The organism is Microbacterium sp. NPDC056234 (genome assembly GCF_042267585.1).
In the GTDB taxonomy this organism is placed as follows: Bacteria; Actinomycetota; Actinomycetes; order Actinomycetales; family Microbacteriaceae; genus Microbacterium.
The window spans coordinates 445,901-501,545 of the sequence record NZ_JBHJTE010000001.1 but is presented as its reverse complement, the minus strand read 5'-3'; the positions used below and the strand labels follow the sequence as shown (position 1 = coordinate 501,545).

Genomic DNA, 55,645 nt, shown 5'->3' with positions numbered 1-55,645 from the left:
CACTTCGGGCGACGACGCCACCCGGATTCTCACGACCACTGCGGCCCTCGAGACCGAGGATGCCGTCGTGGACGAGAAGAAGAAGAAGCGCAGCCCGTGGACCTGGCCGCTGATCGCGCTCATCGTGATCCTGCTGCTCGCCGTCGGCGGCACCATCTGGGCCCTGCTGTCCGGCGACCCGGAGGAGGAGGCGACGACTCCGCCGCCCACGCAGTCGCAGACGCCGACGCCGTCATCGACGCCGACGCCCACCGAGGACCCGCGGATCAATGTCGGCGAGCTGGGTCTGGCCGGCATGACGTGCGACCAGGCCGTCGAGGCCGCGCAGGCCGCGGACCTCGACGCCAGTTGCGTCACCGGCAACACCCCGGCCACCTCGCCGGAGCAGGTCGGAACCGTCCAGAACGTCGAGCCGACCGGCATGGTCGAGCCGGGAACGGCGCTCACCCTCACGCTGTTCGGCGACGTCGTCGCGGTCACGGCGCCGACCACCGAGCCGACGCTCTCCGGCGATGCGATCGCCGGAGAGAAGGTGACGCTGAACTGGACCAACTACACCTGCCCGTCCGGCGTCCCCGCGCTGAGCGCCTACGAGGTCACCATCACGAACGCGACGTTCGCCGACGGGACGACGACCCGCAGCTTCACACCCGCCGAGCGCAGCGCCGAGATCACCGTCGGAGCCGATACGGCCGGTCAGAACGTGACCGCGACGTACCAGGCGTTCTGCGGTGCCGACCGCCCCTCCGGAGCATCCCCGCAGATGACGGTGGCGATCCAGGCCGCGCCGACGACCGCCCCGGGCAACGAGCAGTCCGAGGGCGACGCCGAGGCCGGCGGCGAGGCAGACGCAGGCGCCGACGCTGAAGGGTAGCCTTGGTAGGCAGTCAGCCGTCGTCAACGCAGGGGGGTCCTACGTGTCCACAGAGCAGCGCGTCCTCGCGGGCCGTTACCGCGTCGACCAGCTCATCGGCCACGGCGGCATGGCGAAGGTCCACCGCGGTTACGATCTGACGCTGGGTCGCGATGTCGCCATCAAGATCCTCGACCCCGAACTCGCTCGCGACACGGCGTTCCGCACGCGATTCCGCCTCGAGGCGCAGGCCGCATCGCGCATGTCGCACCCGTCCATCGTCCGCGTCTTCGACGCCGGCGAGGACGACTCGGCCGCGCAGCCCGTCCCCTACATCGTGATGGAGCTCGTCGAGGGCACCCTGCTCAAGGCGATCATCGCGGACGGCCCCGTTCCGGCTGAGGATGCCGTGCGCTACGTCGACGGCATCCTGGAGGCGCTGGAGTACTCGCACAAGGCCGGCGTCATCCATCGCGACATCAAGCCGGGCAACGTCATGGTGACGCCCAAGGGCAGAGTCAAGGTGATGGACTTCGGCATCGCCCGCGCGGTGTCCGACTCGTCGTCGACCGTCGCCGAGACGACACAGATCATCGGCACGGCCGCGTACTTCTCGCCCGAGCAGGCCAAGGGCGAACCCGTCGACGCGCGCACCGACCTGTACTCGACGGGCGTGGTGCTGTACGAGCTGCTCACCGGTCGTCAGCCGTTCCGCGGCGATTCGCCGGTCGCCGTCGCGTATCAGCACGTCAGCGAGACGCCGATGCCGCCGACCGAGGTCAACGAGCTCTCGCCCGGCGCCCTCGACCCGATCGTGCTGCGCGCCCTCGCGAAGGACCCGTACCAGCGGTATCCGGATGCCGTGAGCTTCCGCTCCGCGCTGGACACCGCGTTCGGCGGAAAGGCGCCGAGCAAGAAGCAGATCGGCGCCCTGACCAGTGAGCTCTACGGGCCGAGCCCGCGGGCCGCGCAGGAGACCGCGCGCACGCTGCGTCAGCTCTCCAGCGACACGACGATGACGCGGACGCAGTCCGGTCCGCCGGTCGCGTGGATCTGGGCCGGGGTCGCCCTGCTCGCCGTACTGCTGGCGTCGGTGCTGTTCTGGGTCGTGACGGTGCAGGGACCGAGCGTCGAGTCCTCGTCGCGAACCGTGCCCGACCTCGTGGACGTCAGCTCAGAGCGCGCGCAGGAGGCGCTGGAGGAGCTCGATCTCGTCTCGAAGCTCGTGGTGGAGCCGAGTTCGGACATCGCAGAGGGCAATGTCACCAGGACCGACCCCGAGGCCGACACCACGGTCGCTCAGGGCGCAGCGATCACCGTCTACGTGTCCAGCGGCGCCGAGATGGTCGCCGTGCCGCGGCTCGTGACGATGTCGCAGGCGGATGCCGAGGCAGCGCTGAAGGACGCCGGCCTCAAGCTGGGCACCATCCGTCAGACCAGCGACAAGGATCAGGTCGCCGGGATCGTGCTCGAAGCCAGCGAGGGGGAGGGTGCCGAAGTGCCGCCGGGCACCACCGTGGATCTCGTCGTCGCGAGCGGACTGGTGGCTCTCGAGGATCTCGAAGGATTCCGACTGGATGCGGCGACGGAACAACTGGAGCGTCTCGGCCTCACGGCTGTTCCCACCCCCGACACCAGCTGTCCTGCAGTCGACCCGCCGACGGTGTCCTCGATGTCGATGGCGCCTGGCGACGTGCCAGTGCACTCCACTGTCGAGCTGCGTTACTGCAGCGGCGAGTAGTCCCCGAGCGGGGTGAGCTCGGCGGCGCGCGCCACGGCATCCGGATCGCCGACCAGCGCGAGCCAGTTGGCGAGCAGGCGGTGGCCACCCGCGGTCAGGACGCTCTCCGGGTGGAACTGCACGCCCAGTATCGGCAGCTCACGATGCGCGATCGCCATCACGGTGCCGTGCTCGGCGCGCGCGGTGACGACCACCTCGTCCGGGAGGTCGGATTCGGCGAGAGCGAGCGAGTGATAGCGCCCGGCGGCGAAGGGCGACGGGATGCCGTCGAACAGCGCAGAGCCGTCGTGCGCGACCTGGGAGACCATGCCGTGCATGAGTTCGGGGGCCTCTGAGACCTCGACGCCGAAAGCGGCCCCGATCGCCTGATGGCCGAGGCAGACGCCGAGCAACGGCAGCGCTCGTTCTTTCGCCCTCTCCACCACGGCCACCGACGCGCCGGCGTCACGCGGTCGACCAGGGCCGGGGGAGAGCAGCACCGCATCGGCGCCGGTGAGCAACCTGTCGATGTCGCGTGCATCCACGGCATCCGCTTCGACGACGGTGGTGACGGCTCCCAGCTCGTGCAGGTAGCCGATGAGCGTGTGCACGAAGCTGTCGTGGTTGTCGACCACGAGAACCCGCACGGTCATTCCAGATCGACCTCACCGGGTGTGATGATCGGCGCGATCCACGGGAACACGTAGAAGAAGAGCCCGTAGAGGACCGCGGCGACGAGCACGAGCAGGAAGAACACCCGCAGCCACCACGGGCCGGGCAGGATGCGCCAGAGAGCTGCGTACATCAGTTGCTCCTCATCGGGACGGTGCGGCGACTTCGGCCACTGCGGCCATGGATTCCGGGGCGCCTTCCGCGCGGGGCTGGAAGCCCTCGAACACGGCGTAGGCGATGATGCGCTCGGCGAGCGAGTACAACGGCGAACAGGCGGTCAGGGTCAGATAGCGTTCGCCCGTCTCGGCACCGGGCACCTGGGGGACGTCCAGCAGCACGTCGACCTGAGAGGGGGTGACGTACTCGAGAGTGCGGAAGCGGTACGTGTACCAGCCCTCCTGTGTCTCGACGACGATCGCGTCGTCGATGCGGAGCTTGTCGATCCGATTGAGCGGTGCCCCCCAAGTGGTGCGGTGCCCGGCGACCGAGAAGTTGCCGACCTGCCCCGGCATCTTGGACTGGTCGTACACTCCGATCCAGCCGTGATCGAGCGTGACGGGTCGTGACGTTCCCCCCGCAATCGCGACGTTGTAGTCATCGCCGAATCGCGGGATGCGCATCTGGGCGAGATACTCGCCCGCCCCGGGGTGCTCGAGCAGCGGCGGCTCGTACCAGGTCTCGCCGTCCTCCGTCTCGACGACGGGCGGCGGCTCAGGCGGTGGTTCGCTCTCCCACTCCGCCGAGACGGCGGCGCCTTCGGAGTTCTGCTGCGCACCGATGATGATGTCGCCGATCCACATCTGCCAGGCGACGAACAGCATGACCAGCACACCGGCGGTGAGGAGCAGTTCGCCGAGCACGCTCGTGAACGTCGCGCGGGGGCGCTGTCGTCGACGGCGCACACGACGAGTCTCGGGCACGGCGGAAGCAGTCACAGGCGCGATCCTATCCGCTTCGCGTGTACGTCGGCCCGGAGGACGTGGGTGTTCTCGGGCCTCATGGGTAGAATGTCCCCATGGCACGAGACCGCAAGAGCGAAGAACCCGTCGTCGAGCGCGCTGAAGGCGAGCAGGCGCCCAACGCGGTGTGGTTCAAGCCCGTCATGATCGGCTTCATGCTGCTCGGGCTCGTGTGGATCCTCGTCTTCTACATCTCCGGGATGCAGTGGCCGATCCCCGGCATCCAGTCCTGGAACCTGGCCATCGGCCTCGGCATCGCGCTGATCGGCTTCCTCATGACCACGCGCTGGCGCTGACGCCTTCCGCTCTCTGCGAAGAACCCCCTCACGGCATCCGTGAGGGGGTTCTTCCGTTGGTATGCGGGGAAAGTTATCCACAGGCTCATCCACAGGGTGGGGAGAATTACACCGGTGTTATTCACACCCTGTGCACGGGTCGGATCAGGCGAGCATCACCGCTGGCGGAACGAATGCCAGCAGCGCGATGAGCGCGAGCCCGAGAGCGACGAGCCAGAGAATCTGCCAGAGGCGCTGATCCCGTCGCCGCGTGCGCGTGATGATGAGAGCGACGAGCAGGCCGACGGCGGCGCCGCCGATGTGCGCCTGCCAGGCGATACCCGGCACCACGAAGCCGATCACGAGGTTCAGCCCGATGATCACGAGAATGCCGGTGATGTTCGCACCCATGTGGCGACCGATGATGATCAGGGCGCCGAAGAGGCCGAAGACGGCACCGGACGCTCCGATCGTCGAGACCGCCGGCTCCAGACACGCGACGGCGACCGAACCTCCGATGGCACCGAGCACGTACAGCGTCAGGAAGCGCCAGCGCCCCAGCATCGGCTCCAGCGTGCGTCCGATGACCCACAGGGCGAGCATGTTGAAGGCGAAATGCCAGATGCTTCCGTGCACGAGCGCGGCGGTCACGACCCGCCACGGCTCGAAGACCCCGCCGTTCAGGTTCGGGTAGAGGTATGGAGCCCAGAACGCGAGCGCGGTCTGCACCTGCCCACCGAACCCCGGGATCATCTGCAGCAGCCCGACGAACGCCGTCACCGCGATGATCGCGTACGTGACGACAGGCTTGCCCGTGGCGGGCGCCAGGATCGAGCGACCACCCTTCCAGCGGCGATCGGCCTTCTTCTGCGCCGGGGTACGGTTCTGCTTCTGCTCCTTCAGGCACTCCGGGCAGATGACGCCGACGGCGGCCTGCGTCTGGCACTCGGGACAGATGGTGCGCAGGCAGCGCTGGCAGAGCACGAAGCTCTGCCGACCCGGATGCCGATAGCAGAAGTTGTCACGATTGCTCGTGAATTCGGTGTTCGTCATCCGGATCGGCGGGTGCGGTCCGTCAGGCCGCGTCGATGTCGATCGACTGCAGCACGACCGGCTCGAGCGGACGGTCGCCAGGGGCGGTCGGAACGGCGGCGATCGCGTCGACGACGGCGCGGGAAGCATCATCGGCGACCTCGCCGAAGATGGTGTGCTTGCCCATCAGCCAGGTGGTCGGGTCGGTCGTGATGAAGAACTGCGAGCCGTTGGTGCCCTCGAGCTGACCGGTGATCGCGTTGCGACGCAGACCCGCGTTCGCCATGGCGAGCATGTAAGGCTCGTTGAAGTTCAGCTCCGGGTTGATCTCGTCGTCGAAGTTGTAGCCGGGGCCGCCGACGCCCTGACCGAGCGGGTCGCCGCCCTGGATCATGAAGTTCGGGATGATGCGGTGGAAGATGACGTCCTTGTAGAGAGGACCCTCGCCCGGCTTGCCGGTTTCGGGGTGCGTCCAGTCCTTCGAACCGTCGGCGAGGCCGACGAAGTTCGCGACCGTCTTCGGGGCGTGGTCGCCGAAGAGGTTGATGACGATGTCACCGTGGTTGGTGTGCATGGTTGCGACGTGAGAAGCGTGAGGCATTCCTCCATTCTCGCAGAGCCATGCGTCGGATGGCCTGGATGCCGCGCGTGATCGCTTAGCGCGATCACCCCGTCCTGGCAAGGGTGGGCACAATCTCTGCCCGCGCCCAGTCATGTCTGGCATGATGGGGAACCCGTACTCCAATGGACAGGAGAGCATCGTGAGCCTCAGCCGAAAGCGGAAGAAGGAACTGCGACGTCTGCAGAAAGACGCGAACAAGCTGTGGGAGACCCAGCAGGTCGTCGTCGGACAGGCCGCGGATGTCGCACGCGAGGCGGGTCGCCAGCTCGGCAAGCTCAACAGCGAGCAGGTCGTCCCTGTCGTTCAGGACGCCTACAAGCGCAGGGTCGCACCGGTCGTCGACCAGGGCGTGCGCTTCGGCAAGCACGTCGTGGATGACAAGGTCATCCCGGTCGTCGGCGGCGTGGTGGGCTCTGCTCTCTCCGCCTGGGACATCGCCAACGCGAAGCGTCACGGCATCACCGTGGTCCCCGCGAAGAAGAGCGGCCCCGGTCTGGGTTCCGTCGTCGCGATCGTCCTCGGTGCCGCGGCCGCTGTCGGCGTCCTGTACGCCGCGTGGCAGGCGCTGCGCGCAGATGACGAGCTCTGGGTCGCGGACGACCCGCTCTCTCCGCCGAACGCGTGACCGACCCGCACACCAGGGTCAAGGATGCGGCGGCCGCCCGTGGTCTCGAGATAGAGATCCGCGAGCGGCCGCAGGCACGCAGTCTCCACGAGGCTGCGGAGATCCTCGGCATCCAGCCCTCCGGGATCGTCAAGACGCTCGTCGTCAAGCGATCCGATGACACGTACCTGTTCGCGCTGGTACCCGGCGGTCGGTCGATCTCGTGGCCGAAGCTGCGCGCCGTCGTCGGCGTGAACAAGCTGCGCCTGCCGGAGCCGGATCTCGCTCTTGCGGCGACGGGCTACGAACGCGGCACGATCGTTCCGATCGGCAGCACCACGGACTGGCCGATCTACGCCGACGCGTCCATCGTCGGCCAGCGCGTCGCCATGGGCGCCGGTGCGCACGGCTACAGCCTCTTCGTCGACGCCGACGATCTGATCGCCGCCTACGGCGCCACCGTCGCCGACATCTCGGAGCCCGAGAAGCCGCGCGACTGACCTCGGCTCAGAGGATCCCGGCCGTCCGCATCGCGATGTCGACGAGCTTGACGCGCTGCAGCTCTGCCACCGCCGGCACGTCGAACCATCCGGCCATGTCCGTCGAGCCGTCCTGCTCGAAGCGCAGGCGCCCGCCGATGACGCGCGCACGGTAGAGGATCCGCAGCGTGTGCAACGGGACATCGGACTTGTGCACGCGCCGACCGGCCGGAATCACCCGGGAATGGATGCCGAGCAGTTCGCCGACCTCGACCGAATACCCGGTCTCCTCGCGGAGTTCGCGGCGCACGGCATCCTCGGGGTCCTCACCGGGTTCGAGCCCGCCGCCCGGCATCGTCCAGGCGACCCGGCGACCCTCGGTCCAGCGGGCGAGCAGGATCCGATCGTCGTCGTCGGTGACGACCGCGTATGCGGCGACTCGCAGATCCATCCACTCACATTAGCGGTCTACGACACGCCGACCACGACGTGTGTCCTAGGCTTCTGGCCATGCCGAACATCAGGGTCGAACTCCTCCCCGGTCGCTCCGTCGACCAGCGCCGCGCCTTCGCTCAAGCCGTCACGGATGCCGCAGTCGACGCTCTCGGCGCTCGACATCAAGACGTGCGCATCATGTTCGAGGAGGTCGCCGCCGACTTCGTCGCGAACGGCGGTGTGCTCGCGAGCGAGGATGACTCCCGTGCGGCGCAGGTCACGAAGGTGACATCCGGCGGGAGCTGAGGTGTCGGGGCAGGGCGTCGCGCTCTGCCCCTCGGCGTCTCAACGTCCGTCACGGGCCCGGCTGCACGGACCATGGTCGGAACATCGCCCCGGTTGGCACCGACCGGCGCCGAATCCCGGAAGAATCGAACCATGGCCCAGTTCGACATGCCCATCGACCAACTCCGCGAGTACCGCCCCGAACGGGACGAGCCCAGCGACTTCGACATGTTCTGGCAGGAGACGCTGGCGTTCTCCCGCGGACACGGCGAAGCGCTGTTCACTCGCATCGACACCGCGATCCGGAACCTCATCGTCGAGGACGTGACGTTCCCGGGCTTCGCCGGTCACCCGATCAAGGGCTGGTTCATCCGGCCGACGGGTCATGTACGCGCCACTGTGGTGCACTACATCGGGTACAACGGCGGGCGCGGGGTGCCAGAGCAGTGGACTCTGCTGCCCAGTGCCGGGTACGCGGTGTTCGTCATGGACAGCCGCGGACAGGGCAGCGGCGGCAATCCTGGGTCGACGACCGACCCCGTCGGCAGCGGCCCGCGCATCGCCGGTCAGATGTCCAGCGGCATCGAGGGCCCGCACGAGTACTACTACCGTCGCGTCTTCACGGATGCCGTGCTCGCCGTCGACGCCGTCCGCAGCCACCCGGCCGTCGACCCGTCCAAGGTCGTCGTCGCCGGCGGCAGCCAGGGCGGCGGGATCGCCGTCGCGGCTGCCGGACTGAGCGACGGCCTCGCGGGCGCGATGATCGACGTGCCGTTCCTCAGCCACTATCGCCGTGCACTGCGCATCACCGATGCGAACCCGTACAACGAACTGACGCGGTACATGCAGACGCGCCGCGGCGAGGAGGATGACGTCTTCCGCGTGCTCAGCTACTTCGACGGCGTGAACTTCGCCGCGCGCGCCTCGGCGCCGGCGCTGTACTCCGTGGCGTTGTGCGACGCCGTGTGCCCGCCGTCGACCGTGTTCGCGCAGTTCAACCACTACGCGACCGATGACAAGTCCATCGAGGTGTACCCGTACAACGGGCACGAGGGCGGGCAGTGGACGCAGCAGCGCCGGCAGCTGGAATTCCTGGGCGGGATCTTCGGCGCCGCCCCGGAGGCCGTCGCGTGACCGGCTCCGTACCCGAAGAGCTCACCGAGTATCCGCTTTCGGTTCTGCTGACGCCGCCACCGGCGCTTCGGGCCCCGGACGACTTCGACGCCTTCTGGCACGACACCTTCGCCGAATTCGGCACCGGTGCCGTCGCATGGAAGGTCGACGCCGCACTCGAACCGACCCCGACGCATCGCGTCGACCGGGTCCAGTTCACCTCGTCGACCGGCGAGCAGGTCATCGCCTGGCTCGCCCTGCCGCACGGCCCGGTCGCTCGCGGACGCGTCATCGGTCACGGCTACGGCGGCCGTACTGAACCCGCGCTCGACGCGCTCCCGGCCGACACGGCGGCGATCTTCCCGGTGGCCCCCGGCCAGGAGGCGAACCCACCCGGTCGATTCCCGGCACTCTCGGCACGGCACGTGCTCGCCGGCATCCAGCACCGTGAGACCTACGCGCACCGCTACTCGGCCGCCGACCTCTGGCGCGCGGCCACCGTCCTGCTGGATGCCGCTCCGGATGCCGAAGCCGCACTCGACTATCAGGGCGGCAGCTTCGGCGGAGGGATGGGCGCACTCGCACTCCCCTGGGACGACCGGTTCCGCCGCGCCTCCCTGGACGTTCCGAGCTTCGGGTACTTCCCGATCCGGCTCAGCCGACGCTGCACCGGCAGCGGCGAGGCCGTGCGGTCGCACCTGCGGCGGCATCCGGAGGTGCGACCGGTGCTGGACTACTTCGATACGGCGATCGCTGCATCGCGCATCCGCATCCCGGTGCACGTCGGAGCGGCGGTCATCGATCCGTCCGTCGACCCGCGAGGGCAGTTCGCGGTCTACCACGCGCTGGCCGGACCCAAGCGGTTGACCGTGCGTGGTTCCGGACACCTGGACGGGCCGATCGAGGAACTCTCCGACCAGTTGTTCCAGCAGGCCACCGAGGACTTCTTCGCCGCCTCCCGCATCGATCAGGAATAGAGAAGCCGCGGGCGTCCGGCATCCATAGGCTGAACCGAGAACCCAGCCCCGAGGAGGAACCGATGTCCGAGACGAAGAACTTCACCGACGAAGAGCGCGAGGCCATGAAGGCCGCAGCCGCCGAGAAGAAGACGGCGCGCTCCCGCGCGAAGAAGACCCCGGAGCAGGCGCGCGCCGAGGGCGAGGCCGAGGTGCTCGCGAAGATCGCCGAGCTTCCGGAGCCGGACAGGACGCTCGCCACCAAGCTGCACGAACTCGTCAGCGAGAACGCCCCGCATCTCGTGCCGCGCACGTACTACGGCATGCCGGCCTGGGGCAAGGACGGCAAGGTGCTGTGCTTCTTCCAGCCGGCCTCGAAGTTCAAGGTGCGTTACGGCACGTTCGGGTTCGAGACGAACTCGAACCTCGACGACGGCACGGTGTGGCCGACCTCGTACGCGGTGACGGATCTCACCGATGCCGATCTGACCTTCCTGGCCGAGCGGATCCGGCTCGCGGCGAGTTGACCCGGGCGCGCGGCGGTGCGGTCTCCGACGCCGCCGCGCCGGGCAGCCCCGATCATGCGGTATGGTCTTGTCCATGACATCCCGTTGGTATGCGTATTTCGAGTCGGCTCTGGAGGGGCCGGCGCTGATCTAGCGCATACCGACACCTTCAGAGCCGACAAGCCAGAGCATTCGCTCTGGCTTTCGCCGTTTCGGCGGGCTCTGCACGGGGTCCGCCCAGGACACGACAGGACCCCCTGCAGATGAACGACGCAGCCGCCATCGACGCCACCGCGGATCTCCACGTCGCGGCCTTCACCACGATCCCGACGCCGGCGGAGATCGCCGCGGAGCTGCCGGTCGGAGATGAACGCGCAGCGCTCGTCTCCCGCACGCGCGACGAGATCCGCGCCATCATGGCCGGCGAGGACGACCGCCTTCTCGTGGTCGCGGGCCCCTGCTCCATCCACGATCCCGAGGCGGGGCTGGAGTACGCCGGCCGCCTTGTGCTCGAGGCGGAGCGCCACCGCGACGACCTCCTGATCGTCATGCGGACCTACTTCGAGAAGCCGCGCACGACCGTCGGGTGGAAGGGCCTGATCAACGACCCCCACCTGGACGGCAGCCACGACATCGAAATGGGCCTGCGACAGGCCCGCGCCTTCCTCCGGGACGTCACGGCGCTCGGAATCCCGTGCGCCACCGAGTTCCTCGAGCCCATCAGCCCGCAGTACACGGCTGATCTCGTCTCGTGGGGCGCGATCGGCGCTCGGACCACGGAGAGCCAGATCCACCGCCAGCTGGCGAGCGGCCTGTCGATGCCGATCGGCTTCAAGAACGGCACGGATGGCGGGCTCCAGGTCGCTCTGGATGCCGCAGCCGCCGCATCCTCTCCGCAGGCGTTCCTCGGGATCGGCGCCGATGGCCGCGCGAGCCTCGTGTCGACGACGGGCAACCCGGACACCTCGGTGATCCTGCGCGGTGGCGCGGACGGGCCGAACTACGCAAGCGAGCACGTGGCACGCGCGTCTTCTCGGCTGGCGGCGGCCGGCCTCACCTCGCGGCTGATCGTCGACGCGAGTCACGGCAACAGCGGCAAGGACCACATCCGACAGGCCGAGGTCGCGCGCGAACTCGGCCTGCAGATCGCGAGCGAGGGGGCCGCGATCGCGGGCGTCATGCTGGAGAGCAATCTCGTCGCCGGCGCGCAGAAGCTGGATGTGACGAAGGGTCCGGCGGGACTCGTTCGCGGCCAGAGCGTCACCGACGCGTGCATGGGCTGGGACACGACCGCCGATGTCCTCGCAGGTCTGGCCTCGGCGGTGCGCGCGCGGCGGGTCTGACGGCCTCCCGTCATCGGGGTCAGACCTTGAGGACGTTGAGCAACTGCCACCCCTCGGGCACCTTCGCCCGGAGTGCAGCCATGTCGTCCGCCTCGATCCGGGTGACCTGGTCGCGGCGGGCGAACGTGCCGACGACCTTGAGGATCGCCGCCCCCTTGATCATCTCGACCGGAGAGGAGACGAGGTCGAACCCCTCGGGCCGCTGCGCCGCCAGTTGAACCTGGACATCGGCCAGATCGGCGGCCTCGATCGCGACGGAGCGGGTTTCCACAGGACGCATGAGACCGATCAGCACTCTTCGATCCTAGGAGGTCCGCATCGCCGCCCCGGACTCCACCGGATGCTGGCAGACTGAGCGCGTCCGAGAGGAGCGCCGTGCTGGATCTCGCCTACCCCTTCACGGGTCGCTGGCTGACGCAGAACAGCCCGGCCGATCGCGTGCCCAGTCACGGCACGACCCGATTCGCGAGCGCACACGCGATCGATTTCGTTCCCGTCGGGGCGGATGGGCGAAGTGTGCGGTTCACCCTTCGATCCCTGATCCGGACGGAGGATGCCGAACTGTTCGTCGGATTCGGGCGTCCCGTGCTCGCACCGGTGACGGGGGTCGTCACCGGTGCGCACGACTTCGAGGAGGATCACCGTGCGCACCGCGGCATCCCGTCGGTCGGATACGCACTGACGCAAGGGCGGCGGGCGGCGCAAGGCTGGCGGGCGCTCGCGGGAAACCACGTCGTGATCGAGACGTCCGGTGGTGTCGTCGCCCTGTGCCATCTGCAGCAGGGCAGCATCGTCGTCTCGGTCGGATCCAGAGTCGTCGTCGGCGACCGGATCGGATGCTGCGGCAACTCCGGCAACAGCACCGAACCGCATCTGCACCTGCAGGCGATGGATCGGGCGGATCCTCTGGCTGCGCAGGCAGTCCCCTTCACGCTCAATGGCGGACCGCCGCCGCGGAACGGCCGGATCATTGACACGAAAGGAATGTGAGGATGCCTCCATCCGAAATCGGCATCGTCTTCGCCACCGAGCGGGATGCCGAAACGCTCACGCAGCTGCAGATCGACTTCGGTGACGAGTTCGACGAGCCGGAGCCGCCATTCGAAGTGCTGCTGCCGCGCTTCCGTCGATTCCTCGCCGACCCGGCCGGGTTCGCACTGCTCGCGTGGGTGGACGGGACCGCCGCCGGGTACGCCGTCGTCGCGCTGCGTCCGGCGATCTACAACGAGGGCGGCCAAGTCGCCACACTCGACGAACTCTATGTGCGCCCATCCCACCGTTCCGAGGGGATCGGTGCGGTGCTGCTCGCCCGGACGATCGAGGAGTCCCGCCGGCGCGGCGCGGGGGAGATGCACATCAACGTCGACTCGGGTGACGCCGGTGCGCGCCGCTTCTACGAGCGGCATGGCTTCCGCAACAACCTCCCCGGCACCGACGAACCCGTGCTCTGGTACTTCGCGGAGTGGGATGCCGACGGCTACGCGTCCGGTGCCTCCTGAAGCGCGCGGACCTCGATGCGGCACTGCAGCGCGGTCGACGCCCTGGTCGCCCACTCGACGGCCGCGCTCTCGTCCACTGCCTCGATCACCCAGAACCCGCCGACGTAGGATTCGGCTTCGACGAAGGGCTCGTCGAGCACGCGTGCCTCACCCGATGACACATCGACGGTCTTCGCCGTCGACGGCGGGTTGAGGCCGCCGGCGAACAGCAGAGCTCCGGCATCCTTCACAGCGGTGTTGAACTCATCGACCGCGGCCATGACGGCGGCGAGCTCTGCGGGGTCGAACTCCTGCATCGACTGCATCGTCGGCTCGGTCGCCGTGTCGTGCGGCACGGTCAGGAAGTACTGGGTCATGATTCCGTTCCCTTCGTCGTGGGCCACCTCGTGCGACCCTCTCACCATGACGTCGAACGGGCAACCCCTGGATCGACATCGAGGTCGCATCGCGCGCTGCGGCGCTCACTCTCCCGACGCAGGCGCGGCTCGCTGGACTCGATAGCAAAGGTGCACTTCGCTGGCGAACGCGGCGGTCTCCAGGCGTTCGAGGCGGAGCTGACGTTCCAGCCCGGCGAAGAGCGGGATGCCTTCGCCCAGCACGGCAGGCACGACATGGAGCCGGATTTCGTCAATGAGGCCGAGGGCGAGGCATTGCCGCGCGACGCGGCCGCCCAACACGCTCACCCACTTCTCACCCGCATCCTGCCGCGCACGCCGCACAGCCTCGTCGATGTCGTCGACGACGAACGTGAAGCGGGTCCCGTCGCGCTCGACCGCCTCCTGACCGCTGTGCGTCATCAGGTAGACGGGCACCTTCAGGAATCCGCCGTACGGAATCTCCCGTTCCTCGATCGTCTGGGTCTTGTTCGCGCCCCCGACGATGGCGCCGATGTCGGAGCAGATCTTCCGCACGATGTGCTCGTCCTCCGCAGCGACAGGGAATCCGTTCATCCAATCCATCCCTCCGTCCGGATCCGCCATGAACCCGTCGACCGAGACTGTGGCGTGGATCATCACCTTCGACATGATCTGTCCCTTCTCACTGTGGTGAGTCGAGCGACTCGCCATAACACGAAGATATCCCCGGGCATTGAGGTGAGTCAAGCAGCTCACCTCAATGCGATACTGAAGTGATGACCCGCAGACTCTCCGCTTACCACCAGCAGATCGCCGCCGTCAATCGCGCAGCGATCCTCACGGCGGCCGCCGGCCCATTCCTGGAGAACGGCTACGACCGCACGTCCCTCGCGGAGATCGCCAGGCACGCCGGTGTATCGAAGGCGACACTGTTCAAGCAGTTCCCCACGAAGGCGGAGCTCTTCGAAGCGACCGTACTCGCAGCAGGCAGCACCCCGGATACCGAACAGGTCGCGCCGGATCCCGAGGACTTCCTCGATGGACTCGTGATCCTCGGAGGCGCCTATGTCCGACTGCTCGATCGTCCCGACATGGCCGACCTGATGCGGATCGTGATCTCGGAGTCACCGCGCTTTCCCGAGCTTCGTGAGCGGACCTTCGATTTCGGCACCCTCCCCGTGCTCTCCGCACTCAGAGCATTCCTCATCGCTGCGCATGACGCGGGCACCGCCCACGTCGATGACCCTGACGTCATCTCCGCGCAGTTCCTCGGAATGATCGCGACCATGGTGTTCTGGCCACGATTGGTCCACGGCGGATGGACGCTCGCCGACAACGAGAAGGAGCAGGTGGTCGCGCAGGCCGCCCTGACGATCGCTGCGCGGTGCGCGCGAGAATCAGGTGACCGATCGGACTGGACCCGGTTGCCGCCGGGATCCACCGGGCCGGACTGTGGCCGGAGCTCACCCGAGCGTCAGTCTGCGCGGGCGGCCCCATAGAGCGCCTGCCCGACCAGCCGAGGAACGAGCGTCTCGTCAAAGGGCACCTTGAGGACGAGGAGCCGGTGATAACAGGCACCCCAGAGCTGGTCGATGATCACGTCGACGTCAGCATCCTCGCGCAGCTGCCCCTGCTGCTGGGCGGTCCGCAGCCGCGCGCGGGCAAGGTCGCGTCGTGGGCGCGCGTACTCCTCGGTCCATGCCAGAGCAAGGTCCGCGTCCGCCTGCGCGGCACCGATCAGCTCAGAAACCGGCGTGGCGGCCCCTTCGCTCGTCAGCCAGCGAACGAACGAGGTCAATTGTGAGACGAGATCCGCTGCGAGGTCGCCGGTGTCGGCGAAGACCAGGACCGGCGCACTCTGAGCGAAGTAGGCCTCGGCGGCCATCGCGCCCGGCGAGGGCCACCACTTGTAGAGCGTGACCTTGCTCGATCCCGCCTCCTTGGCGACGCGGTCGAAGGTCACCGCCTGCAACCCCTCGCTCAGGAGCAGGCGGCCTGTCGCGGCGAGAATGCCGGCGCGGACCTGTGCCGCCGGCCTGCGGCCCCGGCCGCGCCGCAGACTCTCGTTCTGTTCGCTCATCGATGCTCCTTCTCGCTGATGATTCTATGTGAACCGCTTGTACATTTAGCCATCTCAGGTTAATGTACGACTTGTTCACATAATGACGAAAGGGCCTGCCATGACCAGCACAAACGAGCGTGTCGCGATCGTGACCGGGGGTTCCGGCGGTATCGGCAGAGCGAGTGCTCTCCGCCTGGCCGCCGACGGAATCGCGGTCGTCGTGCACTACCACGGCAACAGGGATCGCGCCGACGAGACCGTCGCGTCCATCATCGAGTCCGGAGGGCGCGCGGTGACCGCCGGTGGCGACATCTCCGAAGAGGAGTCCGCCACGACGCTGTTCGATGTCGCAGAGCAAGAGTTCGGCGGCGTCGACGTGCTCGTGCACACGGCGGGGATCATGCCGCTGTCGCCCATCGCACAGCTCGATCTGGAGGAGTTCGACAGGGTCCAGCGCATCAACGTGCGCGGCACGTTCGTCGTCGACAAACTCGCCGCCCAGCGAATCCGTCCCGGCGGCGCCATCATCAACTTCTCGACCTCGATCACTCGCCTGCAGACGCCGGCCTACGGTGCGTATGCGGCCTCCAAGGCCGCGGTCGAGGCGATCTCGCTGATCCTGGCACGGGAGCTGCGGGGCCGGGACGTCACGGTCAACACCGTGGCCCCTGGACCCACCGCCACCCCGCTGTTCCTGGACGGCAAGAGTGTCGAGCTGATCGAGCAGATCGCGAACAACAACCCGTTCCAGCGGCTGGGCACGCCGGAGGACATCGCTGAGACCGTCGCGTTCCTGGCCGGGCCCGCTCGCTGGGTCAACGGCCAGACCCTCTACGTCAACGGCGGCGCCGCGTGAGGGGCCTGTCGAGGAGAAACGCGAAGAGGACCCGAGCATCTCGCTCGGGTCCTCTTCGCTTCTGTGGAGCCTAGGAGATTCGAACTCCTGACATCCTGCTTGCAAAGCAGGCGCTCTACCAACTGAGCTAAGGCCCCCTGAGGGTGTTCTATTGGAGTGTGGAGTGGGGCTACCAGGACTTGAACCTGGGACCTCTTCATTATCAGTGAAGCGCTCTAACCGCCTGAGCTATAGCCCCGTCAACCTCCACGAGATTACCTGAGATTGACGAAAAAACCGAATCGAGCCGGGTCAGTCCCCTGAGCGCACAGTGGCCGATCCGGCGGAGACCTTCGCGTCGATCGTGCTGGAGGCGCTGGTGGAGGTCTCCACGCGGTTGTCGAACGATCCGGCGCTGACTTCCTGGGTCACGTTGTACACGTCATCCGGCACGGTCAGCTGCAGCGAGCCTGCGCTCACCTCGAACGTGATCGCGTTGGGGGTGGTGCCGGTGAGCTCGGCGGTGAGACGTCCTGCCGAGATGCCGAAGTCGGCCTCTCGGACGTCCGCGAGCTCGATCTCTGCGCGGCCTGCGCTGATGTCCGCATCCACCGAAGTGGCGGAGCCCTCGATCGTCAGCGCACCCGCGCCGACGTGCAGGTCCACCTCGCCGAAGTCGCCCGACGCTTCCAGGCTTCCGGCCCCGAGATCGAGGTCGAGGTCGAGCCCGGCACTCTGCAGGTTCTCCGGCAGCGTCAGCACCACGTGCTCGTCATCGCCCCACCATCCGCCGAACCACCATCCGAAAGTCCGGTTCGGGCTGCGGACGATCAGTTCGTCCTCGTCCCGCTCGATCGTCCATGCACCGCCACTGCCGCCCTCGACACGAAGCTCGGCCTCATCGACGTCGCCGAATTCGACGATCACATCGCTGGCGCCGACCTCCATATCGAGCGCCTGGATGCCGGCGGCATCCGTCGTCGCGAAGGAATCGCTCGGGGTGAGCTGATCGCCGGCCGCGAAGGCCGCCGTGGCTCCGGATCCGAGCAGCGCCACGCCACCGATCACGGCGAGGACGATGCCGATCGGGCGGCCTGCACCTGAGGCCGGTCGGGCCGGGCCCGCTGGCGGTGGAACAGGTCCGCCTGCCGGTGGAACGGATGCCGTCGCCGGCGCCGCGTTCACGGGAGTATCCGGGGTGGACGGGGGAGGAGTCAGCGGGATCTCGTGCCCGCCGTTGCTGTTCGTGGTCATCGTGCCGCTCCTGTCTGTCCGGCGGCAGAGCCGCCGTTGTTCTCGATGTGGGCGAGTGCCGCCAGCACCCGCCGGTTGCCCGACTCGTCCTGCTCGAAACCGAGCTTCTGGAAGATCGATGTGATGTGCTTCTCGACGCTGGCTTCGGAGAGGAACAGGAGCCCGGCGATCGCCTGGTTCGACTTCCCCTCGGCGATCAGCGCGAGCACGGTGCGTTCGCGCTCGGTGAGTCGGAGCATCCGGTCGTCCTTGTTGCGTCGCGTGAGCAGCTGCGCGACCACTTCCGGGTCGAGCACTGTCGCGCCGTCCGCGATGCGCTCCACGGAAGTCACGAACTCCGAGACATCGGCGACCCGATCCTTCAGCAGGTAGCCGAGCGGCCCTCCCTGCGCGGCGATCAGTTCGCTCGCGTAGCGCTCTTCGACGTATTGCGAGAGCACGAGGATCGGCAGCTCGGCCCGGCGGGCTCGGATCTCGAGTGCCGCGCGGATCCCTTCGTCCGTGAACGTCGGAGGAAGGCGGACGTCGAGGATGCAGAGATCCGGCGCCTGCTCGGTCACCGCGTCGTGCAGCCCGTTCGTGTCAGGGAGTGCTGCGACCACCTCGTGGCCGGCATCCTCGAGGAGTCGGACCAGACCCTCTCGCAGCAGGACGGAGTCCTCACAGATCAGGATGCGCATGGCACACTCACCTCCAGGCTGGTCGGACCGCCCTGCGGGCTGTCGAGTCGGAACGTGCCGCCGGCGGCGAGCACGCGGTTGGAGATGCCGTCCAGGCCGCCACCGGGCTGGATCTGCGCCCCGCCCATTCCGTTGTCCTCGACCCGGGCCCACAGCACGCCGTTCTCGCGGCGACGCACGATGACGCGGCAGTCGCTGGCCCGCGAGTGCTTGGCGGCATTCGTCAAGGACTCGGCGATCGCGAAGTACACCGCAGCCTCGGCATCCCGACTGCACCGGCCCTCCATGCGGACGTCCAGGTGCACGGGGATGTGCGAGCGACCGGCGAGGGCGGAGAGCGCGGCGTCCAGGCCCCGGTCGTCCAGCACGGATGCGTGGATGCCGCGGGCGAGCTGGCGCAGTTCGGTGATGGCGGCCTTGGTCGACGTGTGCGCCTCGGAGATCAGCTCCTTGGCCTTCGCCGGGTCCTCATCGATCTTCTGCTGGGCGAGCCCGAGCGTCATGCCGACCGAGACGAGGCGCGGCTGGACGCCGTCGTGGAGGTCCCGTTCGATGCGGGTGCGCTCGACGTCCGCTGCGCGGACGGCGCCTTCGCGCTGTGCACTGGTGGTGCGGACCTGCTCGGTGAGCTCTGCTTCCCGGCTCGGTACGACCAGCGCACGGGTGATCACGCGATGCAGCAGCGCGAGCCCGACGATCGCGGCGGCCGAGATCACGACGCCCAGGATGCCGACCAGCGGCGCCCACGCGACCAGGATCTCGCTGCCGTAGGGCCCGGCGACGGTGCCCTCCAGCGTGAGCGGCGCGAAGGCGGTGATCGCCGACCAGATCATGCCCCAGAACAGACGCAGGATCAGTGCACCGGCGAGGCAGGCGAGCACGAAGTTCGCCAGTGCGCGCCACATCGGACCATCGACGGCCTGACGGCCCAGCGAACGCAGCCATCCACCGAATCCGGGGCGGGTGCGGCGGCGCCACCGAAGAGTGGGCAGGTTCAGGTCGTAGAGCCCGCTGACGCGAGCGACCTCGAACCACGCGACGCCGTACATCGCGTAGACCAGACCGACCAGGAAGATCAGGCCGATGCCGAAGACGAACGTCAGGGCGATTCCGGTGGCGAACAGGCCGGTCAGGATGCTGAAGGCGATGGCTCCGAGTACACCGAGGGCGGTGAGCTGAAGGATCGTGAAGAACAAGCGCACCGGCGGCCGATCCGCGACCGGCGCTGCGGGGTGTGCAGTCTGATTCGTCATGCCCATAACGCTACGGTTCCGCGGTCTCGCAGGGTACCGAGGCATCCGGACAGCTCCGTTCGGGTTTTCCCTACTCCGTCGGTGCAACCGGTGGCTCGAACGACGGAAGGCGGATGCCGAAGCATCCGCCTTCCGTGGGAACCTGATGTCAGTTCGAGGTGAAGCCGACCAGCAGACCGCCGGTGACCTTGACCGCGAGGTTGTAGATGCCCGCGACGACCGCGCCCATCACGGTGAAGACGATGAGGTTCAGGATCGAGACGACGGCGGCGAATGCCATGACCTGCGGAAGGCCGACCGTCTCCGACAGCGAGAACGCGCCATCGGTGAAGCTTCCGAGGATCTCATCGACCTGCGAGATGACTCCCGTCGCCTGCAGGACCATGTACACCAGGAAGAACGAGACCATGGTCACGACCGCGAACGCGATCGCCCCGAGGAACGCCAGCTTCACCGCGGACCAGAAGTCGACGTAGACCAGGCGCAGGCGTACCTGCTTTCCCCCGGACTTGCGCGTCGATTTCTTCGCGAGCTTGTCGGCTACTGTGCTCATGCGTCTTAGTTTTCCTCAGGAGTCTGTGTGTTCTCGGAGTCGGGCGTTTCGGGATCCGCCTCGGACTCTTCCTCGGCGAGGCCCCGCTCTCCGTTGCGGGCGATGGCCAGGATGCGATCATCCGCAGATGTCCTCGCGAACACCACACCCATGGTGTCGCGGCCCTTCGCCGGGACCTCGGCCACGGCAGAGCGTACCACCTTGCCGCTGGACAGAACCACCAGGACCTCGTCGTCGTCCGCGACCATCAGACCACCGGCGAGCGTTCCCCGATCGTCGTTCAGCTTGGCCACCTTGATGCCGTAGCCGCCGCGTCCCTGCACGCGATACTCCTCGATCGCGGTGCGCTTGGCGTACCCGCCATCGGTTACCACGAACACGAACTGCCCAGGGGCGGCGACGGATGCCGAGAGCAGACTGTCGCCCTCGCGGAACTTCATTCCCTTCACACCGGCGGTCGCGCGACCCATCGGACGCAGCGCCTCGTCGGTCGCCGAGAAGCGCACCGACATGCCGCGGCGGCTGATGAGGAGGATGTCGTCCGACCTGTCCACCAGCAGGGCACCGACGAGTTCGTCCTCGTCGTTCAGACGGATCGCGATCACGCCGCCCTGACGGTTTGTGTCGTAGTCGCCCAGGCGGCTCTTCTTGACGAGGCCCTCACGCGTCGCGAGGACGAGATAGTCGGCGACGGCGTAGTCGCGGATATCGAGGATCTGTGCGATTCCCTCATCCGGCTGCAGCGCCAGCAGGTTCGCGACATGCGTGCCCTTGGCGTCGCGGCCGGCCTCCGGCACCTCATAGGTCTTCGTCCGGTAGACGCGCCCCTTGTCCGTGAAGAACAGCAGCCAGTGGTGCGTGGTCGTCACGAAGAAGTGCTCGACGATGTCATCGGCGCGCAGCTGAGCGCCCTTGATGCCCTTGCCACCGCGGTGCTGCGAACGGTAGTTGTCGCTGCGCGTCCGCTTGATGTAGCCGTCGCGGGTGACCGTGACCACCATCTCCTCTTCGGCGATGAGGTCCTCCATGGACACGTCGCCGTCGAAGCCGTGCAGGATGTGCGTGCGACGCTCGTCACCGAAGCGCTCGACGATGCCGACGAGCTCCTCGCGGATGATGGCGCGCTGGCGCATCTCGTCGGCGAGGATCGCGTTGTAGTCCTTGATCTTCGCTTCGATCTCGGTGGCCTCGTCGATGATCTTCTGCCGCTCGAGCGCCGCCAGGCGACGCAGCTGCATGTCGAGGATCGCCTGCGCCTGGTCGTCGTCGATATCGAGGAGCGCTTTCAGACCTTCGCGGGCCTCATCGGCGCTGGGCGAACGACGGATCAGCGCGATCACCTCGTCCAGCGCATCGAGTGCCTTGAGGTAGGCGCGCAGGATGTGCATGCGCGCCTCGGCCTTGCGCAGACGGAAGATCGTGCGGCGCACGATCACGTGGATCTGGTGGTCGATCCAGTGCGTCACGAACCCGTCGAGCGCGAGCGTGCGCGGCACGCCGTCGACGATCGCGAGCATGTTCGCGCCGAAGTTCTCCTGCAGCTGGGTGTGCTTGTACAGGTTGTTGAGCACGACCTTCGCCACGGCATCCCGCTTGAGGACGACGACCAGGCGCTGACCCGTGCGGTCCGAGGACTCGTCACGGATGTCGGCGATGCCGGTGATCTTGCCGTCGCGGGCGAGATCACCGATCTTGACCGCGAGATTGTCGGGGTTGACCTGGTACGGCAGCTCGGTGATGACCAGGCACGTGCGGCCCTGGATCTCCTCGACGTTCACGACAGCGCGCATCGTGATCGATCCGCGTCCTGTGCGATAGGCCTCCTGGATTCCCTTGGTGCCCAGGATCTGCGCACCGGTGGGGAAGTCCGGACCGGGGACGCGCTGGATCAGGCCCTCCAGGAGTTCCTCGCGCGGAAGACCGGGGTTGTCGAGCGCCCACAGCGCAGCGTCCGAGACCTCCCGCAGGTTGTGCGGCGGGATGTTGGTCGCCATGCCGACCGCGATTCCGACCGAACCGTTCACGAGCAGGTTCGGGAACCGTGCCGGCAGGACCGTCGGCTCCTGCGTCTGACCGTCGTAGTTGTCGGTGAAGTCGACGGTCTCTTCTTCGATGTCCCGCACCATCTCGAGGGCGAGCTGGGCCATCTTGGTCTCGGTGTACCGCGGGGCTGCGGCCCCCATGTTGCCCGGGGATCCGAAGTTTCCCTGCCCCTGCGCGAGCGGGTAGCGCAGCGACCACGGCTGCACGAGGCGGACGAGGGCGTCGTAGATCGCCGAGTCGCCGTGCGGGTGGTATTGACCCATGACCTCGCCGACGACACGGGCGCACTTCGAGAACGACTTGTCGGGGCGGAATCCACCGTCGTACATGCCGTAGATCACGCGACGGTGCACGGGCTTGAGGCCATCGCGCACATCCGGCAGCGCACGGCCGACGATGACCGCCATCGCGTAGTCGAGATAGCTGCGCTGCATCTCCGACTGCAGGTCGACCTGGTCGATCTTGCCGTGGTCGTGTCCTGTGTTGATGTCGGGACGTTCTTCGTCAGTCATGTGTGTCTTTCAATTCCGGTCGTTGAGCGACAGAAGCAAGGCGGAACGCGGGTCAGATGTCCAGGAAGCGGACGTCTTTGGCGTTGCGCTGGATGAAGCCGCGACGGGACTCGACGTCCTCGCCCATGAGCACGCTGAAGATCTCGTCCGCCGCGGCGGCGTCGTCGATCGTCACCTGGCGAAGGGTACGGGTGGAGTGATCCATCGTCGTCTCCCACAGCTCCTTGGCATTCATCTCGCCGAGACCCTTGTAGCGCTGCACGCCGGCATCCTTGGGGATGCGCTTGCCGTTCGCGAGTCCGTCCTTGAGCAGCGCGTCGCGCTCGGCATCCGAGTACACGTACTCGTGCGGCTGGTTCGACCACTTGAGCCGGTACAGCGGCGGCATCGCGAGGTAGACGAAACCGGCCTCGATCAGTCCGCGCATGTAGCGGAAGAGCAGGGTCAGCAGCAGGGTGGTGATGTGCTGACCGTCGACGTCGGCATCCGCCATCAGGACGATCTTGTGATAGCGGGCCTTCTCGATGTCGAAGTCCTCGCCGATGCCAGTGCCGAAGGCCTGGATCATCGCCTGGACCTCTTTGTTGCCCAGCGCCTTGTCGAGGCGAGCTCGTTCGACGTTGAGGATCTTGCCTCGGAGAGCCAGGATCGCCTGCGTGTGCGGGTCGCGTCCCTGCACGGCGGAGCCGCCTGCGGAGTCACCCTCGACGAGGAAGATCTCGCTGATCGACGGATCCTTGCTCGTGCAGTCCTTGAGCTTGTCCGGCATCGCGGCCGATTCGAACACGCTCTTGCGACGCGCGGTCTCGCGTGCCTTCCGGGCCGCCAGACGAGCGGTCGCTGCGTCGATCGCCTTGCGGATGACGTTCTTCGCCTGGGTCGGGTTGCGGTCGAACCAGTCGCCGAGCTGGTCGCCGACGACCTTCTGCACGAAAGCCTTCGCCTCGGTGTTGCCCAGTTTGGTCTTGGTCTGCCCCTCGAACTGCGGTTCGGACAGCTTCACCGAGATCACCGCGGTCAGGCCTTCGCGGACATCATCGCCGGAGAGGTTGTCGTCCTTCTCCTTGAGCAGGTTGTTCGCACGCGCGTACTTGTTGACGAGCGTCGTGAGTGCGGCGCGGAAGCCCTCTTCGTGCGTGCCACCCTCGTGAGTGTTGATGACGTTCGCGTAGGTGAACACGCTCTCGGTGTACGACGTCGTCCACTGCATGGCGATCTCGACGGAGATCTTGCGCACCGTGTCCTCTGCGGAGAAATCGATGATCTCGTCGTTGACGACCTCGGCGTGACGCACCTTGTTGAGGTACTCGACGTAGTCGACGAGTCCGCGCTCGTAGTGGAAGACATCCGCACGCTGCTTCGTGACGGTCTGGCCGTCCACTTCGGTCTCGTACGTCGCGTTCTCGCGCTCATCGTTGAGCTCGATGCGCAGTCCCTTGTTGAGGAACGCCATCTGCTGGAAGCGGGTGCGCAGCGTCTCGTACTCGAACTCGATGCCTTCGGTGAAGATCTCGGCGTCCGGCCAGAACGTGATGCTCGTTCCGGTCTCCTCGGTCGCCTCGCCCTTCTCGAGCTGCTGCTGCGGAACGCCGCCGTCGGCGAAGCTGTGCCGCCAGACGAAGCCCTTCTGCCTGACCTCGACGTCGAAGCGCGTGGACAGCGCGTTCACGACCGACGAGCCGACGCCGTGCAGGCCGCCGCTGACGGCGTAGGCGCCGCCGCCGAACTTTCCGCCGGCGTGCAGGATGGTCAGCACGACCTCGACGGTGGACTTGGTCGGATCGGACGAGTGCGGGTCGACGGGGATGCCGCGGCCGTTGTCGACGACGCGGACGCCGCCGTCGGCGAGCAGGGTCACGACGATGGTGTCGGCATGGCCGGCCATCGCCTCGTCGACGGAGTTGTCGACGATCTCCTGCACGAGGTGGTGCAGGCCGCGAGGACCCGTGGATCCGATGTACATGCCGGGTCGCTTGCGCACCGCCTCGAGTCCTTCGAGGATCTGGATGGAGTCGGCGCCGTACTCGGCGGAGATCTTCGTGGATTCGGCGGCAGAGCTCTGCTGCACGTCGGGGGTGCCCCCGGTCGTCGATTCCGTCTCGTCAGCGGGGGATTCAGGCGTCATCAGAGGGCAGTCTCCACATCGATCTTGTGAAGTCCAGTCTAGCTGTACTGGAAGCGGTTCATCGCGCTGAAAGGCCGTGTGTGGCCCTCAAATCGATCCGGATACCTCTCGTGGTGTCCTACCCGTAGGTATCGCGCGGACCCCGCCCTGGGACGGCTCTCGGGCCCCATTTCCAAGAGGGAACGTCCGGTCCGATGAAACGGAGGTTGTCCACACCTGCTGCCGGATACCTCCTGCCGATCTCAGTGAGGATTGTTCCGCGCATGTACTGGAGGTTCTTCGCCCACGCCGTCGAATCGCACTTGACCGTGAGCATTCCGTTCTCCAGGGAGACCGGGTCGGAGTGCTTCGCGGTGTCCGCCCCGGCGAGGTCCGCCCACTGGCGGACCAGGTCCTCCCGTGCCATCGTCGATTCCCAACCGGCCTCTTTCGTGAGGACGTCGAGGACCGCGCCGAGCGATCCGGGGTCTCGGCCCGGCGTGAACGGGGCGTTCTCGTCGTCGTCCGCAATGCGGCGTTTGCGCTTCCAGTTCTTCGAACTCGGCTTCAGACCCCGCAGGCGCAGGTAGGTCGCAACGGTCTCGGGGATGTCGGATGCCGCGTGCGTGATGTGCTCGGTCACTGGTCGCTCCCCTCGTCGTCGCCGAGTGCTGTCTCGGACGTCCCCGCATCGGATCGTTCGTCGACGATCGTCCCCGCGTCGATGCGCACGACGTGACGGTGCAGCACATCAGGGATATCCTCCTCGACTGCGGCCGTTACCACCACCTGCTCGTACCCGCTGGTCAGCGTCGCGAGCCGTCGACGTCGATCGGCGTCGAGCTCGGCGAACACGTCGTCGAGGATCAGCACCGGATCGCCGGCCGGCGACTCGCTGCGCAGAAGCTCCGCGGAAGCGAGGCGCAGCGCGAGCGCCACCGACCAGGATTCGCCATGCGATGCGTAACCCTTCACCGGAAGCGATCGCACGCGCATGAGCAGATCATCGCGGTGCGGTCCGACGAGAGTGAGTCCTCGATCCAGCTCCTGGGTGCGCTTCGCCAGCAGTGCGGCGCGGAAGGCCTCGGCGATGTCGGCGCGCTCGACAGCCGCGGACTCCGCAGGTTCGCCCTCTTCCGGGTCTCCCCCGCGGACCGAGAGCGCCCACTCGAGCTCTGGCCGGTGATCGGCTCCCGCGATCGCGCTGTAGGCCTCTGCCAACGGAGCCTGGAGGTCGGCTGCCAGGCGCTGCCTGGCCGCGATGATCTCGCTGCCGAGCGCAACGAGTTTGTCGTCCCACACCTCGAGTGTCGTGAGGGCTTCGCCCCGGATCCCCCGGGCGCGAGCGGATTTCAGCAGGGCAGTGCGCTGTTTGAGCACGCGGTCATAGTCGCCGAGCACCCCAGCCATGCGCGGAGCACGCTGGATGAGCAGCTGATCGGCGAAACGACGGCGTGCCGACGGGTCTCCCCGGACGATCTGCAGGTCTTCGGGAGCGAACAGGACGACATGCGCATATCGCGGCAGTTCGCTCGTCTTCACAGTCGAACCGTTGATGCGCGCCTTGTTGGATCCCTGCCTGTTCAGCTGCACCTCGATGAGGACCCGACGTTCCCCGACCGACAGACGGGCTCGGATGATCGCGAACTCGTGGCCATCGCGCACCATCGGCGCATCTGAAGAAACCCGATGCGAACCCAGAGTGGCGAGGAACACGATCGCCTCGGCCAGATTCGTCTTGCCCTGGCCGTTACGGCCGACGAGAACGTTCGGCCCGGGGTGCAGGGCGAGATCAGCGGTCGCGTAATTGCGGAAATCGACCAGGTTCAGGTGCTCCACAATCACGGGAGTCAGCCTAGTCGGGACGTCGGACAGAGGATGCCGGGGTGAAGTTCGCGTTCGACATCGCTCGTGAGTTCGCAATGCCGGGCTCCGGGATGCTCCCGTTCTGGGAATGGGAGGGGGAGGAGTGTCAGCGCAGGAGGAGATTCGGCTGGAGCAGGTACTTGTACGAGTCGTTGCCGGCCTGGTCGACCGAGGTCTGGCTCGTGACGAGAATCGGGCTGAGCTTGTTCGCGTTGTCGCTCGAGGTGAACGTGACGCGCACGAACTCGCTCTTGACCGCGCCGAGCGCCTCGACAAGGTACTGCGGGTTGAGCCCGAGGGTGACCTCGTCTCCACCGGAGAGGTGCGCGTCGACCGATTCGGATGCTCGTGCCTGCTCGCTGCCCGAAGCGTCCATGGTGACGTTGTCGCTGGAGAACGTGAAACGCAGCGGAGCGGCCCGGTCGAGCACGAGCGAGACGCGGCGGACGGCCTCGATGAGATCGGCCGTGCTGACGACCGCGTAGTGGTCGGTCTGCTCGGGGAACAGCCGGCGCACGGGCGGGAAATTGCCCTTGATCAGGAGAGAAGTCACTGTCTTGTTGCCAGCGGTGAAGGCGATGATCTCGCGATCGCCCTCACCCGAGAACGCGATCTCGATGTTGCCGGCGTGCGCGAAGGTCTTGCCGACCTCCTGCAGCGTGCGTGCCGGGACGAGCGCGGTCTGGTCGGCTGAGGTGCCGTCCCACGGAACATCGCGCAGCGACACCCGGTACCGGTCGGTGGCGACGAGGCTGAGGCTGTGGCCGGAGACTTCGAGCTGCACACCGGTGAGGACAGGCGTGACATCGTCGCGCGACGCCGCGAAACCGACCTGCGCGATCGCCGTGCCGAAATCCTCGGCCGGAACCACACCGGACGACCCGGAGACCTCGGGAATCGAAGGATATTCCTCGACCGGCATCGCAGCGAGGGTGAACCGGGCGGAGCCGCAGGTGACGGTGATCCCGCCGTCGTCTTCGACGGCGATCTCGATGGGTGCGTTGGGCAGCCGGCTCGCGATGTCCGACAGCAGGCGGCCATGGACCAGGATCGTGCCAGGTGTGTCGACCGTCGCGTCGATCGTCGTGCGGGCGGATGCCTCGTAGTCGAACGCGGAAAGCGTCAATCCGGCGTCACCGGCTTCGATCAGCACGCCGGCGAGGATCGGCTGCGGATTGCGCTGAGGCAGGAGTTTGACGACGAAGGACACTGCTTCGCTGAAGACATCGCGATTGACCTGGAACCTCACGGGCGCTCCCTCGTCGTAATTACAAGACCTGCGCAGGCGGGCCCACCGCAGGGCTTCCCATCGTAGCCCCAGAGTGCGACCGAACCATACGCCCCGGTTTCCACACCTTCGAGGTGATCGGATCGCGCTTCATTCGGGTTAACTCCTTAACGGTGTTAACAGCTGTGGATACTGTGGATAACTCGGTGGATATCAGTCGGGAGTAGGAAACTACACGGCTGTGAGATGTGGAATCCCTGAGGAAACCGCGGGTTTCGGGATGGTCAGGTCTCTTCGCCCTTCCTCGAGTTATCCACAGGATGCCGCGTTCGGAATGGATTCGTCCCGTTAACAACGGGATTCATCCACAAGTTATCCACATGTGCAAACCGGCATATCGGAGTGCTGGGCGGCGTGTCAAGCGTCGAGTTCCGTGGGGTGAAGGTAATGGGGGCCGGGCTGCGGGGCATCCGATCCGGAAGGGGTGAGGAGCGGCAGCTTCGACGTCGTCGTCGGCTGCGGCGGATACAGCTGGGACGCCACGTCGCTCGTTGAGCGAGCGGAGCGAGCCGAAACGCATGCGGAATCGAGCAGCGCCCGTTCGGTCCGGGTCAGCGGCGTCCGAGCTGCGTGGTGATCTCCGTCACCTGGTTGTAGATGGAGCGACGTTCCTTCATGAGCTCGCTGATCTTCTTGTACGCGTACATCACGGTGGTGTGGTCGCGGTTGCCGAAGAGCTGGCCGATCTTGGGCAGCGAGAGGTTGGTGCGCTCACGGCAGAGATACATGGCGATCTGTCGGGCTGTGGCGATCTGCTGCGAGCGGCTGGAACCGTACAGGTCGTCGACGGTGAGCTTGAAATACTGCGCCGTCGCCGTGATGATGTCCGTCGGCGAGATGATGTTGTCCTCGGCGGTGTCGATGATGTCGCGCAGCACGGTCTGGGCAAGCGAGATGTCGAGAGACGAACGATTCAGGCTCGCGAACGCCGACACCCGGATGAGTGCTCCCTCGAGTTCGCGGATGTTGGACGACACCACGGTGGCGATGTACTCGAGCACCTCGTCGGGAATGTGGAGAGCTTCGCTCTGCGCCTTCTTGCGCAGGATCGCGATGCGCGTCTCGAGGTCGGGCGCCTGGACGTCCGTGATGAGGCCCCACTCGAAGCGGCTTCGCATCCGATCCTCGAAGCCGGTGAGGTGCTTCGGAGCGACATCGCTCGTGATCACCACCTGCTTGTTGTGGTCATGCAGTGTGTTGAAGGTGTGGAAGAAGGCTTCCTGCGTCTCTGCGCGTCCCTGGAGGAACTGGATGTCGTCGATGAGAAGGATGTCGACGTCGCGATAGCGCGCCTGGAACGCGGAACCGCGGTTGTTCGCGATGGAGTTGATGAAGTCGTTCGTGAACTCTTCGCTGGAGACATAGCGGACTTTGACGCCGGAATAGAGCGACTGGGCGTAGTCGCCGATGGCGTGCAGCAGGTGAGTCTTACCCAGACCGGAATCGCCGTAGATGAACAGTGGGTTGTACGCCTTGGCCGGCGCCTCGGCGACGGCGACCGCCGCCGCATGCGCGAACCGGTTGGACTGGCCGATCACGAAGTTGTCGAAGGTGTACTTCGGGTTCAGGCGGGATTCGTGTCGGACAGAGCTCGGCTGCTCCATCGGCGATTCGACTCGAGCCGGCTCGATACGGGCGAAATCCGACACCGCGATCGGTGCCGTCGGCTGATCCGCGAGTTCGTGGTTCACGACGACGCGGAACGAGGTGACCTCGCCGCCCGTCTGTGCGAGCCCTTCCATGAGAGGTACGCGCAGCCGCTTGTTGATCTGTGCCGCGGTGAGATCGTTGGGCACATCGAGATACAAGGTCGCACCCATGACCCCGGCGGGCACCGCCAGTGAGAGGAAGCCCTGCAACTGAGGTGTGACGCGGTCATCATCTGCCAGGACCTCGAGCACCTCGTTCCAGACCGGGACGTCGGGGTGGGCAGGCGAGGACATGGCGCTCCGTGCGGACGAGGATCGGAGAGTCGCTGTGACCGCGGACTCCCCTGTGGATAACTTCGGATGCCACGGTAGTCATCACAGCTGTGAACGGCAACCTGCCGCGGAAAACCGGCGGGTGTGTTGTGCCGGGTCGGGTGCATCCGGCTGTGGATAATGGCTGTGCGGATCGGATGCCGGAGTCGGCGCTGCCACGCGGGGATTTGCCCTGCGTGCCAGACTGACGTACCCTAAATCGGTTGACTTATGCCCAATTGGGCAGCCCCCATGTCCCCGGTAGATCTGCATCCGGTGACTGACTTCCCGGAGTGATCCATGAGCAAGCGCACTTTCCAGCCCAACAACCGTCGTCGTGCCAAGAAGCACGGCTTCCGTGCCCGCATGCGTACCCGCGCGGGCCGCGGCATCCTGGCCGCCCGTCGTGCGAAGGGCCGCACCGAGCTTTCGGCGTAACCCGCTGTGCTCGCCCGTCCGCATCGTCTGACCCGTGGCGATGACTACCGAATGGTGGTCAGGCGCGGTTCGCGGTGCGGCGGCAGCCGTGTCATCACCTCGGTTCTCCCGACCACTGACACGGAGCGAGCAGCCCGGTTCGGGTTCATCATCAGCAAGCAGGTGGGCAACGCTGTGATCCGCAACACCGTGCGTCGTCGGCTCAAAGCCGTCTGCGCGGAGTTGTTGTCAGAGGTCCCTCAGGGCACGGATGTCGTCATCCGTGCCCTTCCTGCATCCGCGACGGCTTCGTTCGTGGAACTACGGGCGGATGTGCAGCGTTGCCTGACCCGCCTGACCCGACAGGTGACGACGTGAGCGCACTGCCTTCGTATGCCTTCGGTGAGGCGCACCTGCATGCCGGGGACCTTCTGCGCAGCATCCCACTGCTCCCGCGGAATCTCGTGCTCGGATTTCTCACGACGTATCGCAAGGTGATCTCGCCGCTCTACGGAGACGTGTGCGCGTATTACCCATCTTGTTCCGCCTACGCTGTAGGTGCGGTGCAGCAGCATGGCGCGGTGAAGGGAGCTCTGCTCTCGGCATGGCGCATCCTGCGGTGCAACCCCTGGACTCAGGGTGGCGTCGACGACGTCCACCCGCACAAGCATTTCCATTACGACCTGACCGCTCACGGTTTCGTCGTTCCTCTTCGAAAGGACTGAACAGTGGGTCTTGACCTTCTGCTCGCGTCTGCGACATCGACACCAGCACCCGAGAACTCCGGGTTCGACCTGCTCGGGACGATCCTGTGGCCGCTGAAGTGGGCGGTCGAGGCCGTGCTCGTCTTCTGGCACTGGCTGTTCACGGCGATGGGGCTACCGGCCGCAGCCGGCATCACCTGGATCCTGTCGATCGTCGGTCTTGTCATCGTGGTGCGCGGGGCGGTGTTCCCGCTGTTCGTGCGACAGATCAAGAGCCAGCGAAAGATGATGGAAATTGCTCCTGAACTGCGAAAAGTCCAGGAGAAGTACAAGGGCAAGAAGGATCAGCTCTCTCGCGAGGCCATGAGCCGCGAGACGATGGCCCTGTACAAGAAGCACGGCACGACGCCGATGTCGAGCTGTCTTCCGCTGCTGGTCCAGATGCCGATCTTCTTCGCGCTCTTCAGCGTGCTCAACGACGTGACCAAGCACGCCATCGCCGGTCTCGGTGGGGTCGGACTGCTCAGCCCCGAGCTCACCAAGGAGTTCTACGACGCGACGATCTTCGGGACCGTCTCGCTGCATGGCACGCTCGGCCAGGCCATCGAGACGCAGAACGTGACCGCGATCGTTCTGCTCGTGATCCTCGTGGTTCTCATGATCGCGTCGCAGTTCTTCACGCAGCTGCAGATCATCTCGAAGAACCTGTCGCCCGAGGCCAAGACCGGCCAGGCGTACCAGATGCAGAAGATCATGCTCTACGTCCTGCCGCTGGGCTTCATCTTCTCCGGTGTGTTCTTCCCGCTCGGTGTCGTCGTCTACTGGTTCGTCTCGAACCTGTGGACCATGGCGCAGCAGTTCCTGGTCATCCGCGAGATGCCGACCCCCGGTTCCGAGGCCGCGAAGGCCCGCGAGGAGCGACTCGCCCGCAAGGGCAAGGCCATCAACGCTGAGGGCAAGGTCGTTCCGATGTCGGTCTATGAGGCTGAGCAGCAGCGCAAGCTCGAAGCGGCGGAGAAGGCCAAGGCCGAGGCGCCGAAGCGCCAGCAGCCGGTAGGAAAGAAGCGCGCGAAGAAGAAGGGCACCAACTGATGAGCGTCGAGGACGTCACCGAGCGCCCTGTCCCGAGCGTCGCCGACCTCGAGGCCGAGGGCGACGTCGCAGCGGACTTCCTGGAAGAGCTGCTTGACATCGCGGATATCGACGGCGACCTGAATCTCGACGTACGGCAGGGTCGTGCGTACGTCTCGGTTGAGGCCGAAGGGGATGGCATTGAACTGCTGTCCGCGCCGGATACCGTTCAAGCCCTGCAGGAGATCACGCGCCTTGCGGTGCAGAGCAAGACGGGAGCTTTCTCCCGGTTGATCCTCGACATCGGTGGATCCCGCGACGCCCGTCGTCGACAGCTCGAGCGTCTGGTGGATGCCGCCGTCGTGAAGCTCGACGATGGGGCATCGCAGGCATCTCTCCCGTCGATGTCGAGTTACGAGCGCAAGCTCGTGCACGATATCGTCGCGGACCGCGGTCTCACGTCTGAGTCCTATGGTGACGGCGCAGATCGCCACACGGTCATCCGTCGTCGCTGATGTTTCACGTGAAACGGTCCGGGAACAGGTCATGACCGAGGTGGAAACCGAACCGTCCGCGGCCGTTGCGCTGTTCGGTGATCGAATCGACCTCGCGCGTGCATTCACGAATGCTCTTGCGGCGCAGGGGGAGGAGCGCGGGCTGATCGGCCCCTTGGAGCTTCCGCGGCTCTGGACTCGCCATGTGCTGAATTCGGCGATCGCTGCCCCTCTTCTTCATGGTCACGTCGCGGACATCGGCTCTGGTGCCGGCTTGCCAGGGCTCGTCCTGGCGATTGCGCGTCCTGATGTGCAGGTCACGCTGGTCGAGCCGATGGAGCGCCGCGTCGCCTGGCTCAATGAACAGGTGAGCGCTCTCGATATGAGTAACGTCGAAGTCCTCCGTGCACGCGCGGAAGAGGTCGGTCGGCCGAAGTCCTTCGACGTCGTCACAGCCCGAGCCGTCAGCGCGCTGCGTACCTTGCTGCCCCTCACCGCTCCGCTTGTTCGGGACGGTGGTGAGATCGCGCTCCTCAAGGGCGTGAACGCTGCCAACGAGATCGACGCGGCCGAGAAGCAGATCAGGAAGTACAAGCTGACGGACGTTCGTGTCGAAGTGTTGGGCGAGGGCGTTCTGGCCGAAGTCACTCGCGTCGTGCGGGGCATCGTCCGGGCATGACGGTCGCACGATGTTTCACGTGAAACATCGTGTAGCGCCGCCGCTTCACCCCACTATCGAACGTTTCTTGGCCGTGCTATCCGAGCACTCACTGCGCGGCTGACGTGTCGGGAATCGAGTCGGGGCCTCTCGCCGTGCGCCCGGGGAGGGCGTTGCTCCTACTGGCGAGGTTCCCTCGCGCACGGTGGAGGCCTTGCTGCATCTAAGAGGTTCTGGCCTCCGCGGTCGGGTGGAGCGCGGCTCTCTCGATGCCAGCGAGAGACGGGCTGCCGGCGTCGATGCGGATGTTTCACGTGAAACGATGGGTTGAAAGGGGGTGTGACCGATTGATGCATGTGCGATCGGCGGACTGGATCTTCCGTCAGAGCCTGGGCACAGACGCGGAATGGATGGCCGATCTGAGAGCACTCGTCCTGCGCGCGGATCTGGAACGACTGGGGCGATATGATGAGCAACGTGTCCGCGAACGGTTCCTTGCTGCCTTTTCCCCACAGAACACCCGGGTGATCGTGCGAGACGGGCGCGATGTCGGACTCGTCGCGGTTCGATCGGATGGTGAAGTCCGGTGGATCGAGCACTTCTATCTCGAACCGACGATGCAGGGCATGGGGATCGGCGGGCAGGTCCTCGGGGAGATCCTCGCTGATTCGCCCGACTCGGCCCACCGATTGAATGTCCTTCAGGGGAGCGCGGCACGTCGACTGTACGTCCGCCACGGATTCGAGGTCGAACGAGAGGACGCCGTCGATGTCTTCATGATCCGGACAGCTTCGTCACGTCGATCGTAGAGACCTAAGTGAAGTATGGAGCGCGGCAGCGATCGATCGATCTTATGTCCGCCGTGGTTGTCTCGCGATCCCGGCGACCTGCGCCAATGGTCTCTCCTTGATTTCGACCGGACATTTTGGCCATGGACGCGCACGCGTTCTCAAACGTTCTGTTTCGGCGGATGTTTCACGTGAAACATCCGCCCGTCTGGGCTCTTTCTTATGCGCGCGTGTAACGCGGAGTGCGGTGGAATCCGGGCGACAGCCTGATGTCCGAACGCAAGAACCAGCAAAAGCCAGCGTCCGGCCTGATCATCTCCGATCTCGAGCGCCTGGTGACGCTCGTCGGCGATGGTCCTCAACTACGGGGGAGTGCAGTGGAGGATCGTTGTCGCGCAACTGCGAGGTTCGCTCAGGAGCAGCTGGCGTTTCACGTGAAACGGCATCGACATGCGGCGAACCTCGCCCGGCATGATGTCCTGGCGGGCGGGCGGGCGGGCGGGCGGGCGGGCGGGCGTGCTGACGGCGAGGCGGCGGGCGTTCCCGCCGCGATACCCGCGAAGCAGGGGCCTGTAGCGGGGTAGTGATCCCGTCGACACAGCACGGCGGTCGGAGCCGTGGATGCCGAGCCGTGGACGTCGGTTGATCGGTGTCGATGCCGGCCGCGCCGGGCGGGGAGTTTCGGGCCGTGCCGATACGAAACGTGCGGGTCGTGCCGGCTTATCGGGTGCCTAGACCCTCTGCGTCGTGAATCCGGTGTGCGGACGTTCGGACGATTGCTGTGCCGGCTTGTGCGGCTTCGACGCCGCGGACATCCCATGCTGAGCAGCGCATCTCGCTATGCAGTCGCTGCTTGTGACGAGTGTTTCACGTGAAACACTCGACACCGGAGTGTGGCACCACTGGGGGCGTCTGTGCGACTGGGCCGATCCTTGATTCCGGCGTCCGATGAATCGACGATGGTCAGACATTGACGGCCGCCCATATCTCCAGGGTTGGTTGAGGCCTGTTGTGGTCCGCAGGGGAGTGATCATCGTCGCAACCCCAGACTCGGGCGCCCATGCTGCGGCGACCGAGTAGTGCGTGGATAGTACTAGGTGTCCGGTGCGGCAGTCCGCGGTGCATTCAGGCAAGTCGTACGCGTGGAGTTTCCGGCGCTGGTGAACCTGGCGCCGGCCTTGGTGCCTACCGCGGTACATGACGTGCACCTCCGAGTGTGCTCCCGGTTCACCTCGGTCATTGAGCGCTCTGAGCCGGCGGCCTTTGGCGCGCAGGCTCGACGTTTCACGTGAAACAGAGGCATAGGCGGCAGACATCTCACCCCGTGTCGATGACATCGGGCGATCGGGTGCCGTACGAGCAGGCGTATGAGAGTGCCTCTATCGGTCGACGCGGCGACACAGACAGACCCTCGGCCCCGACGACCCGATACATCGATTCCAGAGCTTCGAGCGCAGTACCGAACTCCCCGGTTATTCCGGACCACACTGGTCGCCGGGCGTTGAAGGGAACCCGGCCCACACCGGTGGGCACGAAGGGCCGCCCTTTGCGATGCCGGCGCCGGCGCCGAGCCGACCCCGTGCGAGTGAAGGTCCGTCGCCTCGATTAGAGTGGAACGCGGCCCCGAAAGGAGTGGATGTTTCACGTGAAACAACCCGAAAAGGCACCACCGAACGATGGCTTCGGGATGGACACCCCACTCGCCCGCGAACTTGCTGATCTCAGCGCGCGCCGGCGGACCCTGGAGGAGGTCGCCCTCGAGTTCGATGGCTCGCAGACGCGTGTCCTCACGATCTCGAACCAGAAGGGCGGGGTGGGAAAGACCACTACCGCGGTCAATGTCGCTTCCGCTCTCGCGCATCTGGGGGCGAAGGTTCTCGTCATCGACCTCGACCCTCAGGGCAACGCGTCGACAGCTCTCGGCATCCCGCACAGCGCGGAGGTCACGAGCATCTACGACGTCCTCATCAACGACGTTCCGCTCGCAGACATCGTGCAATCGAGTCCCGAGTCCGAGAACCTGTTCTGCGCCCCCAGCACCATTCACCTCGCCGGAGCGGAGATCGAACTCGTCGCTCAGGTCGCGCGCGAGCATCGGCTGGGGCGCGCTCTCGACGCCTATCTCACCGCCCATCCGATGGACTTCGTGATCATCGACTGTCCTCCCTCTCTCGGGCTGCTGACGATCAACGCGTTCACCGCGGCATCCGAAGTCTTCATCCCGATCCAGTGCGAGTACTACGCCCTGGAAGGGCTGAGCCAGCTGCTCGGCAGCATCCAGATGATCCAGAAGCACCTGAATCCGAAGCTGCACCTGTCGACGATCCTTCTGACGATGTACGACGGTCGCACACGTCTGGCGCAGCAGGTCGCAGACGAAGTTCGCGGCCACTTCCCGGAGCAGGTGCTCCACACCGTCATCCCTCGATCGGTCCGCGTCTCCGAAGCTCCGAGCTTCGGTCAGACCGTCATCGAGTACGACGGCAACTCGGCCGGCGCGGTCGCGTACCGCGAAGCAGCAGTCGAGATCGCGCAGCGCACAGCGGCGCGCACCAGCAGCACACAGAGCAAGGAGAACTGATGGCGAAGCGAACTGGACTCGGGCGGGGGATAGGAGCCCTCATCCCCACGTCTGAGCAGACCGAACGGCCTGTCGATGTCTTCTTCCCCGGTGCGAAGATCAAGCCCGAGGCGCCCGTCGAGGTCGAGGCGGCTCCGGAGCTCGCCGAGATCCCTGGCGTGCGCCTGGTCCACGTCGATCCGAACCAGATCGTTCCGAACCCGCGCCAGCCCCGAACGCACTTCGATCCCGAGCACCTCGCCGAACTCGTCCACAGCGTTCGTGAGTTCGGTGTGCTGCAGCCGGTCGTGGTCCGCACGAACGCCGACGGGGCGTACGAGCTGATCATGGGAGAGCGACGCACCCGCGCCGCACGCGAGGCCGGTCTCGAGACGATTCCGGTGATCGTCCGCGACACGACGGACGAGGACCTCCTCCGCGACGCGCTGCTTGAGAACCTCCACCGGTCGGAGCTCAACCCGCTGGAAGAGGCGTCCGCCTACCAGCAGCTGCTCGAGGACTTCGGCATCACGCAGGAAGAACTCGCGACCCGCATCGGTCGTTCGCGTCCTCGCATCAGCAACACCATCCGGCTGCTCAAGCTGCCCGTCCCGGTGCAGCAGCGTGTGGCCGCCGGCGTCCTGTCCGCAGGGCACGCACGCGCGATCCTGAGCCTGGAAGACCCGGAGGCGATGCAGCGCCTCGCCGACAAGATCATCAACGAGGATCTGTCGGTCCGCGCCGCGGAAGAGGCCGCGAAGGCGACGCCGCGCGAGGCGGGATCGAAGACCGCCAAGGCCCAGCCGGGCGCGCGACGCGCCTACCTGGATGAGGTAGGAAGCAAGCTCGGCGACCGCCTCAACACTCGGGTCAAGGTGAACCTCGGTTCACGAAAAGGCCAGGTCGTCATCGATTTCGCATCGATTCAGGATCTCAATCGCATCCTCGCCGAACTCGGCGAGGATGGATACGGCGCCTGACCGGCGCTCTTCCAGATCATCGCCCCACAAGGGCATCCCAATAGACTCGCCGCAAACGGGGGAGCGGAACAATGTCGAATAGCAGACTTCCTGGACGCATGAGCAGCCGGGTCATCGGAATCAGTATCGCGGCGGCCCTGGGTGGCTTCCTCTTCGGCTTCGACACGGCGGTGATCAACGGGGCCGTCGATGCCCTCGCAGGCGCGTTCGAACTCGGCGCCGCACTACAGGGCTTCGCCGTCTCATCGGCGCTGCTCGGCTGCGCGGTCGGGGCCTGGTTCGCCGGTGCCCTCGCGAACAAATGGGGACGCATCCCCGTCATGGTCATCGCCGCGATCATGTTCCTGGCTTCGTCGATCGGCTCCGGTCTGGCCTTCGGCGTCATCGACCTGATCATCTGGCGCGTGATCGGCGGCCTCGGTGTCGGTGCGGCATCCGTCATCGCGCCGGCCTACATCGCTGAGGTCTCACCGGCGCGCATCCGCGGACGACTCGGATCCCTGCAGCAGCTCGCGATCGTTCTCGGTATCTTCACCGCGCTGGTCTCGAACGCGATCCTCGCGAACGTGGCCGGCGGAGCAGCGGCCCCGCTGTGGTTCGGGCTGGACGCCTGGCGGTGGATGTTCATGGCGGAGGCCGTTCCCGCGATCGTCTACGGCGTGATGGCCCTGCGCCTGCCAGAGTCGCCTCGGTTCCTCGTCGCACGCGGAGAGCTCGACAAGGCGTCGCGGGTTCTGTACGACTTCACGGGCGAGACCGACGTGAATCTCAAGATCCAGGAGATCCAGGCGACCATCAACACCGAGAAGAGAGAGTCCCTGCGCGACCTGCGCGGCAATCTCTTCGGGCTGAAGCCGATCGTGTGGGTCGGCATCCTGCTCAGCGTCTTCCAGCAGTTCGTCGGCATCAACGTGATCTTCTACTACTCGACGACGCTGTGGCTGTCGGTCGGGTTCGACGAATCGAATGCGCTGCTGACGTCCGTGATCACATCGATCACGAACATCGTCGTGACCATCGTCGCGATCCTGCTCGTCGACAAGGTGGGTCGACGCCCGATGCTGCTGATCGGATCGGTCGGCATGACGATCACGCTCGGTCTCATGGCCGTCGCCTTCTCGTTCGGAACGCTTCAGGACGGCAACGTGGTGCTTCCCGAGCCGTGGTCGCTGGTCGCGCTCGTGTGCGCCAACGGGTTCGTGGTGTTCTTCGGGGCGACCTGGGGGCCGCTGGTGTGGGTTCTGCTGGGCGAGATGTTCCCGAACTCCATCCGTGCCGGTGCGCTGGCGGTCGCCGCGGCTGCGCAGTGGATGGCGAACTTCTTCATCTCGACGACGTTCCCTGCCTTCGCTGAGATCGGACTCACGTTCGCGTACGGTTTCTACGCCTTCTTCGCGGCTCTGTCGTTCTTCTTCGTGTACTTCCGAGTGCCGGAGACCAAGGGACGAGAGCTGGAGACCATGACGGATGTCGTCGAGATCACGCACCGAGGTCATAAAAAGCGCGCGTAGGCTTGACGGGTGACTGAAGCCATCCCTCGCCGAGCCAGCCTCGAAGTGCTCCGCGCCGAAGCGGCCGACGAGCTCGGCGTGCTGGTCCAGGAGCGGCTTCTCGGGGGCGAGGACCCGTGGGATTTCATGGAGGACCTGCCGAGCATCGACGAGCTCGTGGTGTACCTGCTGCGTGCGGACAATATCGCCGCCAACGACGGCGTTCGCCCGAATGCCGCTCGTCACTACCGTGTGCTGCGGCAGATCGCCCTGGAGTATCCGCCGCTGACGCCGGCAGTCTGGAAGCTTCTGGGCGACGGTCCGAAGTACCGCCGTTGGGATGCCACGATCGCCGACGCCAACTGACGCGATCCGGCGGTAGCATGGCGACCGTGCTCGTCGACTATGACCCCGCGTGGCCCGGGCTGTTCCAGGAGGCAGCGGTGGAGCTGCGGCGTCTGGGCGACCCTGAGTGGGAGATCGAGCACATCGGCTCGACGGCGGTACCAGGGCTGAAGGCCAAGCCGATCATCGATGTCGCGGTGCGCATCCTCGACGCCGCGGCACTGGAGCCGCACCTCCACAGGCTCGAAGGAGCCGGATGGCGGATCGGCAGCGGTGTGCGAACGCATCCGGTGCTCGTCTTCGAACCGGAGGGGATCCGCACTCGGATAGCGCACTTCTTCCCGCAGGAGCAGTGGGAGCACGCGAACCAGCGCCTCCTCCGCGACTGGCTGCTCACCCACCCCGACGACGCCGCGACATACGAAATCACCAAGATCGCTGCGGCTCAGCGAGCGGCCGATGGCGATGGGCGATACAACGGCGGCAAGACGGCCATCATTCAGCAGATCGTCGACAAGGCGCGCGCGTCACGCGGCCTGCCAGCGGTGCCTGTCTACGACAAGTGACGAAAAGACCCGCCCCTCGGAAGAGGGACGGGCCTTCGAAGCGTCGGAGTCGCTCAGCCGATGAACTCGGCGAGGTCCTGCTCGAGCGCGAACTTCGGCTTGGCGCCGATGATCGTCTTGCGCTCCTCGCCCGCCGAGAAGACCTTCATCGCCGGGATCGACGTGATCTGGTACTTCATCGCCAACTCGGGGTTCTCGTCCACGTTGAGCTTGAGGATCGTGATCTTCTCAGGGTGCTCGGACTGGATCTGGTCCAGAACGGGCGCGACCATGCGGCACGGGCCGCACCACTCCGCCCAGAAGTCCACCAGAACGGTGCCCTCGGCCTGCAGCACGTCCTGATCCCACGTCGCCTGGCTCGTCGCCTTAGCAGTCATCAGTCTTCTCCTTGATCGAAGTCTTACCTGCCCCAACAGCAGGCGGGTGGAAAGTGTTCCCTAGCCGACGATGACCTCGGCGGCTTCCGCAGCCGGGACCTCGACGGAAGCATCCTCAAAATCCGCGAGGAAGTGCTCGGCATCCAGCGCCGCGACCGTGCCGGAGCCGGCCGCCGTGATCGCCTGACGGTAGTGCGGGTCGATGACGTCGCCGGCGGCGAAGACACCGGGCTTCGACGTCACGGACGTCCGTCCGTCGACCCAGATCGTGCCCTCTGCGGTCAGGTCGAGCTTGCCGTGCACGAGGTGCGTACGGGGGTCGTTGCCGATCGCGACGAACAGGCCGTCCAGCGGCAGGTCGCTCAGCGAGCCATCCGTGGTGGAGCGCAGCTGCACACCGGTGACCGCGGAGTCGCCCGTGATCTCGGCGACTTCGCTGTTCCAGATGAACTCGATCTTCTCGTTCGCAAAGGCGCGCTCCTGCATGATCTTCGAGGCGCGCAGCGAGTCCTTGCGGTGGATGATGTAGACCTTCGAGGCGAAGCGCGTGAGGAAGGTCGCCTCCTCCATCGCGGAGTCGCCGCCGCCGACGACCGCGATCGTCTTCTCGCGGAAGAAGAAGCCGTCGCAGGTGGCGCACCAGGAGACGCCGTAGCCCGACAGGCGCTCTTCGCCTTCGACGCCGAGCTTGCGGTACGCCGAACCCGTCGCGTAGATCACGGTTCGCGCCTCGTGGCTCGCGCCGGAGCCGAGCGTCACCTTCTTCACCGGACCATCCAGATCGAGCGAGGTGACGTCGTCGTAGACGACCTCGGTGCCGAACTTCTCGGCCTGCTGCTGCAGCTTGGCCATCAGCTCAGGGCCCTGGATACCGTCGGGGAAACCCGGGAAGTTCTCGACCTCGGTGGTGTTCATCAGCTCTCCGCCGACTTCGACCGAGCTCGCGATGAGCAGCGGCTCGAGGCTCGCGCGCGCCGCGTAGATGGCGGCCGTGAATCCGGCCGGGCCGGAGCCGATGATGATGACCTGACGCATTTGCTCTCCTCGTTCCACTGCTTCAACCCATGGTAACGGCGAGGCATTCCCCGACGCGTGCCTCAACGCCCGGGCAGCACCCGCTTCACGATGCTCTTGGCGACCTGCAGCTCGGGTGCGCGCAGCACCCACAGGAAGACCACGTAGACGGCGACGGATGCGACCGCGATGATCCCCGCGCCCAGCACACCGAGGATCTTGTCCGCCGTGGTCCAGCCGTCCACCCCGCCGAGCAGCAGGAACACCCCCCAGCCGGCCGCTCCGGCGGGGATCGCTGCGAGAGCGAATCGGCCGAGCGACAGCATCCATCGTCCGGTCTCGAGCGAGCCCAGCCGGCGGCGCAGCAGGATCGTGGCCACGACGGTCTGCACGGTTCCGGCGATCGACTGCCCGAGCGCCACAGCGGCGGCCAGCAGAGTGAGCGGCAGGACACCGGATGCGGACAGCCCCCAGGCGATCGTCGCGGTGATGGCCACCAGCGCGCACTGGAACAGCGTGAAGAAGAACGGCGTCCTGGTGTCGCCGTAGGCGTAGAAGGTGCGCTGCACGATGAACAGGACGGCCAGCGGCAGCAGTCCGACGAGATAGCAGACGAGGACGATCGCAGCGTCCACGGCATCCGATGAGGAGTTCGTGAAGACACGGGAGGCCGGTACGGCGGCCGCCACGACGGCCGCCAGAGCGCCCATCAGGAAGAACCCAAGCGTTCGGATGCTGCGCGAGATGTCGCCCCGCACGTCGTCGTCACGCCCCGCTGCGGCGTGCTCGGACAGCTGGGTGAAGTACGGGGTGCCGATCGAGTGCACGATGATCGAGTACGGCAGCATGAAGATCAACCAGGCGTTGTTCATCACGAACAGTCCGGCGCCGTATCCCGAAGCCTCGCTCACGACCCAGTTCTGGTAGAAGCCGGCCGCCATGCTCGACAGGGCCATCATGAGCGTCCAGCCGGCGATGCGGCCGACGTTGCCGAGACCGACACCGCGCCAGCGGAAGTCGACTTTGAGCGCGAGTCCGGTCCTGCGCCAGAACAGCAGCAGGATGCCGGCCTGCACGGCGATGCCGGCCGTGGCGGTGCCGCCGAGCCAGGCGATCTTATCGGGCGTCCAGTCGGCGACGTCGACGAGGTCGCTGCCGAACACCGCGCCGATGAGCAGGAACCCGATGATCGAGATGATGTTGTTCGCCACCGGCGCCCAGGTGAACGGCCCGAAGATGCGCTTCGCGTTCAGGGTCTCGCCGACGAGGGCGTAGAGGCCGTAGAAGAGGATCTGCGGCAGGCACCAGTACGCGAACGCGGTCGCGAGCGCGAGCTGTTCGACGTTGTAGGCCTTCAGCTGCAGCGTGACCAGCCACGGAGCGGCGATCATCGCCACCGCGGTCGCCACGACCAGCACGACCGTGCCGAGCGTGAAGAGCTTGGAGATGAAGGCGTTGCCGCCGTCGGAGTCGCGGCTCGCCTTGACGATCTGGGGCACGATCACGGCCGTCAGCACGCCGACCGAGATCAGATTGAAGACGCTGTTGGGCAGCTGGTTGGCGACGGCGAACGCGTCGGCCGCCTTCGAGCCGACAGAGCCGATCACACCGACGAGCACGATCGTGCGCAGCAGCCCCGTCAGACGGGATACGAGGGTTCCCGCACCCAGCAGTGCGCTGGCCCGGCCGAGGCTGGTCATCGATCTCCTTCGTGGGGCGCTGTCGCGGCATCGGCTTCTGCGGCATCCTGCTCCGACTCGTCGGAGGACGTCGCCCGATCGCGCCGTCGACGTCGCACCGTGCGCACGATGCCGAAGACGAGCAGGAGCACGATCATCGAGGCGAGGATGCCGAGCCCGATGTTCTCCCATTCGGCGCGCACCGTGACCTGCGCGGTCTGCGGAGCGCCGATCTGCACGCCGGTCGGGCTCGTGAGCGTGAAGCTCACCTGCAGCTCGCCGCTGGCCACGCGTGACTGCACAGGGATCAGCACCCTGGTGTTGCTCTGCGGCTGCGCCTGGACCTGGGTGTAGGGCTCGATCACGACGCGGGAATCCGACGGCAGCACCTCGAGGTTCAGGTTCACGGGCCACGGCAGGTCGTTGCGGATCCACACCGGCAGGTCGACGTTCGCACTGATGAGCTGGATCGGCGCCGGATCCTGGATGGCCACCGAATCGAGTGTCGCGACCGTTGCTGACCGATGATCATCCTTGTCGGTCTCGAACTCGGAGTCGCTCAGCCCGACGCCCAGCACCCGCAGGATGCGGATCCGCTCCGGCGCCAGCAGAACCTGAGGATCATCGAGGATCGTCGCGAACGCCTCCAGGGTGTCCTCGTCCGCGAGCAGGGTCGTCAGCGTCGTCGCGCGTGCTGCATCGGGTTCGCTCGCGAGCGTCACCGGAGCCGGCGGCGTCTCCTGCAGGGAGCGCAGCGGCACTGCTGCAGCGGTCTGGATCACTTCGCGGAGCGCCTCGGCGGATCGGTCCTCGTCGCGATCGAGCCCGATGAGGATGCCGGATGCCGGCGCACCGGTGAACGACAGTTCGGCGTTGGCCTGGGCGAGCAGCGCGTCACGGACGGCGTCGTCCGCTTCGGCGGCGGCCGCCGACATCATCGCCGACACCTCGGCGTCGGTCACGAGCACGCTGGAGGCGCCGACGCGGGCATGACCGGCGGCGTCGCGCTCGGCCGCCGACGTCGATGGCAGGATCGTCGTGGCCGGTTCACCGAGATAGGTGTCGAAGGTCGCGAGATCGTCGGCGGTCACGTCTGCGCGCGGCCACAGGATGCCTTCGAGCTCGCCGCGGAGAGCCGTCAGTTCCGCGAAGTCCGGAAGCTCGACCGCGCTGCTGGCCGAAGGCGACGGTGTCGGCGTGGGGGTCTGTCCCTCGCCGACGGGGAAGTCGGCGGAGTTCATGAACGGCTCGAGCGTGGTCGGCGCGAGCGCCGCCGCCAGGCCGGCGTGCGCCTGAGTCGCCACGTCCGCATCGCCGAACTGCAACGCGAACGTCTCGTTCGGCAGGGCCTCGAGGCGGTCGAGCCAGGCCACGGCCTCGGCGGGAGCGGACTCTCCCAGCACTCGGATGGCGGCAGGGATCGCGGGATCGACGGCGAGGACCGCCATCGTGCCGGTCACGCCATCGAGCTGCGCGGTGAGCGATCCGTCCACGGCAGTGAGTGCGGACAGCTCGTCGGAGCTGAGCATCGCACCGGATGCCGGGGTGGCGGTGATCGGAACCACGATGCTCACCCGCGGGGCAGTGTCGGGACGCACCGTGAGGACGGAGCGCACGGTGGCGTCCCACGAGTCTCCGTCGCCGGTGACGGCTCCCGCCAGCGTGGCGTTGACCGGGTACACGCCAGGCGGCAGCTGCTGCACCAGGTCGGATGTCGCGAGGATCGGCGTCGAGAGATCGCTCTGCGAGGCGACAGGGGCGGTCGGGGCCGAGAACAGAGGGGTGGGGGCGCCGATGCCCGCGCCGGATCCCAGCCAGGCGGTCACCGATGACGTGTCCGCGAGCGGAGTCGGGTCGATCTCGAGTGCGACCCGCGCGGCGGAGAGCTCCTGACCGGTGTCGTTCTCGACGGTGACGGTGCCCGAGAGCGGAGCGCCGGCCGTCACGGCGCCGTGCGTGCCGAGCGAGAGCGTCAGCGTCACCGAGCCGTCCGTGGTCGGATCCTCGGTGGGCTCGGCGAGAGCCGGCGAAGCGATGCCCAGGACGCCGATGATCGCGGCCGCGACGGCGACGGCGAGCACAGCGAGAGCGTGGGCGATGGGATGCCGACGCGCACGCGGAGCTGTACGGGGGATGATCACGGTCTCGGGGTCTTCCTCGAACACGGCGAGCGGTTCGTGAGTGCGGACCCTGTGATTCTAGGCGGGACGCCGATACGAAGCCTGAAGGCGCGTAGAGTGACGGCCGTGTCCGACACCCCTGCCATCGCACCGGATCCCCTGCGCGCCTCCGCTCTCGCCGCCGATCTCGACGCCGCCGACTTCCGTTCCGAGCCGCTTCGGCGGTTGTGGGGAGAGGAGGCGGACGACGCGCTCGGACGGGGTCTGCGCACGCCGATCCTCCGTGCGGTCGATGGAGACTCGTCTGCACTCGCCACACTCGGACGCTTGTTCGTTCTCGGCATCCCGCAGTCGGAGGAAGTCGTCGCCGCAGCCCTGCCGCGCGTGGGGGTCGACGGTCTGGTCTCACTGGGGCTGGCAGTGGCGGATGCTGCGGCATCCGTCATCCGTCCGACGGCGCTGCTGCGCCCGCAGTCCTTCGTCGACGTCGACGGCGTCGGCGAGTGGTGGATCGCAAGCGATCTCGACGAGGTGGCGCTCGGGACGGCGCTTCCCGCAGACCACGTCCTCGGAGTCGGCGGTGCGTCTCGGACGCTCGCGGAGCTGGTCGTCCCTCAATCGGTGAACCGCGCGCTCGACCTCGGCACCGGGTGCGGCATCCAGGCCCTGCTGGTGTCGCGTCATGCCGGTGCGGTGGTCGCGACCGACATCTCCGAGCGGGCACTCGCCTTCGGAGAGCTCAATGCGCTGCTCAACGGCGTGACGAACATCGAGTTCCGGCACGGCAGCATGTTCGAGCCGGTCGCCGGTGAGGCGTTCGATCTCGTCGTCTCGAACCCGCCCTTCGTCATCACGCCTCGCGCCGGCGACGTGCCGGCGTACGAGTATCGCGACGGCGGGCTGATCGGCGACGCGCTCGTCGAGCAGTTCCTGCGCACCGTGCCGGATCATCTGACCCCCGGGGGGATCGCTCAACTGCTGGGCAACTGGGAGTCGCGGGCCGGCGTCGCGGCGTTCGACCGCCTGCGCGCGTGGATCCCCGCGGACCTGGATGCCTGGGTGATCGAACGCGAGGAGCTGTCGCCGCTGGCCTATGCGGAGTTGTGGATCCGCGACGGCGGCACGACGCCGAGGGATGCCGGGTTCACGCCGTTGCTCGAGGCCTGGCTGGATGACTTCACCGCGCGGGACGTCACGGCGATCGGGTTCGGCTACGTGCTGCTCCGGCGCGGAGCTGCGGATGCCGGGGCGCTGCGCCGGTTCGAACGGATCCGGCAGCCGCTGTCGCAGCCCGGACGCGCGCTGCAGGGCGGTCTCGCCGCTCACGATGCGATCGCCGGTGGCATCCCGCAGACGCTGTTCGTCGCCGGCGACGTGACCGAGGCACGCCACCTGATGCCCGGCAACGACGATCCCAGCGTGATCGAACTGCGTCAGGGTGGCGGATTCGGGCGGACGATCGCGGTCGATCCTGCGCTCGCGGCGTTCGTGGGGGCGTGCGACGGCGACCTCACCGTGGCACAGATCGTCGCGGCGCTGGCCGACCTGTTCGAGGTGCCGTTGGCCGATCTCTGGGCGGACCTCGAGCCGCGGATCCGTCAGCTCATCCTCGATGGCTTCCTGGCGCCGGCTCCTGGCGCGGAATAGCCCACCCGTTTCATGCGTTCGAATAAACCATGAAGGCTTTCGGATTCCTCTCGTTCGGACACTACGCCGACGTCCCCGGTTCGTCGACCCGGACGGCCGGCGACATGCTGCGCCAGACCATCGAGATCGCCGAGGGCGCTGATGAGATCGGCGTGAACGGCGCCTACGTGCGTGTGCACCACTGGGCGCGACAGGCCGCGTCTCCCATGCCCCTGTTGTCGGCGATGGCTGCGCGCACGAAGCGCATCGAGGTCGGCACCGGCGTCATCGACATGCGCTACGAGAACCCGTTCCAGTTCGCCGAAGAGGCTGCTGCGCTCGACTTCATCGCCGACGGACGCATCGCGCTCGGCGTGAGTCGCGGTTCACCCGAGACGGCGCTTCGCGGCTACGAGGCCTTCGGATACGTCGACGAAGAGGACCGTGAACGCGGCAGCATCCTGGCGCGCGACAAGTTCGACCTGTTCCTGCGGGCGATCGAGGGCGAACGCCTCGTCGCAGGAGACCCGCGGATGGTCGGGGAGGGGCGCTACCTGGCGATCGAACCGCAGTCGCCGACGCTGCGCGATCACATCTGGTGGGGGGCCGGGTCGCGTGCGACCGCGGAGGACACCGGGCGCAAGGGCCTCAACATGATGAGCTCGACCCTGCTCACAGAGGCCACGGGGCAGCCGTTCCACGAGCTCCAGCGGGAGCAGATCGACCTGTTCCGAGCTGCCTACAAGGACGCAGGGCACACCGGCACTCCCCGGGTGTCGGTGAGCCGCAGCGTCTTCCCGCTGGTGAGCGACATGGACCGGGCCTACTTCGGACTGCGCAGCGAGGAGAGCGACGACCAGATCGGCATCATCGACGGGATGCGCTCGACGTTCGGCAAGACGTACGCCGCCGAGCCCGACGTGCTGATCTCGCAGTTGAAGCAGGACGAGGCGGTCATGTCCGCGGACACGCTCATGCTCACGATCCCGAACCAGCTCGGCCCGGAGTACAACCTGCACGTGCTGCAGGCGTTCGCCGAGCACGTCGCCCCGGCGCTCGGCTGGAAGCCGAACACGGAAGGCCCGGTGCAGGGCGACCCGGCCTGACCCGCTTCCGCAGCCGCGATAGCGTGGCGGGATGGTCACGATCACCCCGCTCCAGCCGCAGGATCGCACCGATTGGCTCGCGCTCTGGAACGGCTATCTGACGTTCTACGAGTCCGAGATCGATCAGGCGACGACGGATGCGACCTTCGATCGCCTCACGAGGGATGCCGAGCTGCACGGCGCGATCGCCCGCGATGACGACGGCCGAGCGGTCGGGATCGTGCACTGGCTGACGCATCCGGCGACGTGGACGAGATCGGACTACTGCTACCTCGAGGATCTCTTCGTCTCGACGAAGGCTCGCGGAGCCGGCACGGGTGAGGCGCTCATCGAACACGTCCGCGAATGGGCCGTCCGGAACGGCAGCGCCAAGGTCTACTGGCTCACGGCCGAGAGCAACGAGACCGCTCGCCGGCTCTACGACCGCGTCGCCGATCGCAGCGGATTCATCCACTATCAGATCCGGATGCCGTGATCGTGGCGCTACTCTGACGGCATGACCTTCGACGGTGGATGGGACGACCCTCGAGTCGTGGCGCTGCGCGCCGAGCAGCGGCAGCGGCAGACCCGGTTCATCCTGACGTTCGCGCTCATCGAGGGGGCTGCGCTCCTCGCCGCCGTGATCCTCGTCTACGGCTTCGAGATCGTCGACCCGGATCAGGGCATCTGGATCCTCGTGGCCATCGCCGTCGCCGGCGGGATCGTGCTCAGCTCGTCCCTGCTGTCGATGATGCGTCGGCACACCCAGGAACTGCGCGATCTCGGGGTGCCACCGGGACCGGCGCCCGGCGACCCGAACAACGCGGGCTGATCGACGTCACGACGGTCGAAGCCTCTCGTTCCCGGCGAAACCTCGCGGCATCGACGCCGACGCGAAGAGACCCAGGACCGCCCGGTACCCTGGAACTCATGCTCAATATGGCCGATGGCCTCGCTCGACTCGGCGCGCTCGCCGCAGACCCGGTCGTCCGCACCCTGGCCGATGCGTTCGCCGCACAGGGCTTCGAACTCGCCGTCGTCGGCGGGCCGGTGCGCGACGCGCTGATCGGACGCCCGACGCACGACCTCGACTTCACGACGAACGCGTCGCCGGACCAGATCCTCGCGATCGTCAAACCCATCTCGACGGCGCACTGGGACATCGGTCGCGCATTCGGCACGATCGGCGCGCGCGTCCAGGGCGAGCAGGTCGAGATCACGACCTACCGCGCCGACAGCTACGACGGGGTCACCCGCAAGCCCACGGTGGAGTTCGGCGACACGATCGACGGCGACCTCGCCCGCCGCGACTTCACCGTGAACGCCATGGCGCTGCAGGTCCCTGCGGTCAAGCTCGTCGACCCGACGGGCGGCGTCGAGGACCTCATCGCCGGGGTTCTGCGGACACCCGCAGACCCGAAGGTGAGCTTCGGCGACGACCCGCTCCGGATGCTGCGGGCGGCGCGATTCAGCGCCCAGCTCGGCTTCGCGATCGACGACGGCACGCGGGACGCGATCGCCGAGCTCCGCGAGACGCTCAAGATCGTCAGCCCCGAGCGCATCCAGGGCGAGCTGATCCGGCTCATGCAGACCGAGGACCCCGTGCGCGGCATCCGCGTCCTCGTCGACACCGGTCTCATCGAGGAGTTCCTGCCGGAGGTGAGTGCGCTCCGACTCGAGGTCGACGAACACCATCACCACAAGGACGTCTACGAGCACTCGCTGACGGTGCTGCAGCAGGCGATCGAACTCGAGCACTCCCGCAACCCCGGCGCCGAGCCCGACGTCGCGTTGCGCATCGCGGCTCTGCTGCACGACATCGGGAAGCCGCGCACGCGCAAGCTCGAGCCCGGGGGCGCCGTCACCTTCCACCACCACGACGTGGTCGGCTCCCGCATGGCCCGCAAGCGCCTGCAGTCCCTGCGCTTCGACGGCGACACGACGGATGCCGTGGCCAGACTGATCGAGCTGCACCTGCGCTTCTTCGGCTACGCCGAGGGCACCTGGACCGACAGTGCGGTCCGCCGCTACGTGCGCGATGCCGGCGACCTGCTGGAGCGCCTGCACATCCTCACCCGCGCCGACGTCACGACGCGCAACCGTCGCAAGGCGACGCGCCTCGCGAGCGCCTACAACGACATCGAGTCACGGATCGCCGCGCTGCGTGAGCAGGAGGAGCTGGACGCGATCCGTCCGGAGCTCGACGGCAACCAGATCCAGGAGATCCTCGGCATCGCTCCGGGTCGCGAAGTCGGCGAGGCCTACCGGTATCTGCTGGAGCTGCGGCTCGACGAGGGCGTGCTCGGTGAGGATGCCGCGGAGCAGCGCCTGCGCGACTGGTGGGCGAGCCGCGGCTGAGCCCTTCCGTGCAGGCCGGTCAGCAGCCGCAGGAGCGGCCGATGACCAGGTGCGCGTCGACGACGAGGTGGCGCGGCTCGTGCTGCGGGCCGAGCAACGCGTCGACCGCGGCTTCGGCCATCTCGGTCAAGGGCTGGGCGACGCTCGTGAGCGTCGGCCAGCTGTACGCGGCATCCAGTGAGCCGTCGAAGGAGACGACGGCGAGATCCTCCGGGATGCGCAGTCCTGTTTCGTGCGCGGCCTTCAGGACACCGCGGCCCATCTGGTCCGAGGCGACGAAGAGGGCGCGGGGCACGTCGCCCGATCGGATCAGCCGGCGCATCGCGTCGTATCCGCCATCCGGCGTGAAGGAGCCGCGTGCGATCGGTCCCGGCTCGAGCCCCAGCCGGTCGAGGCTTTCGCGCCATCCGGTCTCTCGACCGTCCTCCTCGTCGCCCGTCGTGCCGCCGATGACGAGACCGATGTCCTCGTAGCCATGCTCTGCGAGGTGCTCGACCGCGAGGTGCGCGCCGTGCAGCAGGTCGACGCCCACCGAGTCCCGAGTCGGAACGCTGGCACTGTTGTTCAGCACCACGATCGGGATGCCTGCGAGATCCAGGTTGCGCAGATCGGGGTCGAAGACCGTGCTGCACAGGAAGATGCCGTCGACGAGGCGTCCGGCCAGCTGCTCCAGCTGCACGCGCTCGGTTGCGACCGAGGAGTCGGAGCTGGACGTGATGACGAGGTACCCGTGTCGGGCCGCCGCGACCTCGACCTCATGCGCGAGCTGCGCGAAGTACGGATTCATGGCCGTCGGCATGAGCATGCCGAGCATCTCCGTCGATCCGAGCCGCAGCGCACGGGCGGACGGGTTCGCGCGGTACCCGAGCTTGGCGACCGCCTCCCGCACGCGCTCCTCCGTGGCCTCGCCGACGCGCTTCGTCCCGTTCACCACGTAGCTGACCACGGCGGGGCTCACCCCGGCGAGCTTCGCTACGTCGTTCCGCGTCGCCCGTCCGGGGGAGGCGGCAGGTGAACGGGACACGGCGCCATCCTAGTCGCGCGCGGTCTGTGCGACCGAAGTGCCGATCTCCGCAGGGGCATCTCCGAAGTCCGGAATCGTCAGGCGCTCGCCTCCGAGGAGAGCCGAGCGGTGCGCGATGATGCCGGGGAGCGTGTAACGCGCGGCCTCCCACGCGTTCACCGGAGGCAACGAGCGCGTGGCGACGGCCGTGGCGAAGTCGTCCACCAGGAAGTGGTGGCTGCCCTCGTGGCCGCTCGGCAGACGACGCAGTGATTCCGGCAGGCGTGACGCGTCGTGGACGGGCGCAAGCCCCGAGATGAACGCATCGCGCAGCGCCGGGTCGACATCGGCCAGCGAGGGGTCGTCGGGCGACATCGACGGCTTGGTCTCGAGCTGCTCGGTGATGTCCTCCCAGCCCTCCTTGTCCTGCCAGACGGAGGTCGAGACGAGCTGCTCGAAGCTGCCCTCCGTGCCGAAGTAGCGGAATCGGGATTCGCGCAGGTGCGACGGGTAGCCGACGCGACGGAACTCGTTGATGCGGACGCTGCCGCCGCCGTCGAGCTCGAACAGGGCCGTGGCGTTGGAGAAGTCGTTGTCGAACATGCTGACTTCGCGGTCGAACACACCGTCGCCGCGGTCGTCGCGCACGCCGATGCAGCTCACGCTCACGGCGTGGGAGCCGATGGCCCCGATCACTCCGCCGAGCGAGTGGGTGGGGTAGAGCATGGGCGGGTAGCTGGCCGTGCTCTTCCACGCCTCACCGCCGCTGTACTGGTACGCGGCGTAGAAGCCGAGATCCATGTCGTGCACGTAGTCGCCCTCGGCGTAGAAGATGCGGCCGAACGCCCCGTCGGCCTTGCGACCCCTGGCGTATACCGTCGCCGGGTTGTAGTAGCTCGTCTCGCCCATCATGTAGGTGAGCCCGGTTTCGCGCACGGCCTCGATGATCGCCGCGATCTCCTCTTCGGTGATCGCCATCGGAACGGCGGAGTACACGTGCTTGCCGGCGCGCAGCGCGCGGACGACGAGCGGACCGTGCGTCCAGCGCTGCGTGAAGATCGCGACTGCGTCGACGTCGGACTCGAGCAGCGCGTCGAAGTCCTCGACGGTGCCGGCGAGGTTCTCGCGGGCCACGAGTTCACTCGCGCGCTCGGGAAGGACGTCGGTCACGACGACCGAGGAGACGAAGGGATGGGCGTTGAACAGCTTCGCGAACTGGCCCGCGAACTGCCCCGCGCCGACGATGCCGAGGGAGAAGGTCTGGTGAGTCATGCGCGAGAGTCTTCCACGAACGGTTACTCGTGTCAACGCCATTCCATGCGTGAAAATACGGATCAGAACTGGGTCTTGTGCCCTCAGAGTGACTCGTGTAACTTCGCGGGCATCCTGATCATCGCATAACGACGGAGTATGAAGATGACAACGAGCACGATCGTCCTCGGGCGTCGCGGAGCGACGCGTGACGGGGGAGTCAGAACGCGAAGAACGCGCAGCGACCTCAAGATCGCCCTGCTGTTCATCGCCCCGGCGCTCATCGGCCTGATCCTGTTCTACGTCGTGCCGACGATCCGCGGGCTGTATCTCAGCTTCACCGAATACAGCGTGCTCGATGAGCCCGTCTGGGTCGGCACGGCGAACTACGAGCGCATCGCGCAGGACCCGCTGTTCTGGAACGCGATGGGCGTCACCGTGCAGTACGTCGTGATCAACATCGTGCTGCAGACGACGATCGCGCTCGGTCTGGCGCTGCTCATGAATCACATCGCGCGATCGACATTCGTGCGGGGGATGCTGCTCATGCCGTACCTCATGGCGAACGTGATCGCCGCCCTGCTCTGGTTCTGGATGCTGGACTACCAGCTCGGAATCGTCAACGACATGATCGAGTGGCTCGGACTGCCGAGGGTCGCGTTCTTCGGAAGCGCGGATTGGGCCATCCCCACGCAGGCGCTGATCAACACCTGGCGGCACATGGGCTACACGGCGCTGCTGCTGTTCGCCGGACTGCAGGCGATCCCTCGTACGGTCTACGAGGCGGCGAACCTCGATGGGGCGAACCCCTTCCAGACGTTCGGACGCATCACCCTGCCGCTTCTGCGGCCGGTGCTCGCGCTGGTGCTCGTGCTGACCGTGACGGGATCGTTCCAAGTGTTCGACACCGTCGCCGTCACCACCCAGGGTGGCCCTGTCAACGCCAGCCGGGTGATCCAGTTCTACATCTTCGAGAAGGCGTTCACGCAGCTCGAGTTCGGCTACGCATCCGCTCTGGCGATGATCCTCTTCATCATTCTGGGCATCGTCGCCTTCGTGCAGATGAAGCTCCTCCGCGGCAACGAATCCGACCTGGCGTAAGCGTAAGGAAGAGGCAATGACCACGACCACGACCATCGTCACCCAGGGCCGCCGCATCCGCCGGCGCATGACCTGGGGTTCCGTTCTCGGCTGGATCTGCCTGGCGATCGCCATAGCGATCAGCATCCTGCCGTTCTACTGGGTGCTGCGCACCTCGCTCTCGATGAACAGCGGGCTCGCCGCGAACTCTTCGAGCCTGCTTCCCGTCGACTTCAACCTCGGTGCCTTCGCTCGGGTGTTCGGGTTGCAGTCCACCGAGGAGGCGCTGGCCCAAGGCGGTTCGGGTGCGGAGATCAACTTCTGGCAGTACCTGATGAACTCCGTCATCTTCGCGTCGTTGACGACTGCGGGAGCGGTGTTCTTCAGCTCGATGGCGGCATACGCGTTCTCGAGACTGCGCTGGAGGCACCGCGACCTCGTGTTCGGTCTGTTCCTCGCCACGGTGCTCGTACCGCCGATCTTCACGGCGCTGCCGAACTTCCTGCTGGTGAAGAATCTCGGACTGCTGGGGACGATGGCCGGCCTGATCCTGCCGTATGTCTTCATGACACCGTTCGCGATCTTCTTCATGCGGCAGTTCTTCCTCAACATGCCGCGCGAGGTCGAGGAGGCGGCGATGATCGACGGGGCATCGCAGTGGCGCATCTTCACACAGGTCGTGCTGCCGAATGCGGCGGCACCCCTCGCGACCCTGGCCCTGTTGACGTTCATGGGTCAGTGGAACGAGTACTTCTGGCCTCTGCTCGTCTCCGACGAGGGCACCCGAGTTCTCACCGTCGGTCTCGGCACGTTCAAGTCGCAATCGCCGCAGGGCGCGCCGGACTGGTCGGGGCTGATGGCGGCGACGCTGGTCTCCGCCGTCCCCGTGCTGATCCTGTTCGCCGTCTTCGGAAAGAAGATCGTGAACTCCATCGGCTTCAGCGGACTGAAGTGATCATGAAAGGACATGGCACCATGAGCCCGACCATGAAGAAGGCCACCGCCGGCACTGTCGCACTGCTGTCTGCGATCGCCCTCGGCGGATGCGCCGCCGGCAGCGACGAGAGCACGATCGACTACTGGCTGTGGGATGCGAACCAGCTGCCCGGTTACCGGCAGTGCGCGGCGGATTTCAACGCCGCGAATCCGGAACTGAGCGTCCGCGTGACCCAGCTGGGCTGGGACGACTACTGGGGCAAGCTCACCAATGGGATGGTCGCCGAGAACGCTCCCGACGTGTTCACCAACCACCTCTCGAAGTACCCGGACTACCTGCGCTTCGAACAGCTCGTCCCCCTGGACGACACCGAGGTCGACTTCGATCGGTACGCGGACGGTCTCGCCGATCTCTGGGTCGGGCAGGACGGCAAGCGCTACGGCGTGCCCAAGGACTGGGACACGATCGCCCTGTTCTACAACCGCGACATGCTTGCGGATGCCGGTATCAGCGAGGACGAGATGTCCGAGCTGACCTGGAACGCCGAGGACGGCGGGACGCTGGAGGAGGTCATCGCGCATCTCACCGTCGACTCCGCCGGTGTCCGCGGCGATGAAGAGGGCTTCGACAAGACCGACGTCGAAGTGTACGGGCTGGGCCTGGCGGCCTCGGGGTCCGGAATGGGCCAGGCCGAGTGGAGCTGGTTCACCGGGACGACCGGATGGACCCACACCGACGAGAACCCGTGGGGCGAGCACTACAACTACGACGACGAGCGCTTCCAGAGCGCGATCGCATGGTGGGCCGGCCTCATCGACAAGGGCTACATGCCGCGCCTGGAGACGACGATCGGTGCCTCGATGTCCGACAACTTCGGCGCGGGCCGCACAGCGATAAACGCGAACGGGTCGTGGACGCTCGG

Annotated in this window: 60 protein-coding genes and 2 tRNA genes (2 of these 62 cut by a window edge); 34 read left to right on the top strand and 28 right to left on the bottom strand. The window is 66.7% G+C overall.

Annotated elements, in window-relative coordinates; translation table 11 throughout:
* Positions 1–874, top strand: partial view of a serine/threonine protein kinase gene (locus ACFCYE_RS02485; protein WP_376175970.1) — the end only. It extends 893 nt beyond the left edge of the window; 874 of the gene's 1,767 nt are visible here — the last part of the coding sequence; the start codon falls outside the window, past its left edge; its stop codon occupies positions 872–874.
* 43 nt (positions 875–917) lie between these two features.
* Complete coding sequence (pknB, locus tag ACFCYE_RS02480; protein WP_376175969.1) at positions 918–2,594, top strand: Stk1 family PASTA domain-containing Ser/Thr kinase; 1,677 nt, start codon at positions 918–920, stop codon at positions 2,592–2,594.
* On the opposite strand, the gene ACFCYE_RS02475 is transcribed toward pknB, so the two are convergent.
* From ACFCYE_RS02475 to ACFCYE_RS02465, 3 genes are read right to left on the bottom strand one after another with little or no spacing between them, the layout of a single operon-like run.
* Positions 2,576–3,226: an anthranilate synthase component II gene (locus ACFCYE_RS02475; RefSeq protein WP_376175968.1), complete on the bottom strand. Its 651-nt coding sequence runs from the start codon at positions 3,224–3,226 to the stop codon at positions 2,576–2,578. The two genes, pknB and ACFCYE_RS02475, sit on opposite strands and share 19 nt — an antisense overlap.
* Positions 3,223–3,378, bottom strand: a complete 156-nt coding sequence (locus ACFCYE_RS02470) for a hypothetical protein (RefSeq protein ID WP_376175967.1) — start codon at positions 3,376–3,378, stop codon at positions 3,223–3,225. The genes ACFCYE_RS02475 and ACFCYE_RS02470 overlap by 4 nt, the downstream gene beginning before the upstream one ends.
* Before the next feature lie 10 nt (positions 3,379–3,388).
* On the bottom strand, positions 3,389–4,180 hold the full coding sequence (locus tag ACFCYE_RS02465) for a class E sortase (protein WP_376175966.1): 792 nt from the start codon (positions 4,178–4,180) through the stop codon (positions 3,389–3,391).
* Positions 4,181–4,260: 80 nt separating this feature from the next.
* On the opposite strand from ACFCYE_RS02465, the gene ACFCYE_RS02460 reads away from it, so the two are divergent.
* Positions 4,261–4,500 (top strand): cell division protein CrgA, encoded by a 240-nt coding sequence (locus ACFCYE_RS02460; protein ID WP_376175965.1) that lies wholly within the window; start codon positions 4,261–4,263, stop codon positions 4,498–4,500.
* A gap of 144 nt (positions 4,501–4,644) precedes the next feature.
* Here the strand turns inward: ACFCYE_RS02460 and ACFCYE_RS02455 are convergent, their stop codons facing one another.
* Entirely contained in the window at positions 4,645–5,532 is an 888-nt protein-coding gene (locus ACFCYE_RS02455) for a rhomboid family intramembrane serine protease (RefSeq protein WP_376175964.1), read from the bottom strand.
* 22 nt (positions 5,533–5,554) lie between these two features.
* The gene (locus ACFCYE_RS02450; protein WP_376175963.1) at positions 5,555–6,112 is read right to left on the bottom strand and encodes a peptidylprolyl isomerase; all 558 of its coding nucleotides are present in this window, start codon (positions 6,110–6,112) and stop codon (positions 5,555–5,557) included.
* Positions 6,113–6,272: 160 nt separating this feature from the next.
* Here ACFCYE_RS02450 and ACFCYE_RS02445 point away from each other — a divergent pair, with 160 nt between their 5' ends.
* Entirely contained in the window at positions 6,273–6,758 is a 486-nt protein-coding gene (locus ACFCYE_RS02445; RefSeq protein WP_376175962.1) for a DNA helicase, read from the top strand.
* Positions 6,755–7,237: an aminoacyl-tRNA deacylase gene (locus ACFCYE_RS02440; RefSeq protein ID WP_376175961.1), complete on the top strand. Its 483-nt coding sequence runs from the start codon at positions 6,755–6,757 to the stop codon at positions 7,235–7,237. Before ACFCYE_RS02445 ends, ACFCYE_RS02440 begins: the two co-directional genes overlap by 4 nt.
* 7 nt (positions 7,238–7,244) lie before the next feature.
* Here ACFCYE_RS02440 and ACFCYE_RS02435 read toward each other — a convergent pair whose 3' ends face one another.
* A complete protein-coding gene (locus ACFCYE_RS02435; RefSeq protein ID WP_376175960.1) occupies positions 7,245–7,667 on the bottom strand; it encodes an NUDIX hydrolase in 423 nt (140 codons plus the stop codon).
* Between the two features lie 59 nt (positions 7,668–7,726).
* On the opposite strand from ACFCYE_RS02435, the gene ACFCYE_RS02430 reads away from it, so the two are divergent.
* From ACFCYE_RS02430 to ACFCYE_RS02410, 5 genes are all read left to right on the top strand, one after another.
* Positions 7,727–7,957, top strand: a complete 231-nt coding sequence (locus tag ACFCYE_RS02430; RefSeq protein ID WP_376175959.1) for a 4-oxalocrotonate tautomerase family protein — start codon at positions 7,727–7,729, stop codon at positions 7,955–7,957.
* 132 nt (positions 7,958–8,089) lie between these two features.
* Positions 8,090–9,070 (top strand): acetylxylan esterase, encoded by a 981-nt coding sequence (locus ACFCYE_RS02425; RefSeq protein ID WP_376175958.1) that lies wholly within the window; start codon positions 8,090–8,092, stop codon positions 9,068–9,070.
* Positions 9,067–10,026: an acetylxylan esterase gene (locus ACFCYE_RS02420; protein WP_376175957.1), complete on the top strand. Its 960-nt coding sequence runs from the start codon at positions 9,067–9,069 to the stop codon at positions 10,024–10,026. Before ACFCYE_RS02425 ends, ACFCYE_RS02420 begins: the two co-directional genes overlap by 4 nt.
* Before the next feature lie 62 nt (positions 10,027–10,088).
* Positions 10,089–10,532 (top strand): iron chaperone, encoded by a 444-nt coding sequence (locus ACFCYE_RS02415; protein ID WP_376175956.1) that lies wholly within the window; start codon positions 10,089–10,091, stop codon positions 10,530–10,532.
* Positions 10,533–10,774: 242 nt separating this feature from the next.
* Positions 10,775–11,854, top strand: a complete 1,080-nt coding sequence (locus ACFCYE_RS02410) for a 3-deoxy-7-phosphoheptulonate synthase (RefSeq protein ID WP_376175955.1) — start codon at positions 10,775–10,777, stop codon at positions 11,852–11,854.
* 19 nt (positions 11,855–11,873) lie between these two features.
* On the opposite strand, the gene ACFCYE_RS02405 is transcribed toward ACFCYE_RS02410, so the two are convergent.
* Positions 11,874–12,149 (bottom strand): hypothetical protein, encoded by a 276-nt coding sequence (locus tag ACFCYE_RS02405; protein ID WP_376175954.1) that lies wholly within the window; start codon positions 12,147–12,149, stop codon positions 11,874–11,876.
* A gap of 80 nt (positions 12,150–12,229) precedes the next feature.
* On the opposite strand from ACFCYE_RS02405, the gene ACFCYE_RS02400 reads away from it, so the two are divergent.
* Both ACFCYE_RS02400 and ACFCYE_RS02395 read left to right on the top strand, forming a co-directional pair.
* Positions 12,230–12,844 (top strand): M23 family metallopeptidase, encoded by a 615-nt coding sequence (locus ACFCYE_RS02400; RefSeq protein ID WP_376175953.1) that lies wholly within the window; start codon positions 12,230–12,232, stop codon positions 12,842–12,844.
* Between the two features lie 2 nt (positions 12,845–12,846).
* The gene (locus ACFCYE_RS02395; protein ID WP_376175952.1) at positions 12,847–13,353 is read left to right on the top strand and encodes a GNAT family N-acetyltransferase; all 507 of its coding nucleotides are present in this window, start codon (positions 12,847–12,849) and stop codon (positions 13,351–13,353) included.
* Here the strand turns inward: ACFCYE_RS02395 and ACFCYE_RS02390 are convergent.
* Together ACFCYE_RS02390 and ACFCYE_RS02385 are read right to left on the bottom strand one after the other, a co-directional pair.
* Positions 13,332–13,709: a YciI family protein gene (locus ACFCYE_RS02390; RefSeq protein ID WP_376175951.1), complete on the bottom strand. Its 378-nt coding sequence runs from the start codon at positions 13,707–13,709 to the stop codon at positions 13,332–13,334. The two genes, ACFCYE_RS02395 and ACFCYE_RS02390, sit on opposite strands and share 22 nt — an antisense overlap.
* 105 nt (positions 13,710–13,814) lie before the next feature.
* Entirely contained in the window at positions 13,815–14,378 is a 564-nt protein-coding gene (locus ACFCYE_RS02385; RefSeq protein WP_376175950.1) for a dihydrofolate reductase family protein, read from the bottom strand.
* Positions 14,379–14,485: 107 nt separating this feature from the next.
* On the opposite strand from ACFCYE_RS02385, the gene ACFCYE_RS02380 reads away from it, so the two are divergent.
* Complete coding sequence (locus tag ACFCYE_RS02380; protein WP_376175949.1) at positions 14,486–15,208, top strand: TetR/AcrR family transcriptional regulator; 723 nt, start codon at positions 14,486–14,488, stop codon at positions 15,206–15,208.
* On the opposite strand, the gene ACFCYE_RS02375 is transcribed toward ACFCYE_RS02380, so the two are convergent.
* Positions 15,184–15,789 (bottom strand): TetR/AcrR family transcriptional regulator, encoded by a 606-nt coding sequence (locus ACFCYE_RS02375; protein ID WP_376175948.1) that lies wholly within the window; start codon positions 15,787–15,789, stop codon positions 15,184–15,186. The genes ACFCYE_RS02380 and ACFCYE_RS02375 overlap by 25 nt on opposite strands.
* Positions 15,790–15,889: 100 nt before the next feature.
* Here ACFCYE_RS02375 and ACFCYE_RS02370 point away from each other — a divergent pair, with 100 nt between their 5' ends.
* Positions 15,890–16,627, top strand: a complete 738-nt coding sequence (locus ACFCYE_RS02370) for an SDR family oxidoreductase (protein WP_376175947.1) — start codon at positions 15,890–15,892, stop codon at positions 16,625–16,627.
* A 64-nt stretch (positions 16,628–16,691) separates the two neighbouring features.
* On the opposite strand, the gene ACFCYE_RS02365 is transcribed toward ACFCYE_RS02370, so the two are convergent.
* The 12 genes from ACFCYE_RS02365 to dnaA all read right to left on the bottom strand — a co-directional run bounded on the left by ACFCYE_RS02365 (position 16,692) and on the right by dnaA (position 30,102).
* A tRNA-Ala gene (locus tag ACFCYE_RS02365) sits at positions 16,692–16,764 on the bottom strand.
* Between the two features lie 27 nt (positions 16,765–16,791).
* A tRNA-Ile gene (locus tag ACFCYE_RS02360) sits at positions 16,792–16,865 on the bottom strand.
* Between the two features lie 53 nt (positions 16,866–16,918).
* Positions 16,919–17,860, bottom strand: coding sequence for a hypothetical protein (locus tag ACFCYE_RS02355; RefSeq protein WP_376175946.1), 942 nt, complete (start codon positions 17,858–17,860; stop codon positions 16,919–16,921).
* Positions 17,857–18,540: a response regulator gene (locus ACFCYE_RS02350; protein WP_376175945.1), complete on the bottom strand. Its 684-nt coding sequence runs from the start codon at positions 18,538–18,540 to the stop codon at positions 17,857–17,859. The genes ACFCYE_RS02355 and ACFCYE_RS02350 overlap by 4 nt, the downstream gene beginning before the upstream one ends.
* Positions 18,528–19,793: a sensor histidine kinase gene (locus tag ACFCYE_RS02345; RefSeq protein ID WP_376175944.1), complete on the bottom strand. Its 1,266-nt coding sequence runs from the start codon at positions 19,791–19,793 to the stop codon at positions 18,528–18,530. The genes ACFCYE_RS02350 and ACFCYE_RS02345 overlap by 13 nt, the downstream gene beginning before the upstream one ends.
* A gap of 148 nt (positions 19,794–19,941) precedes the next feature.
* Positions 19,942–20,346 carry a DUF3566 domain-containing protein gene (locus tag ACFCYE_RS02340; protein WP_376175943.1) on the bottom strand — a complete coding sequence of 135 codons (405 nt, stop codon included), beginning with the start codon at positions 20,344–20,346 and terminating at the stop codon, positions 19,942–19,944.
* A gap of 5 nt (positions 20,347–20,351) precedes the next feature.
* Positions 20,352–22,901 (bottom strand): DNA gyrase subunit A, encoded by a 2,550-nt coding sequence (gyrA, locus tag ACFCYE_RS02335; RefSeq protein ID WP_376175942.1) that lies wholly within the window; start codon positions 22,899–22,901, stop codon positions 20,352–20,354.
* A gap of 52 nt (positions 22,902–22,953) precedes the next feature.
* On the bottom strand, positions 22,954–25,026 hold the full coding sequence (gene gyrB / locus ACFCYE_RS02330) for a DNA topoisomerase (ATP-hydrolyzing) subunit B (RefSeq protein WP_376175941.1): 2,073 nt from the start codon (positions 25,024–25,026) through the stop codon (positions 22,954–22,956).
* Between the two features lie 118 nt (positions 25,027–25,144).
* Positions 25,145–25,648 (bottom strand): DUF721 domain-containing protein, encoded by a 504-nt coding sequence (locus ACFCYE_RS02325; RefSeq protein WP_376175940.1) that lies wholly within the window; start codon positions 25,646–25,648, stop codon positions 25,145–25,147.
* A complete protein-coding gene (gene recF / locus ACFCYE_RS02320) occupies positions 25,645–26,850 on the bottom strand; it encodes a DNA replication/repair protein RecF (RefSeq protein ID WP_376175939.1) in 1,206 nt (401 codons plus the stop codon). Before recF ends, ACFCYE_RS02325 begins: the two co-directional genes overlap by 4 nt.
* Positions 26,851–26,977: 127 nt before the next feature.
* Complete coding sequence (dnaN, locus tag ACFCYE_RS02315) at positions 26,978–28,120, bottom strand: DNA polymerase III subunit beta (protein ID WP_376175938.1); 1,143 nt, start codon at positions 28,118–28,120, stop codon at positions 26,978–26,980.
* A gap of 590 nt (positions 28,121–28,710) precedes the next feature.
* Positions 28,711–30,102, bottom strand: a complete 1,392-nt coding sequence (gene dnaA / locus ACFCYE_RS02310; RefSeq protein ID WP_376175937.1) for a chromosomal replication initiator protein DnaA — start codon at positions 30,100–30,102, stop codon at positions 28,711–28,713.
* Between the two features lie 318 nt (positions 30,103–30,420).
* Here dnaA and rpmH point away from each other — a divergent pair, with 318 nt between their 5' ends.
* From rpmH to ACFCYE_RS02250, 12 genes are all read left to right on the top strand, one after another.
* Entirely contained in the window at positions 30,421–30,558 is a 138-nt protein-coding gene (rpmH, locus tag ACFCYE_RS02305; RefSeq protein ID WP_013584598.1) for a 50S ribosomal protein L34, read from the top strand.
* A 6-nt stretch (positions 30,559–30,564) separates the two neighbouring features.
* Positions 30,565–30,915: a ribonuclease P protein component gene (rnpA, locus tag ACFCYE_RS02300; protein ID WP_376175936.1), complete on the top strand. Its 351-nt coding sequence runs from the start codon at positions 30,565–30,567 to the stop codon at positions 30,913–30,915.
* Complete coding sequence (gene yidD, locus ACFCYE_RS02295; protein ID WP_376175935.1) at positions 30,912–31,262, top strand: membrane protein insertion efficiency factor YidD; 351 nt, start codon at positions 30,912–30,914, stop codon at positions 31,260–31,262. Before rnpA ends, yidD begins: the two co-directional genes overlap by 4 nt.
* Before the next feature lie 3 nt (positions 31,263–31,265).
* The gene (yidC, locus tag ACFCYE_RS02290; protein WP_376175934.1) at positions 31,266–32,333 is read left to right on the top strand and encodes a membrane protein insertase YidC; all 1,068 of its coding nucleotides are present in this window, start codon (positions 31,266–31,268) and stop codon (positions 32,331–32,333) included.
* Positions 32,333–32,827 (top strand): protein jag, encoded by a 495-nt coding sequence (locus tag ACFCYE_RS02285; RefSeq protein WP_376175933.1) that lies wholly within the window; start codon positions 32,333–32,335, stop codon positions 32,825–32,827. Before yidC ends, ACFCYE_RS02285 begins: the two co-directional genes overlap by 1 nt.
* Positions 32,828–32,858: 31 nt before the next feature.
* Positions 32,859–33,485: a 16S rRNA (guanine(527)-N(7))-methyltransferase RsmG gene (rsmG, locus tag ACFCYE_RS02280; RefSeq protein WP_376175932.1), complete on the top strand. Its 627-nt coding sequence runs from the start codon at positions 32,859–32,861 to the stop codon at positions 33,483–33,485.
* 248 nt (positions 33,486–33,733) lie between these two features.
* Positions 33,734–34,273, top strand: a complete 540-nt coding sequence (locus ACFCYE_RS02275; protein ID WP_376175931.1) for a GNAT family N-acetyltransferase — start codon at positions 33,734–33,736, stop codon at positions 34,271–34,273.
* A 1,666-nt stretch (positions 34,274–35,939) separates the two neighbouring features.
* Positions 35,940–36,833 carry a ParA family protein gene (locus tag ACFCYE_RS02270; RefSeq protein ID WP_376175930.1) on the top strand — a complete coding sequence of 298 codons (894 nt, stop codon included), beginning with the start codon at positions 35,940–35,942 and terminating at the stop codon, positions 36,831–36,833.
* Complete coding sequence (locus ACFCYE_RS02265) at positions 36,833–37,792, top strand: ParB/RepB/Spo0J family partition protein (protein ID WP_376175929.1); 960 nt, start codon at positions 36,833–36,835, stop codon at positions 37,790–37,792. Before ACFCYE_RS02270 ends, ACFCYE_RS02265 begins: the two co-directional genes overlap by 1 nt.
* A 98-nt stretch (positions 37,793–37,890) precedes the next feature.
* A complete protein-coding gene (locus ACFCYE_RS02260) occupies positions 37,891–39,303 on the top strand; it encodes a sugar porter family MFS transporter (RefSeq protein ID WP_376175928.1) in 1,413 nt (470 codons plus the stop codon).
* 9 nt (positions 39,304–39,312) lie between these two features.
* Entirely contained in the window at positions 39,313–39,648 is a 336-nt protein-coding gene (locus tag ACFCYE_RS02255; RefSeq protein ID WP_376175927.1) for a tryptophan synthase subunit alpha, read from the top strand.
* Positions 39,649–39,674: 26 nt separating this feature from the next.
* Positions 39,675–40,193: a GrpB family protein gene (locus ACFCYE_RS02250; protein ID WP_376175926.1), complete on the top strand. Its 519-nt coding sequence runs from the start codon at positions 39,675–39,677 to the stop codon at positions 40,191–40,193.
* Between the two features lie 53 nt (positions 40,194–40,246).
* Here ACFCYE_RS02250 and trxA read toward each other — a convergent pair whose 3' ends face one another.
* From trxA to ACFCYE_RS02230, 4 genes are all read right to left on the bottom strand, one after another.
* A complete protein-coding gene (gene trxA / locus ACFCYE_RS02245) occupies positions 40,247–40,570 on the bottom strand; it encodes a thioredoxin (RefSeq protein WP_243228441.1) in 324 nt (107 codons plus the stop codon).
* A gap of 60 nt (positions 40,571–40,630) precedes the next feature.
* Complete coding sequence (trxB, locus tag ACFCYE_RS02240) at positions 40,631–41,605, bottom strand: thioredoxin-disulfide reductase (RefSeq protein WP_376175925.1); 975 nt, start codon at positions 41,603–41,605, stop codon at positions 40,631–40,633.
* Positions 41,606–41,667: 62 nt separating this feature from the next.
* The gene (murJ, locus tag ACFCYE_RS02235; protein ID WP_376175924.1) at positions 41,668–43,284 is read right to left on the bottom strand and encodes a murein biosynthesis integral membrane protein MurJ; all 1,617 of its coding nucleotides are present in this window, start codon (positions 43,282–43,284) and stop codon (positions 41,668–41,670) included.
* A complete protein-coding gene (locus ACFCYE_RS02230) occupies positions 43,281–45,428 on the bottom strand; it encodes a DUF6049 family protein (RefSeq protein ID WP_376175923.1) in 2,148 nt (715 codons plus the stop codon). Before ACFCYE_RS02230 ends, murJ begins: the two co-directional genes overlap by 4 nt.
* A 72-nt stretch (positions 45,429–45,500) precedes the next feature.
* Between ACFCYE_RS02230 and ACFCYE_RS02225 the strand changes: the two genes are divergently transcribed.
* The 5 genes from ACFCYE_RS02225 (at position 45,501) to ACFCYE_RS02205 (ending at position 50,452) form a co-directional block, all read left to right on the top strand.
* Positions 45,501–47,030, top strand: a complete 1,530-nt coding sequence (locus ACFCYE_RS02225) for a methyltransferase (protein ID WP_376175922.1) — start codon at positions 45,501–45,503, stop codon at positions 47,028–47,030.
* Positions 47,031–47,059: 29 nt separating this feature from the next.
* Complete coding sequence (locus ACFCYE_RS02220) at positions 47,060–48,115, top strand: LLM class flavin-dependent oxidoreductase (protein WP_376175921.1); 1,056 nt, start codon at positions 47,060–47,062, stop codon at positions 48,113–48,115.
* A gap of 31 nt (positions 48,116–48,146) precedes the next feature.
* Entirely contained in the window at positions 48,147–48,590 is a 444-nt protein-coding gene (locus tag ACFCYE_RS02215) for a GNAT family N-acetyltransferase (RefSeq protein WP_376175920.1), read from the top strand.
* 21 nt (positions 48,591–48,611) lie between these two features.
* Complete coding sequence (locus ACFCYE_RS02210) at positions 48,612–48,926, top strand: hypothetical protein (RefSeq protein WP_376175919.1); 315 nt, start codon at positions 48,612–48,614, stop codon at positions 48,924–48,926.
* A 98-nt stretch (positions 48,927–49,024) separates the two neighbouring features.
* The gene (locus tag ACFCYE_RS02205; RefSeq protein ID WP_376175918.1) at positions 49,025–50,452 is read left to right on the top strand and encodes a CCA tRNA nucleotidyltransferase; all 1,428 of its coding nucleotides are present in this window, start codon (positions 49,025–49,027) and stop codon (positions 50,450–50,452) included.
* Between the two features lie 19 nt (positions 50,453–50,471).
* Here ACFCYE_RS02205 and ACFCYE_RS02200 read toward each other — a convergent pair whose 3' ends face one another.
* On the bottom strand, positions 50,472–51,476 hold the full coding sequence (locus ACFCYE_RS02200; RefSeq protein WP_376175917.1) for a LacI family DNA-binding transcriptional regulator: 1,005 nt from the start codon (positions 51,474–51,476) through the stop codon (positions 50,472–50,474).
* A 9-nt stretch (positions 51,477–51,485) separates the two neighbouring features.
* A complete protein-coding gene (locus ACFCYE_RS02195) occupies positions 51,486–52,727 on the bottom strand; it encodes a Gfo/Idh/MocA family protein (protein ID WP_376175916.1) in 1,242 nt (413 codons plus the stop codon).
* Between the two features lie 138 nt (positions 52,728–52,865).
* Here ACFCYE_RS02195 and ACFCYE_RS02190 point away from each other — a divergent pair, with 138 nt between their 5' ends.
* The 3 genes in view from ACFCYE_RS02190 to ACFCYE_RS02180 are tightly spaced (at most 20 nt apart) and all read left to right on the top strand, a layout consistent with a single transcriptional unit that may run on beyond the window.
* Positions 52,866–53,807, top strand: a complete 942-nt coding sequence (locus tag ACFCYE_RS02190; protein WP_376175915.1) for a carbohydrate ABC transporter permease — start codon at positions 52,866–52,868, stop codon at positions 53,805–53,807.
* A gap of 16 nt (positions 53,808–53,823) precedes the next feature.
* The gene (locus ACFCYE_RS02185; RefSeq protein WP_376175914.1) at positions 53,824–54,741 is read left to right on the top strand and encodes a carbohydrate ABC transporter permease; all 918 of its coding nucleotides are present in this window, start codon (positions 53,824–53,826) and stop codon (positions 54,739–54,741) included.
* A 20-nt stretch (positions 54,742–54,761) separates the two neighbouring features.
* Positions 54,762–55,645, top strand: the 5' portion of a protein-coding gene (locus ACFCYE_RS02180; protein ID WP_376175913.1) for an ABC transporter substrate-binding protein. Its footprint extends 466 nt past the window's final position; only the first 884 of its 1,350 coding nucleotides appear in the window; the start codon lies at positions 54,762–54,764; the stop codon falls past the right edge of the window.

Coding starts and splice junctions, on each gene's coding strand:
- ACFCYE_RS02215 (WP_376175920.1), top strand. CDS start 48,147: ATGGTCACGATCACCCCGCTCCAGCCGCAGGATCGCACCGATTGGCTC.
- ACFCYE_RS02415 (WP_376175956.1), top strand. CDS start 10,089: ATGTCCGAGACGAAGAACTTCACCGACGAAGAGCGCGAGGCCATGAAG.
- ACFCYE_RS02430 (WP_376175959.1), top strand. CDS start 7,727: ATGCCGAACATCAGGGTCGAACTCCTCCCCGGTCGCTCCGTCGACCAG.
- ACFCYE_RS02355 (WP_376175946.1), bottom strand. CDS start 17,860: ATGACCACGAACAGCAACGGCGGGCACGAGATCCCGCTGACTCCTCCC.
- ACFCYE_RS02435 (WP_376175960.1), bottom strand. CDS start 7,667: ATGGATCTGCGAGTCGCCGCATACGCGGTCGTCACCGACGACGACGAT.
- trxA (WP_243228441.1), bottom strand. CDS start 40,570: ATGACTGCTAAGGCGACGAGCCAGGCGACGTGGGATCAGGACGTGCTG.
- ACFCYE_RS02380 (WP_376175949.1), top strand. CDS start 14,486: ATGACCCGCAGACTCTCCGCTTACCACCAGCAGATCGCCGCCGTCAAT.
- ACFCYE_RS02285 (WP_376175933.1), top strand. CDS start 32,333: ATGAGCGTCGAGGACGTCACCGAGCGCCCTGTCCCGAGCGTCGCCGAC.
- ACFCYE_RS02220 (WP_376175921.1), top strand. CDS start 47,060: ATGAAGGCTTTCGGATTCCTCTCGTTCGGACACTACGCCGACGTCCCC.
- ACFCYE_RS02340 (WP_376175943.1), bottom strand. CDS start 20,346: ATGAGCACAGTAGCCGACAAGCTCGCGAAGAAATCGACGCGCAAGTCC.
- ACFCYE_RS02190 (WP_376175915.1), top strand. CDS start 52,866: ATGAAGATGACAACGAGCACGATCGTCCTCGGGCGTCGCGGAGCGACG.
- gyrA (WP_376175942.1), bottom strand. CDS start 22,901: ATGACTGACGAAGAACGTCCCGACATCAACACAGGACACGACCACGGC.
- ACFCYE_RS02460 (WP_376175965.1), top strand. CDS start 4,261: ATGGCACGAGACCGCAAGAGCGAAGAACCCGTCGTCGAGCGCGCTGAA.
- ACFCYE_RS02205 (WP_376175918.1), top strand. CDS start 49,025: ATGCTCAATATGGCCGATGGCCTCGCTCGACTCGGCGCGCTCGCCGCA.
- ACFCYE_RS02350 (WP_376175945.1), bottom strand. CDS start 18,540: ATGCGCATCCTGATCTGTGAGGACTCCGTCCTGCTGCGAGAGGGTCTG.
- dnaA (WP_376175937.1), bottom strand. CDS start 30,102: ATGTCCTCGCCTGCCCACCCCGACGTCCCGGTCTGGAACGAGGTGCTC.
- ACFCYE_RS02385 (WP_376175950.1), bottom strand. CDS start 14,378: ATGTCGAAGGTGATGATCCACGCCACAGTCTCGGTCGACGGGTTCATG.
- ACFCYE_RS02450 (WP_376175963.1), bottom strand. CDS start 6,112: ATGCCTCACGCTTCTCACGTCGCAACCATGCACACCAACCACGGTGAC.
- ACFCYE_RS02425 (WP_376175958.1), top strand. CDS start 8,090: ATGGCCCAGTTCGACATGCCCATCGACCAACTCCGCGAGTACCGCCCC.
- ACFCYE_RS02390 (WP_376175951.1), bottom strand. CDS start 13,709: ATGACCCAGTACTTCCTGACCGTGCCGCACGACACGGCGACCGAGCCG.
- ACFCYE_RS02375 (WP_376175948.1), bottom strand. CDS start 15,789: ATGAGCGAACAGAACGAGAGTCTGCGGCGCGGCCGGGGCCGCAGGCCG.
- ACFCYE_RS02345 (WP_376175944.1), bottom strand. CDS start 19,793: ATGACGAATCAGACTGCACACCCCGCAGCGCCGGTCGCGGATCGGCCG.
- ACFCYE_RS02455 (WP_376175964.1), bottom strand. CDS start 5,532: ATGACGAACACCGAATTCACGAGCAATCGTGACAACTTCTGCTATCGG.
- ACFCYE_RS02270 (WP_376175930.1), top strand. CDS start 35,940: ATGGACACCCCACTCGCCCGCGAACTTGCTGATCTCAGCGCGCGCCGG.
- gyrB (WP_376175941.1), bottom strand. CDS start 25,026: ATGACGCCTGAATCCCCCGCTGACGAGACGGAATCGACGACCGGGGGC.
- ACFCYE_RS02265 (WP_376175929.1), top strand. CDS start 36,833: ATGGCGAAGCGAACTGGACTCGGGCGGGGGATAGGAGCCCTCATCCCC.
- ACFCYE_RS02260 (WP_376175928.1), top strand. CDS start 37,891: ATGAGCAGCCGGGTCATCGGAATCAGTATCGCGGCGGCCCTGGGTGGC.
- ACFCYE_RS02410 (WP_376175955.1), top strand. CDS start 10,775: ATGAACGACGCAGCCGCCATCGACGCCACCGCGGATCTCCACGTCGCG.
- ACFCYE_RS02210 (WP_376175919.1), top strand. CDS start 48,612: ATGACCTTCGACGGTGGATGGGACGACCCTCGAGTCGTGGCGCTGCGC.
- ACFCYE_RS02475 (WP_376175968.1), bottom strand. CDS start 3,226: ATGACCGTGCGGGTTCTCGTGGTCGACAACCACGACAGCTTCGTGCAC.
- ACFCYE_RS02370 (WP_376175947.1), top strand. CDS start 15,890: ATGACCAGCACAAACGAGCGTGTCGCGATCGTGACCGGGGGTTCCGGC.
- ACFCYE_RS02470 (WP_376175967.1), bottom strand. CDS start 3,378: ATGTACGCAGCTCTCTGGCGCATCCTGCCCGGCCCGTGGTGGCTGCGG.
- rsmG (WP_376175932.1), top strand. CDS start 32,859: ATGACCGAGGTGGAAACCGAACCGTCCGCGGCCGTTGCGCTGTTCGGT.
- ACFCYE_RS02185 (WP_376175914.1), top strand. CDS start 53,824: ATGACCACGACCACGACCATCGTCACCCAGGGCCGCCGCATCCGCCGG.
- murJ (WP_376175924.1), bottom strand. CDS start 43,284: ATGACCAGCCTCGGCCGGGCCAGCGCACTGCTGGGTGCGGGAACCCTC.
- ACFCYE_RS02275 (WP_376175931.1), top strand. CDS start 33,734: ATGCCAGCGAGAGACGGGCTGCCGGCGTCGATGCGGATGTTTCACGTG.
- ACFCYE_RS02195 (WP_376175916.1), bottom strand. CDS start 52,727: ATGACTCACCAGACCTTCTCCCTCGGCATCGTCGGCGCGGGGCAGTTC.
- rpmH (WP_013584598.1), top strand. CDS start 30,421: ATGAGCAAGCGCACTTTCCAGCCCAACAACCGTCGTCGTGCCAAGAAG.
- trxB (WP_376175925.1), bottom strand. CDS start 41,605: ATGCGTCAGGTCATCATCATCGGCTCCGGCCCGGCCGGATTCACGGCC.
- ACFCYE_RS02395 (WP_376175952.1), top strand. CDS start 12,847: ATGCCTCCATCCGAAATCGGCATCGTCTTCGCCACCGAGCGGGATGCC.